General features: G+C 62.6%; 58 protein-coding genes and 1 pseudogene (1 of these 59 running past the window's edge). 27 read left to right on the forward strand and 32 right to left on the reverse strand.

Features of this window, described 5'->3' with window-relative positions; translation table 11 throughout:
* The 18 genes from IM737_RS04520 to IM737_RS04605 all read right to left on the reverse strand — a co-directional run.
* A protein-coding gene (locus IM737_RS04520; RefSeq protein ID WP_272906545.1) for an amino acid ABC transporter ATP-binding protein crosses the window boundary here: on the reverse strand, window positions 1-638 show its 5' portion. 109 nt of this gene lie to the left of the window's left edge; the window shows 638 of its 747 coding nt (coding positions 1-638); the start codon lies at window positions 636-638; the stop codon falls past the left edge of the window.
* Between the two features lies 1 nt (window position 639).
* Entirely contained in the window at window positions 640-1,734 is a 1,095-nt protein-coding gene (locus IM737_RS04525; protein ID WP_236898672.1) for an amino acid ABC transporter permease, read from the reverse strand.
* Entirely contained in the window at window positions 1,731-2,909 is a 1,179-nt protein-coding gene (locus tag IM737_RS04530; protein ID WP_236898673.1) for an ABC transporter permease subunit, read from the reverse strand. Before IM737_RS04530 ends, IM737_RS04525 begins: the two co-directional genes overlap by 4 nt.
* Before the next feature lie 67 nt (window positions 2,910-2,976).
* Window positions 2,977-4,008 (reverse strand): amino acid ABC transporter substrate-binding protein, encoded by a 1,032-nt coding sequence (locus tag IM737_RS04535; protein WP_236898674.1) that lies wholly within the window; start codon window positions 4,006-4,008, stop codon window positions 2,977-2,979.
* Window positions 4,009-4,423: 415 nt separating this feature from the next.
* Window positions 4,424-5,362, reverse strand: a complete 939-nt coding sequence (locus IM737_RS04540; protein ID WP_236898675.1) for a LysR substrate-binding domain-containing protein — start codon at window positions 5,360-5,362, stop codon at window positions 4,424-4,426.
* 21 nt (window positions 5,363-5,383) lie between these two features.
* Window positions 5,384-6,589 carry an NAD(P)/FAD-dependent oxidoreductase gene (locus IM737_RS04545; protein ID WP_236898677.1) on the reverse strand — a complete coding sequence of 402 codons (1,206 nt, stop codon included), beginning with the start codon at window positions 6,587-6,589 and terminating at the stop codon, window positions 5,384-5,386.
* Window positions 6,586-7,404, reverse strand: a complete 819-nt coding sequence (locus IM737_RS04550) for an NAD-dependent epimerase/dehydratase family protein (protein ID WP_236899861.1) — start codon at window positions 7,402-7,404, stop codon at window positions 6,586-6,588. The genes IM737_RS04545 and IM737_RS04550 overlap by 4 nt, the downstream gene beginning before the upstream one ends.
* A 2-nt stretch (window positions 7,405-7,406) precedes the next feature.
* Window positions 7,407-8,618, reverse strand: coding sequence for a pyridoxal phosphate-dependent aminotransferase (locus tag IM737_RS04555; RefSeq protein ID WP_236898679.1), 1,212 nt, complete (start codon window positions 8,616-8,618; stop codon window positions 7,407-7,409).
* On the reverse strand, window positions 8,615-10,234 hold the full coding sequence (locus tag IM737_RS04560; protein WP_236898681.1) for a hydantoinase B/oxoprolinase family protein: 1,620 nt from the start codon (window positions 10,232-10,234) through the stop codon (window positions 8,615-8,617). The genes IM737_RS04555 and IM737_RS04560 overlap by 4 nt, the downstream gene beginning before the upstream one ends.
* Window positions 10,231-12,315, reverse strand: a complete 2,085-nt coding sequence (locus IM737_RS04565; RefSeq protein ID WP_236898683.1) for a hydantoinase/oxoprolinase family protein — start codon at window positions 12,313-12,315, stop codon at window positions 10,231-10,233. The genes IM737_RS04560 and IM737_RS04565 overlap by 4 nt, the downstream gene beginning before the upstream one ends.
* Window positions 12,312-13,979: a thiamine pyrophosphate-binding protein gene (locus tag IM737_RS04570; RefSeq protein ID WP_236898684.1), complete on the reverse strand. Its 1,668-nt coding sequence runs from the start codon at window positions 13,977-13,979 to the stop codon at window positions 12,312-12,314. The genes IM737_RS04565 and IM737_RS04570 overlap by 4 nt, the downstream gene beginning before the upstream one ends.
* Window positions 13,980-14,004: 25 nt before the next feature.
* The gene (locus tag IM737_RS04575; protein ID WP_236898685.1) at window positions 14,005-14,598 is read right to left on the reverse strand and encodes an SDR family NAD(P)-dependent oxidoreductase; all 594 of its coding nucleotides are present in this window, start codon (window positions 14,596-14,598) and stop codon (window positions 14,005-14,007) included.
* A 161-nt stretch (window positions 14,599-14,759) separates the two neighbouring features.
* The gene (locus IM737_RS04580; RefSeq protein ID WP_236898686.1) at window positions 14,760-16,172 is read right to left on the reverse strand and encodes an FAD-binding oxidoreductase; all 1,413 of its coding nucleotides are present in this window, start codon (window positions 16,170-16,172) and stop codon (window positions 14,760-14,762) included.
* Window positions 16,173-16,181: 9 nt separating this feature from the next.
* Window positions 16,182-17,828, reverse strand: a complete 1,647-nt coding sequence (locus tag IM737_RS04585; protein ID WP_236898687.1) for an electron transfer flavoprotein-ubiquinone oxidoreductase — start codon at window positions 17,826-17,828, stop codon at window positions 16,182-16,184.
* Between the two features lie 25 nt (window positions 17,829-17,853).
* The gene (locus IM737_RS04590; protein ID WP_236898688.1) at window positions 17,854-18,780 is read right to left on the reverse strand and encodes an FAD-binding protein; all 927 of its coding nucleotides are present in this window, start codon (window positions 18,778-18,780) and stop codon (window positions 17,854-17,856) included.
* Window positions 18,780-19,535, reverse strand: coding sequence for an electron transfer flavoprotein subunit beta/FixA family protein (locus IM737_RS04595; protein ID WP_236898689.1), 756 nt, complete (start codon window positions 19,533-19,535; stop codon window positions 18,780-18,782). Before IM737_RS04595 ends, IM737_RS04590 begins: the two co-directional genes overlap by 1 nt.
* A gap of 114 nt (window positions 19,536-19,649) precedes the next feature.
* Entirely contained in the window at window positions 19,650-20,954 is a 1,305-nt protein-coding gene (locus IM737_RS04600; protein ID WP_236898691.1) for a DUF3422 domain-containing protein, read from the reverse strand.
* A gap of 30 nt (window positions 20,955-20,984) precedes the next feature.
* Window positions 20,985-22,247, reverse strand: coding sequence for a Glu/Leu/Phe/Val family dehydrogenase (locus tag IM737_RS04605; RefSeq protein WP_236898692.1), 1,263 nt, complete (start codon window positions 22,245-22,247; stop codon window positions 20,985-20,987).
* Between the two features lie 177 nt (window positions 22,248-22,424).
* Between IM737_RS04605 and IM737_RS04610 the strand changes: the two genes are divergently transcribed.
* Window positions 22,425-23,153, forward strand: a complete 729-nt coding sequence (locus tag IM737_RS04610; protein WP_236898693.1) for a FadR/GntR family transcriptional regulator — start codon at window positions 22,425-22,427, stop codon at window positions 23,151-23,153.
* Window positions 23,154-24,109: 956 nt separating this feature from the next.
* Window positions 24,110-24,274: pseudogene (locus tag IM737_RS04615) on the forward strand (JAB domain-containing protein); the annotation flags it as partial.
* On the opposite strand, the gene IM737_RS04620 reads toward IM737_RS04615, so the two are convergent.
* From IM737_RS04620 to IM737_RS04630, 3 genes are all read right to left on the reverse strand, one after another.
* A complete protein-coding gene (locus IM737_RS04620; protein WP_236898694.1) occupies window positions 24,266-25,507 on the reverse strand; it encodes a GNAT family N-acetyltransferase in 1,242 nt (413 codons plus the stop codon). The pseudogene IM737_RS04615 and the gene IM737_RS04620 overlap by 9 nt on opposite strands.
* Window positions 25,508-25,611: 104 nt before the next feature.
* Entirely contained in the window at window positions 25,612-26,346 is a 735-nt protein-coding gene (locus tag IM737_RS04625) for a cytochrome c biogenesis CcdA family protein (protein WP_236898695.1), read from the reverse strand.
* Window positions 26,347-26,455: 109 nt separating this feature from the next.
* The gene (locus IM737_RS04630; RefSeq protein ID WP_236898696.1) at window positions 26,456-26,992 is read right to left on the reverse strand and encodes an AAA family ATPase; all 537 of its coding nucleotides are present in this window, start codon (window positions 26,990-26,992) and stop codon (window positions 26,456-26,458) included.
* A 181-nt stretch (window positions 26,993-27,173) separates the two neighbouring features.
* Here IM737_RS04630 and rpe point away from each other — a divergent pair, with 181 nt between their 5' ends.
* Genes rpe through IM737_RS04655 form a run of 5 tightly spaced genes read left to right on the forward strand, consistent with a single transcriptional unit; the run spans window position 27,174 to window position 30,578 of the window.
* Window positions 27,174-27,854: a ribulose-phosphate 3-epimerase gene (gene rpe / locus IM737_RS04635; protein ID WP_236898697.1), complete on the forward strand. Its 681-nt coding sequence runs from the start codon at window positions 27,174-27,176 to the stop codon at window positions 27,852-27,854.
* 30 nt (window positions 27,855-27,884) lie between these two features.
* Window positions 27,885-29,213 carry an adenylosuccinate lyase gene (gene purB, locus IM737_RS04640; RefSeq protein WP_236898698.1) on the forward strand — a complete coding sequence of 443 codons (1,329 nt, stop codon included), beginning with the start codon at window positions 27,885-27,887 and terminating at the stop codon, window positions 29,211-29,213.
* The gene (locus tag IM737_RS04645) at window positions 29,210-29,623 is read left to right on the forward strand and encodes a GNAT family N-acetyltransferase (RefSeq protein WP_236898700.1); all 414 of its coding nucleotides are present in this window, start codon (window positions 29,210-29,212) and stop codon (window positions 29,621-29,623) included. The genes purB and IM737_RS04645 overlap by 4 nt, the downstream gene beginning before the upstream one ends.
* Complete coding sequence (locus IM737_RS04650; RefSeq protein ID WP_236898702.1) at window positions 29,620-30,171, forward strand: RBBP9/YdeN family alpha/beta hydrolase; 552 nt, start codon at window positions 29,620-29,622, stop codon at window positions 30,169-30,171. The genes IM737_RS04645 and IM737_RS04650 overlap by 4 nt, the downstream gene beginning before the upstream one ends.
* Window positions 30,168-30,578: a GNAT family N-acetyltransferase gene (locus tag IM737_RS04655; protein WP_236898704.1), complete on the forward strand. Its 411-nt coding sequence runs from the start codon at window positions 30,168-30,170 to the stop codon at window positions 30,576-30,578. The genes IM737_RS04650 and IM737_RS04655 overlap by 4 nt, the downstream gene beginning before the upstream one ends.
* Window positions 30,579-30,713: 135 nt before the next feature.
* Here IM737_RS04655 and IM737_RS04660 read toward each other — a convergent pair whose 3' ends face one another.
* From IM737_RS04660 to IM737_RS04675, 4 genes are all read right to left on the reverse strand, one after another.
* On the reverse strand, window positions 30,714-32,234 hold the full coding sequence (locus tag IM737_RS04660) for a peroxidase family protein (protein ID WP_236898706.1): 1,521 nt from the start codon (window positions 32,232-32,234) through the stop codon (window positions 30,714-30,716).
* Window positions 32,235-32,398: 164 nt separating this feature from the next.
* Complete coding sequence (locus IM737_RS04665) at window positions 32,399-32,545, reverse strand: hypothetical protein (protein ID WP_236898707.1); 147 nt, start codon at window positions 32,543-32,545, stop codon at window positions 32,399-32,401.
* Between the two features lie 4 nt (window positions 32,546-32,549).
* Window positions 32,550-32,882, reverse strand: a complete 333-nt coding sequence (locus IM737_RS04670; protein WP_236898709.1) for a hypothetical protein — start codon at window positions 32,880-32,882, stop codon at window positions 32,550-32,552.
* Window positions 32,883-32,982: 100 nt separating this feature from the next.
* Window positions 32,983-33,306 carry a DUF1476 domain-containing protein gene (locus tag IM737_RS04675; protein ID WP_236898711.1) on the reverse strand — a complete coding sequence of 108 codons (324 nt, stop codon included), beginning with the start codon at window positions 33,304-33,306 and terminating at the stop codon, window positions 32,983-32,985.
* A gap of 212 nt (window positions 33,307-33,518) precedes the next feature.
* On the opposite strand from IM737_RS04675, the gene purC reads away from it, so the two are divergent.
* The 18 genes from purC to IM737_RS04765 all read left to right on the forward strand — a co-directional run bounded on the left by purC (window position 33,519) and on the right by IM737_RS04765 (window position 49,063).
* The gene (gene purC / locus IM737_RS04680; protein WP_236898713.1) at window positions 33,519-34,283 is read left to right on the forward strand and encodes a phosphoribosylaminoimidazolesuccinocarboxamide synthase; all 765 of its coding nucleotides are present in this window, start codon (window positions 33,519-33,521) and stop codon (window positions 34,281-34,283) included.
* Window positions 34,284-34,299: 16 nt separating this feature from the next.
* Window positions 34,300-34,551 (forward strand): phosphoribosylformylglycinamidine synthase subunit PurS, encoded by a 252-nt coding sequence (gene purS, locus IM737_RS04685; RefSeq protein ID WP_236898715.1) that lies wholly within the window; start codon window positions 34,300-34,302, stop codon window positions 34,549-34,551.
* A 253-nt stretch (window positions 34,552-34,804) separates the two neighbouring features.
* A complete protein-coding gene (locus IM737_RS04690) occupies window positions 34,805-35,272 on the forward strand; it encodes a GtrA family protein (RefSeq protein WP_236898717.1) in 468 nt (155 codons plus the stop codon).
* The gene (locus IM737_RS04695; protein ID WP_236898719.1) at window positions 35,272-36,756 is read left to right on the forward strand and encodes an NAD(P)/FAD-dependent oxidoreductase; all 1,485 of its coding nucleotides are present in this window, start codon (window positions 35,272-35,274) and stop codon (window positions 36,754-36,756) included. Before IM737_RS04690 ends, IM737_RS04695 begins: the two co-directional genes overlap by 1 nt.
* Window positions 36,710-38,113, forward strand: coding sequence for a hypothetical protein (locus IM737_RS04700; protein WP_236898720.1), 1,404 nt, complete (start codon window positions 36,710-36,712; stop codon window positions 38,111-38,113). Before IM737_RS04695 ends, IM737_RS04700 begins: the two co-directional genes overlap by 47 nt.
* 115 nt (window positions 38,114-38,228) lie before the next feature.
* Window positions 38,229-39,302, forward strand: a complete 1,074-nt coding sequence (locus IM737_RS04705; RefSeq protein ID WP_236898722.1) for an acyltransferase family protein — start codon at window positions 38,229-38,231, stop codon at window positions 39,300-39,302.
* 115 nt (window positions 39,303-39,417) lie between these two features.
* Window positions 39,418-40,086: a phosphoribosylformylglycinamidine synthase subunit PurQ gene (gene purQ / locus IM737_RS04710; RefSeq protein ID WP_236898724.1), complete on the forward strand. Its 669-nt coding sequence runs from the start codon at window positions 39,418-39,420 to the stop codon at window positions 40,084-40,086.
* A gap of 1 nt (window position 40,087) precedes the next feature.
* Window positions 40,088-40,744: a Pr6Pr family membrane protein gene (locus IM737_RS04715; protein ID WP_236898726.1), complete on the forward strand. Its 657-nt coding sequence runs from the start codon at window positions 40,088-40,090 to the stop codon at window positions 40,742-40,744.
* The gene (locus tag IM737_RS04720; protein ID WP_236898728.1) at window positions 40,737-41,339 is read left to right on the forward strand and encodes a DJ-1/PfpI family protein; all 603 of its coding nucleotides are present in this window, start codon (window positions 40,737-40,739) and stop codon (window positions 41,337-41,339) included. The genes IM737_RS04715 and IM737_RS04720 overlap by 8 nt, the downstream gene beginning before the upstream one ends.
* On the forward strand, window positions 41,339-43,558 hold the full coding sequence (purL, locus tag IM737_RS04725) for a phosphoribosylformylglycinamidine synthase subunit PurL (protein WP_236898730.1): 2,220 nt from the start codon (window positions 41,339-41,341) through the stop codon (window positions 43,556-43,558). Before IM737_RS04720 ends, purL begins: the two co-directional genes overlap by 1 nt.
* Window positions 43,559-43,638: 80 nt before the next feature.
* Window positions 43,639-44,199, forward strand: coding sequence for a hypothetical protein (locus IM737_RS04730; protein ID WP_236898732.1), 561 nt, complete (start codon window positions 43,639-43,641; stop codon window positions 44,197-44,199).
* An 87-nt stretch (window positions 44,200-44,286) separates the two neighbouring features.
* Complete coding sequence (locus tag IM737_RS04735; RefSeq protein ID WP_236898734.1) at window positions 44,287-44,520, forward strand: BolA/IbaG family iron-sulfur metabolism protein; 234 nt, start codon at window positions 44,287-44,289, stop codon at window positions 44,518-44,520.
* Between the two features lie 5 nt (window positions 44,521-44,525).
* Entirely contained in the window at window positions 44,526-44,849 is a 324-nt protein-coding gene (locus IM737_RS04740) for a DUF6665 family protein (RefSeq protein WP_236898736.1), read from the forward strand.
* Window positions 44,846-45,241 carry an HIT family protein gene (locus IM737_RS04745; protein ID WP_236898738.1) on the forward strand — a complete coding sequence of 132 codons (396 nt, stop codon included), beginning with the start codon at window positions 44,846-44,848 and terminating at the stop codon, window positions 45,239-45,241. The genes IM737_RS04740 and IM737_RS04745 overlap by 4 nt, the downstream gene beginning before the upstream one ends.
* Window positions 45,238-45,864 (forward strand): HAD family hydrolase, encoded by a 627-nt coding sequence (locus IM737_RS04750; protein WP_236898740.1) that lies wholly within the window; start codon window positions 45,238-45,240, stop codon window positions 45,862-45,864. The genes IM737_RS04745 and IM737_RS04750 overlap by 4 nt, the downstream gene beginning before the upstream one ends.
* Before the next feature lie 104 nt (window positions 45,865-45,968).
* Window positions 45,969-46,307, forward strand: a complete 339-nt coding sequence (gene grxD, locus IM737_RS04755) for a Grx4 family monothiol glutaredoxin (RefSeq protein WP_236898742.1) — start codon at window positions 45,969-45,971, stop codon at window positions 46,305-46,307.
* Between the two features lie 157 nt (window positions 46,308-46,464).
* Window positions 46,465-47,682: an MFS transporter gene (locus tag IM737_RS04760; RefSeq protein WP_236898744.1), complete on the forward strand. Its 1,218-nt coding sequence runs from the start codon at window positions 46,465-46,467 to the stop codon at window positions 47,680-47,682.
* Window positions 47,683-47,809: 127 nt separating this feature from the next.
* Window positions 47,810-49,063 carry a multidrug effflux MFS transporter gene (locus IM737_RS04765; protein WP_236898746.1) on the forward strand — a complete coding sequence of 418 codons (1,254 nt, stop codon included), beginning with the start codon at window positions 47,810-47,812 and terminating at the stop codon, window positions 49,061-49,063.
* On the opposite strand, the gene IM737_RS04770 is transcribed toward IM737_RS04765, so the two are convergent.
* The 3 genes from IM737_RS04770 to IM737_RS04780 form a co-directional block, all read right to left on the reverse strand.
* Window positions 49,057-49,683: an ATP-dependent Clp protease proteolytic subunit gene (locus IM737_RS04770; RefSeq protein WP_236898748.1), complete on the reverse strand. Its 627-nt coding sequence runs from the start codon at window positions 49,681-49,683 to the stop codon at window positions 49,057-49,059. The genes IM737_RS04765 and IM737_RS04770 overlap by 7 nt on opposite strands.
* A gap of 162 nt (window positions 49,684-49,845) precedes the next feature.
* Complete coding sequence (locus tag IM737_RS04775; protein ID WP_236898750.1) at window positions 49,846-50,184, reverse strand: SRPBCC family protein; 339 nt, start codon at window positions 50,182-50,184, stop codon at window positions 49,846-49,848.
* Window positions 50,181-50,495 carry an ArsR/SmtB family transcription factor gene (locus IM737_RS04780; RefSeq protein WP_236898752.1) on the reverse strand — a complete coding sequence of 105 codons (315 nt, stop codon included), beginning with the start codon at window positions 50,493-50,495 and terminating at the stop codon, window positions 50,181-50,183. The genes IM737_RS04775 and IM737_RS04780 overlap by 4 nt, the downstream gene beginning before the upstream one ends.
* 152 nt (window positions 50,496-50,647) lie before the next feature.
* On the opposite strand from IM737_RS04780, the gene IM737_RS04785 reads away from it, so the two are divergent.
* Window positions 50,648-51,844, forward strand: coding sequence for a pyridoxal-phosphate-dependent aminotransferase family protein (locus IM737_RS04785; protein ID WP_236898754.1), 1,197 nt, complete (start codon window positions 50,648-50,650; stop codon window positions 51,842-51,844).
* 121 nt (window positions 51,845-51,965) lie between these two features.
* Here IM737_RS04785 and IM737_RS04790 read toward each other — a convergent pair whose 3' ends face one another.
* The 4 genes from IM737_RS04790 to ttcA are packed head-to-tail and all read right to left on the reverse strand — an operon-like array spanning window position 51,966 to window position 55,322.
* Window positions 51,966-52,787 carry an inositol monophosphatase family protein gene (locus IM737_RS04790; protein ID WP_236898756.1) on the reverse strand — a complete coding sequence of 274 codons (822 nt, stop codon included), beginning with the start codon at window positions 52,785-52,787 and terminating at the stop codon, window positions 51,966-51,968.
* Between the two features lie 22 nt (window positions 52,788-52,809).
* A complete protein-coding gene (locus tag IM737_RS04795) occupies window positions 52,810-53,628 on the reverse strand; it encodes a glutaminase (RefSeq protein ID WP_236898758.1) in 819 nt (272 codons plus the stop codon).
* 3 nt (window positions 53,629-53,631) lie between these two features.
* On the reverse strand, window positions 53,632-54,480 hold the full coding sequence (locus IM737_RS04800; protein WP_236899862.1) for an inositol monophosphatase family protein: 849 nt from the start codon (window positions 54,478-54,480) through the stop codon (window positions 53,632-53,634).
* A complete protein-coding gene (ttcA, locus tag IM737_RS04805; RefSeq protein ID WP_442874190.1) occupies window positions 54,474-55,322 on the reverse strand; it encodes a tRNA 2-thiocytidine(32) synthetase TtcA in 849 nt (282 codons plus the stop codon). The genes IM737_RS04800 and ttcA overlap by 7 nt, the downstream gene beginning before the upstream one ends.
* Before the next feature lie 178 nt (window positions 55,323-55,500).
* On the opposite strand from ttcA, the gene sbmA reads away from it, so the two are divergent.
* Window positions 55,501-56,802: a peptide antibiotic transporter SbmA gene (gene sbmA, locus IM737_RS04810; protein WP_236898760.1), complete on the forward strand. Its 1,302-nt coding sequence runs from the start codon at window positions 55,501-55,503 to the stop codon at window positions 56,800-56,802.
* The last annotated feature ends 32 nt before the right edge of the window (window positions 56,803-56,834 follow it).

A 56,834-nucleotide genomic window follows, 5' to 3' on the forward strand; every position in this document is an offset into this window, starting at 1 on the left:
ATAACTCGGTCGGCCACCTTGCGCGCAAACCCCATCTCGTGGGTCACGCAGACCATCGTGATGCCCTCCGAAGCCAAAGTGGTCATGACGTCGAGCACTTCGGCGATCATTTCGGGATCGAGGGCCGAGGTCGGTTCGTCGAAGAGCAGCACCTCTGGCCGCATGCAGAGGGCGCGGGCGATCGCCACACGTTGCTGCTGCCCGCCGGAGAGCTGCCCGGGATACTTCTCCGCCTGATCGGGAATCTTCACCTTTTCCAGCAACCGCATCGCGGTGGCCTCCGCCTCGGCGCGCGAGATCTTTCTCACCAGCATCGGTGCCAGCACGCAGTTTTCCAGGACGGTCATGTGCGGGAACAGATTGAAATGCTGGAACACCATCCCAACTTCGCGCCGTACGTCCTCGATGGCCTTCACGTCGTCGTCCAACAGCGTTCCCAAGACGCGTATCTCGCCGGCGTCGTATGTCTCCAGCCGATTGATGCAGCGGATCATAGTGGATTTGCCGGACCCCGAAGGCCCGCAGATGACGACCTTCTCGCCGCGCTTCACCTCGAAGGAAATCGAGCGAAGCGCACGGAAGTCGGTGAAGGACTTGTCGACATTGGTGAGTTGGATCACCGGCGGGCTATCGTGCATTTCAATGATCCTGCTTGCGCCCGACGCTTAGGCGACCTTCGAGATAGGCGCCGTATCGGGAGAGACCGAAGACGAAGACGAAGTAGATTGCGGCGACGAAGGCATAGACTTCCACATAGGCGAAGCGCCATTCGCCGGTCTGATAGGCGGCGTTGCCCGCAGCTAACAGTTCGATGAACCCGACCACAACGATCAGCGAGGTTTCCATGAAAGTGATCACGAACTGATTGATCGTCGCCGGCAGTGCCAGGCGAAATGCCTGAGGCAGAATGACCCGGGACATCGACTGCCAATAGGAGAGGCCCAAGGCCTGGGCAGCTTCCTCCTGGCCCTTCGCAATGCCTTGAAGCCCGCCGCGGATGATCTCGGCCTCGTACGCTGCGAAGAAGAGCGTGCTGGCGGCGATGACCCGATAGAGCTTCTCCCCAACCAGAAAATCGGGCAGCATGAAGGGCACCACCACGGCGAAGGTGAAGAGGATCGCCAGCAGAGGCAGCGAACGAACGGTGTCGATGAAAATGCCCGTGGTCTTGGCAATGACTGGCATCTTCGACCGGCGCATCAGAGCTAGCACGATGGCGAGGGGCATGCCGAGCACGCTTGTGGTGGCGAACATGAGCAGCGTCAGAGCGAGGCCGCCCCAGTTCTGCTCGCTCACGAGGCGCAGTCCGAAGACGCCGCCCCGCATGAGGAGGTAGAACGCAGCCGTCCCCAGGACCCAGACCGAAGCGAGCCGCCAGAAGCGCCAGAACCATGGGATGCAGCTCACCACGATGATGGTGACCACGACAGTGCAGGCCAGTGCCGACCGCCATTGTTCCTCGAAGGGGTAGATTCCGAAAAGAATGATGCGCCAGCGGGCAGCGATCACCGACCAGCAGGCGCCGCCCCGTGCAAGGCATTCCTCCCGCGTGGCCGTGGCGTCGAATGTGGCTCGCAGAACCGCCCAGTCCAGCACGAACCACGCGATCGTCGCGAGGATTCCGCAGCCGAGCAGCGTGAGGAACGTCGACCCCGCCGAACCGAAATAGTCGGGAAGGATGCGAGAAAGCGATCTGCTGCGAACCGTTGGGGGGGAACTCGATACCGATGTCATGATCCGGTTCCAATCTGGTCGCCCTTGATCGCAATGGCGCGATTGATGTGATTGAGGACCGCGGCGAGGGAGAAATTGACGAGCAGGAAGCCGGCCATCAAGATGAATATGAACTCGAGAGTCTGTCCCGAATGGGTGATCGAGCTGGCGATCACCATGAAGAAGTCTGTGAAGCCGACCGCTATGCCCAGAGTAGTGGCCTTAATGAGCCAGACATATTGATTTGTCAGAATCGGCAGCATGGCGCGGAAGGCCAGTGGCATCTGGACGCGCCAGAAGACCTGCCACGAAGACAGGCCCAGCGCCCGCGCAGCCTCCACCTGACCAGGCCTGACGGCTTTGAAGCCGCCCCGCACAATCTCACCCACATAGGCGCCACCATAAGCGCTTATGGCAAACGCTAGGCTGTAGACCTCTGGCTGAATGCGAATGCCACCTCGGATGTTCAGGCCCTGCAATTGCGGCATCGTGAAAATGTTGGTGCCGGCCGAATAGCCCCACCACACGGCGCCCAGAGCCGCCGCCAGAAAGGCGCAAGCCGTCAGACCCAGGCGCGAACGCCGCTGCTTGGCATCCATGCGGCGGACCTTGCGGGTGTTGGACAGCCAGACGATCGCGATTCCGCCGACCACGAGGATGGCCACCGCCAGCACGGCTGCCGAATATGCGATGTTGAGACCGGGAACGTAGATTCCACGCGCCGTCAGCATCGTCCCGCCCACTTCGATCGCCTGGCGCGGATTGGGCAGGTTGGTCGACAGGGCGTACCAGAAGTACAGCTGCAGGATGAGTGGAAGATTGCGGAATGTCTCGACGTAGATAGTGCCGAGCAGTCGAACGGATGGGTTGCGTGCCGTGCGCGCCATGCCCACGGCCAGCCCCACAACCGTCGCCCCGGTCAGACCGAGCAATCCCATGAACAGGGTGTTGCAGAGTCCCACCACGATGTACCACCAGTAAGGGCTCTCGGGGGTGGCGGGCATCACCGCGAAGTTCATGTCCCAGGACGTTGCCTTCCACAGGAACTGGAAGCCGGACGTCAGCCCCTGCGCGCGGAGATTCGACTGGGCAACCAGTACCGCCGTGACCACCAGCGCGCCGATGGCGGCGATGAAAGCGCTCTGCAGCAGAGCGCTCCGCGCGGCGCTGCTGCGCCAGAAGGTGTCCAATCTCATCTAAAACCTCACGTCCCGGAAGCAGGTCCGCATCCGGCTGCTGCCGGATGCGGCTTGGTTGCAGAGATCAGTCGAAGACCATCGGAAACAACACGCCGCCGTTGTTCCACAGGGCCGTCAGGTCGCGCGGCATCTTGTAGGGAGAACCCGAGCCGAGGCCGCGTTCGAACACCTCAGAATAATTCCCGACGGTCTTGATGACATTGTACGCCCAGTCGTCGGACAGGCCGAGTCCGGTGCCCACGCCGGGCGTCGCGCCGAGGAACTTGCCAATGTCGGCGGAGGGCGGATTGGCTTTGAGCTCATCGACGTTGGTGGAGTCGATGCCCTCCTGCTCGGCGAAAAGCAAGGCGCTCAGGGTCCAGTTGGCGATATCGACCCAGTTGTCGTCGCCCTGACGCAGGATCATGACTTCGGGCTCGACGGCCAGGACGTCGGACAGCAGATCGTGACCGTCGGGCGTATCGGACTGGGATGCTGCGATGGCAAGCACAGGGCCCCACTGGGCGTACGTATCGCAGCGGCCCTCGAAATAGGCCTTGTCCAACTGCTCGGTCTTCTCAATGGCGACGAGCTCCATCTCGATGTCGATTCGATCGAGATAGGCGATCACCTGCCGCTCGGTCGAGGTGCCGGCCGGCACGCAGATCGATCCGCCATCGGCCTCGGCCAGGCTCTTGATGCCGAGTTCCTTGTGCGCCATGACCTTGGTGGTGCCGAGGTAATACGAGTTGCTGAACTGCATGCCCAGTTCGCCGTCGCGGCTGAGCGTGCCCCCGGACGCCTTGATCATGACGTCGAGATCACCCGACTGCAGGGCGGGCCAACGCTGCTCCCAGCTGATCGGAATAATATTGACCTTGCTCGGATCGCCCAGCACCGCGGCGGCGATCGCACGGCAAAGTTCGATATCCAGCCCCTTCCACTCACCCTTGTCGTCCACCTCGGCGAAGCCCAGATACGATCCGTTGTGGCCCGGGCAATTGAGTACGCCGCGGTCCTGGACGGACTTCAGGGTGTCGCCCGACGCGGCCCAAGCCCCTGTCGCCGCCGGTAGACACATGGCGGAGATCATTCCTGCTCTGATAATCGATTTCATCGTCAGCTCCCTTGCTGAATGCCTAGTTTCCCATTTCCGCCAGTGGCGGTTTCCTGCATCCGGACCTGATCGACGAGGAGCCCTTCATTTCCACGTCACCGGCTGTCGATGAACGGAGTCCCCGTACAACGACACCGCTTGGGGACACAGTTTCGCGAACTGCTCCCAGCGACCTACTCTGCGGCTCGGCCGTTTTCGCATGAGGTTGTCCTCATACCCTCGACCGCAGCGGAACCGGTCTACGAAAGTAAACTCCAGGACAGACCAATCCCGCCGATATCGAATGTGCAGCAGGCCCCACACCCGCCAAATCAAGAAGTGTGCTGGAACGACAAGATTTGCTTTTGACCTGCGCGAAGCCGCTCAAGGCGTGTTAAAGCCCACGTCCACACCGGTTGCTCCGAAGCCTCAACCGTCAGGCGATGTCGTCTGCGGCGGCCCAATCCTGCTTGGTGATCCAGTCGCAGAACGCGGCAACGACTTTTGCCCGCTTATGCGCGCGCGGCACCACGAGGTAAAAACCCGGCACGTCTTCCTCATCCATTGCGGTGAGGCCATCGATCCCCAGGGGCGCAACGAGTTGACCTGCCTGAATATCCACCAACGCGTCCAATTTGGATATCAGTCCCACGCCCATGCCGGAAATCGTCGCGCGTCGCATGGTTGCGGCATCCTGGAACTCCACTTCGACCGCAATCTCGTTGACCTCGATCCCGAGATGCCGGAGCACTTTCGGCCATAGGCTCCTGGCAAGCACCGGGTGCAGCAGTGTCATCTCGGTCAAGTCCGAAGCAGTGGAGATCCGCTGGGCCAGAGCAGGCGAGCAGCAGATGACCTTGGGGTCACGCACCAGCAGCGCCACGTCGTACTCCTTCCAAGTACCGAAGCCCCATTGGATCGAGACATCGACCTCGTCGGCAGCGAAGTCCTTCAGGTTGATCATGGTCGTCAACCTCAGGTCGGCACCCGGCACCTGGTCGCGAAAATGCTCCAGCCGCTCCATCAAGTATCGCGTGGCGAAATAGGGACTGACATTGATGTTGATGCGGTTCCGGTAGGATGAATTGCTCACCCGGCGAACACCTGCCGCGAACTCCTCGAACCCGGCCTGCACGAAATGCGACAGCACGATGGCCTGTTCGGTCGGCTCAATGATGCGGCCCTTGCGCTCGAACAAGCGTATGTTGAGCGTGTCCTCGAGCAGCTTTATCTGCTGACTTACGGCCTGCGGTGTGACGAGCAGCTCGTCGGCAGCTGCCCGCAAGCTGCCCAGGCGTGTGACGGCCCAGAAAACCCGCAATGCATTGAGGGGTGGCAGCCTTGTGTGATTTCCGCTCATGACTTCCGGCTTCACCAGTCCTCCGGGTCCGCCGGGTCAGATTACCGCCTTTTCGAGGAACGGCAAATTGTCGACTACACGTTCGTAGCCCAGCGCCGTGAGATCGAGCGAGCGATATTCACCATAAGCGATCAGTTCAGAGATCCCGCGGCCCGTGGCTGGCGCCTGCTGCAGGCCATGACCGGAGAAGCCGTTCGCGAAAATGAAATTGCGGACGATCGGATGGCGTCCGACGACCAGGTTGTGGTCCAGAACATTGAAATCGTAGTGACCGGCCCATTGGTTGACGATGCGAATGGCTTCGAAGGCCGACGAACGTTCTGCCAGCGTTGGCCAGATCGTGTCCTCGAACTCCTCATATCGAGGCTCATAGTCGTCCCAGTCCACTCGCGGATCTTCAACGGGCGGGCAGCCGGTGAGAAAATACCGCCCTTCGGGTCGGCAGAATACTCCGGAGGGATCGATCATCAGAGGCAGTCGACCTTGATTGACCTTGGCGCTGCCCTCCGGGGACTTGGCGCAATCGAAGACGAACAGGGTTCGCTTGCGCGGCTCGACAGGGATGTCGAGACCGGCCATCCGGGCCGTCAGAGCGGCTCGCGGACCCGATGCATTGATGATGATGCCCGCATCGATCGTCGCACCGGACTTGAGCATCACCCCGGTCACGGCGTCGCCCCGACGCAAAATGGCAACCACTTCGTCGGTGACGTACTCGGCACCGAGATCGCGTGCCTTTGCCTTGAAGCCATGCATCAGGCCGGTATTGTTGAACCAGCCCTCTCCGGAGCGACCGTATGAGGCCAGCTCGATGTCATCCACATTCAGATGCGGAAAAGCATCGGCGAGTTCGTTGCGGTTCCACAGGACGACATCGGCGCCGCAGGTCTTCTGGACCTCGTGGTTCTCGCGCAGCGTCGCGACCTGTTCGGGCTCGCGCGCCAGGAACAGGTAGCCGCCTTCATGGAAATCCAGGTCGGGCCGGTCATCGCCAACGCGCATCGTCTCGGCGAAGCTCTTGATGAAACTGGTACCGAACTGGCCGATCTTGACGTTGATCGGGTTCGAGAACTGGTTGCGGATGGACGAGGAGGACAGCGACGTCGCCGCGAAGCGATAGGTCGGATCGCGCTCGATCACGAGGATACTGCCGTCGAAGTCCGGATTGGCGGCCAGGAAATAGGCTGCGGCCGAGCCGATGACGGCGCCGCCGACTATCACCACGTCATAACTGTCTTTCATTTCTTCGGCTCATCGTCTGGATGGGGCAGGTCCACGAACCAGCCGCCCAGGAAGTGCGTGGCGGGGGCATGGGGGTCGAGCGGAGGCTTGGCACTTTCGACCTGCGCACGGAAGGCCTCGGTGTCGTCTTGCGGATAGTAGCCCAGATGGGCCGCCCCCGAATTATCGACCGGCTTGACCTTGTTGTCGGACAGACCGAACGAGATGGTATGGGCGACGTAGGGTGCGGTGAGGCTGGCTTCGACCAAGCGCACGCAATCGGCAAATGACAGCCAGGACCACAGCATTCGTCGATCGGGCGGTTCGGGAAAGGACGAGAAGATGCGCAGGTCGACTGTCTCAATGCCGAACTTGTTCCAGTAGAGGCTACCCAGCGCCTCCACGAAGCATTTGGAAACGCCGTAGAGGCTGTCCGGCTTCACGGGTGCATCCACGCCGATGTGGTCTTCAAGTCGATGATAGCCGATGGCATGGACCGAGGAAGCGTAGACGATGCGCCGGACGCCATTCTTACGGGCGGCCTCGTAGATGTTGTAGCTGCCCTCGATATTGGAGTGCAGGATGGTGGACCAAGGGGCTTCTAGCGGCGCGCCGCCGAAATGCACCACGGCGTCGACGCCGCTCATGGCCGCCTCAGCGGCCTGCGCATCGGTGAGCTCGAAGACGACGGCTTGTTCATGGGCCGCAAGGTCGGCCGCTTCGACGCGATCGGCGAGCAGCAGCGTCTCGGTCAGGTGAGCCAGGCCACGCCGCAATTCGGTGCCGAGACGCCCTGCCGCACCGGTGAGCAGTATTTTCTTGAACGCTTTGGCCATCGTCATTCCGGTTCCGAAAGCAGGGCGACCGCAGTCGCGATGCGGCGCATCGCCTCGGTCAGGATACTCTCCGAGGTCGCCGTGGATATGCGGAAATACGGCGATAGACCGTATGCCGCACCGGGAACGGCAGCCACATGCGCGTCATCGAGCAGATATTTCGCGACTGCAACGTCATCCACCAGCGTCGCCCCGGTCGGCGTCCGGCGGCCAATCAGGTCCGCGCAGCCGATGAAGGCGTAGAACGCCCCTTCGGGCGGCGCCAGGGAGAGAGCGGGAATGCCGGCGACGGCCTCGACCACCAGATTGCGTCGCTCCTCGAAAGCCGCGCGGAACCGACGAACTTCGTCCTGAGGCCCCTCCAGGGCAGCCAGAGCACCGGCCTGTGCCATCGCGCACACCGACGTGACGGACTGGCTCTGGACGGTCGCCATGGCCTTGATCATAGGAGGTGGCCCGGCGGCATAACCGACGCGCCATCCGGTCATCGCATAGGCCTTCGACACGCCGTTGACGATCAGGCTGCGCTCGAACAGCTCCGGACAGGCCTGGGCGAAGGACACGAACCGCCTGCCATCGAACAGGATGTGCTCATAGATCTCGTCCGATAGGATCAGCACATGCGGATGGCGAGCCAGGACGGCGCCGAGCGCCTTCAGCTCGTCCACCGAATATGTCGCGCCGGAGGGATTGCCGGGCATGTTGAGAAAGAGCCACTTGGTTCGGGGCGTGATCGCTGCTTCGAGCATCCGCGCGGTGAGACGGAAACCATCGGCCGCGCTGCATTGCGGCATGACGGGAACACCGCCGAGCAACTTCACCATTTCGGGGTACGACACGAAATAGGGCGCGGGCAGAATGGCTTCGTCGCCGGACTCGAGGGTGGCCATTAGTGCATTGAAAATGATCTGCTTGGCGCCGTTGCTGACGATGATCTGATCCGGCGGGACCAAGAAGCCGTTCTCGCGATGGAACTTGCTGGCTACGGCCTTGCGCAGTTCGGGCGTGCCGAGGGCCGCGGTGTAGAGCGTCTGCCCCGACAGTGCAGCCTGATGGGCCGCATCGATGATGTGGCGCGGCGTGGGGAAGTCGGGTTCGCCCAAGCCGAGGTCGATCACATCGACGCCCTGCGCCACGAGCGCCTTGGCTGCCTGCGAAACCGCCATCGAGGCCGATGGCTTCACCACCGCGAGCTTGCTGGAGATGTAGTTCAATTGTCTGCTCCTCCGACCAGCCCCATTGCCGCATCCAGGGCGCGGCTATCGCTGTCGCGATCGACAGGATTGCCGAAGCCGCCGCCACCGGGCAGTTGCAGCACCAGCCGCCGACCGGCCGGTACGTGCTGCCAGCCCTTGGGCCGCAGTTTGGTGCCATCATCGAGCAGCACTTCGCCCGAGGCGCCGGGCTCTCCGCCGGCGCGGCCGCGCGCCGGTGAGCGGACGCGGTCGAACATGGCCGAGAAATCGAACTCATGACCGTCGAGCGCTCCGATTTCGATCGTCTGACCCAAGCCTCCACGGTACTGGCCATCGCCGCCCGAGCCGGATCGCAATTCCTTGCGCCAGACCACCAGCGGGCCCGTATGCTCCGTCGCCTCGATTGGCATCGTATGCACGCCCGATGGGAAGGCGGTCGCGGAAAGCCCGTCGCTGCCCGGCCGCGCTCCCATGCCGCCCGAATTGAACATGAGGACTTCCGCATGACGACCGGAACGGCCGTCGATGGGCCGAGCGGAGATGTGGATGTTCCAGAGTGCGGCAGCGCCCTCCGCTGGAATGCGATCGGGCATGGCTTGGGCCAATGCTCCGAACACCAGGTCAGGCACCATGTGGCCGATCACATGGCGGAGCGAAACCGGTGCAGGCCGCTTCGCGTTGAGGATATTGGTCGGGGATACCACATTGAAGAAGGCCAGTGACGCGCTGTTGTTGGGAATATCGGGTGCCACCACGCATTTGACGGCGTAGCAGGCGTAGGCCTTGGTGTAGATGATGGGAACATTGATGCCCCATCGGCTCATCGGCGCCGTCCCGTCGAAGTCGATCACCACGCCGTCCTCGGCTATCGTCACCTTCGCCGCCAGCCTGATCGATTCATCGTAGCCATCCGTCACCATGTCGGCATGCCAGCTGCCCCTGGGCAGATCCAGGAAGCGCTCCGCCATGGCTTTGTGGGTCCGTTCGAGAATGAAGTTGCCGAGTTCATCCAGGTTCGGCAGGCCGACCTCATCGAGCATCATGGCCAGGCGGTGATGGCCGACGTCATTGCAGGCGGCGAGGGAATAGAAGTCGCCCACGACAAGGTTGGGTTCGCGAACGTTGAGACGCAGTATCTTGACCAAATCGGCGTTGACCTCTCCGCGCTCGGCGAACTTCATGATCGGGATCTGGATACCCTCTTCGTAGACGGACTTGCCATCCGCGCCGAAGCCGCGCCCACCGACATCCACCACATGCGCAGTGCAGGCGAAGAAACCCACGAGGTTGCCGCGATGGAATGAGGGCGACACCATGGTGATGTCATGCAGATGCCCTGTTCCTTTCCAGGGATCGTTGGTGACATAGGTGTCGCCGGCAAACATGTTGCCACGTGGAATTTCGGCGATGAAGTGCAGCACCGCCTCGGCCATGGTGTTCACGTGACCGGGGGTGCCGGTCACGGCCTGCGCGAGCATGCGTCCCTGCGTGTCGAACACGCCGGCGGAGAGGTCGCCGGCCTCGCGCACGGACGTCGAAAATGCCGTGCGCAAAAGCGTCAGCGCCTGCTCCTCGACCACGGAAATCAGGCGATTCCACATCACCTGCATGCGGATTTCGGACGACCCACTCATACTGCACGGCCTTTCCTGAGAAGAAGAAGCGACCCGTCGCTCTGCACGATGGCGTCGAATTGGGAGGTGACGACCGTGGAGGTCTCGCTCTCGACCACGATGGCCGGCCCGGCTATGCGATCTCCGCAGGTCAGATCGCTGCGCGTGATGATTTGACTGCTCTGCTCCTGCTCGGTCGCCGGATCGAAGACTTGGCGCGTGAACTGTCCGACGATTGGCCGGCCGACCTTGTCGAGCTTGTGCTGACTTCGGACGTGACGCTTCTCCTGGACCTTGACCGACCAGGAGACGATCTCGACTTCCTGGCCCTCGACGGCCCTGCCGAAATACTGCGCGTAGCGCTCGCGGAACCGGTGCTCGATCATGTCGAGATCATAGGGAGCATAGGGCGGTTCGGGCAGGGCAACGGGAATCTCCCATCCCTGACCCACATACCGCATGAAGGCCGTGATCTCGCGTTCGATGGCCCCGCGGGCGCCGACGCGAACAAAGCCTTCCGCCGCAGAAAGCAGATCGGCGAGCAGAGCATTGGTGGCGGCGAAGTCCAATTCGGCCAGCCGCATGACGCGTGTGGCGACGGCCTCATAGCCGAACGGCGCCCGCAGAAAACCGATGGCCGATCCAACGCCCGCGCCGGCCGGTATCAAGCAGGCTTCGACGCCGAGCTTCTCGCAAAGTCGGGCCGCATGGAGTGGAGCCGCGCCGCCGAACGCCACCATGACATTGTCACTCACGTCCTTGCCGTTCTCCACCGCATGGACCCGCGCTGCATTGGCCATGTTCTCATCCACGACCTCGCAGATGCCGAATGCCGCCGCCTGCGCAGATAGAGAGAGGCGCTGGCCGACATCGCGCGTGATGGCAGCCTCGGCAGCGCTGACAGAGAGCTTGATCTTGCCACCGGCGAAATTGTCCGGATCGAGCTTGCCGAGCACCAGATCGGCGTCGGTGATGGCCGGCTTGCTGCCCCCACGTTGGTAGCAGGCAGGACCCGGCTCGGAGGCCGCCGATTCGGGGCCAGCCTGAATACGCCCCATGGCATCGACCCAGGCGATCGATCCACCGCCGGCGCCGATCTCGATCATTTCGATCACCGGAATCGAAATGGGCATGCCAGATCCCTTGGCGAAGCGATACGTCCGCGCCACCTCGAAGGTGCGCGCCGTTTGCGGCGTGAAGCCCTCGATGAGGCAGATCTTCGCCGTCGTGCCGCCCATGTCGTAGGAAACGACCTTGTTCAGATCGAAGCGGCGCGCCACGTCGGCGGCGTATATTGCGCCACCCGCCGGCCCGGACTCCACCAGTCGCACCGGGAATTTCACCGCCGTTTCGACCGAGATCAGGCCGCCGCCGGAATGGATCATGAATACCGGGCAGGCGACGCCTTCTTCCTTGAGGCGGGTCTGCAGACGGGACAGATAGGCGGCCATCTGCGGCTGCACGTAGGCGTTGGCGCAGACGGTGTTGAAGCGCTCGAATTCGCGCATCTGCGGCGCGACTTCCGAGGAAATCGAAATCGGCACGCTGAGCCTGCGTGCCAGGATTTCGCGGGCGCGCTGCTCGTGAGCGGAATTGGCGTAGGCATGGATGAAGCCGATGGCGACGGCACTGAACTCTTCGTTGGCAAGGGTCTCGGCCAGGACCTCGAGGGCGGCCTCGTCCAGCTGCTGCAGTTCTTGACCCTGTGCACCGATGCGACCGCCGGCCGTGTATCGGTGCTCGCGCGGAATCAGCGGCGGGGGCAGCTTGATGTTGAGATCGTACTGATCGAAGCGGTTCTCGGTGCGCATTTCGATGACATCCCGGAAACCCTCGGTCGTCACCAGCGCCGTCTTGGCACCACGCCGCTCGATCAGAGCATTGGTCGCCAGCGTCGTGCCGTGGATCATCATGTCGATCTGCGACGGCTCGATCTGCGCGTCGCGCACCACGATACGGACGCCGTCAAGAATGGCCTGCTCGGGCGCAGCATAGTTGGTCAGCACCTTGGTGGAGACCATGCGGTCGCCGATCTCGAGGGCCAGGTCGGTGAACGTGCCACCGATATCCACCCCAAGCCGGACGGCTTGCTTGCCGGTCATTTGTCTGTCCCCCTGCTGAGCGCTGCCGCTCTTATTTGGCTGAGCGTCTGAGCCGGAGTGATCGCCTCCGGCGAAATGTTCAACTCGAGGAGGGCCCCCGTGCGCGACGCGCGTGCCCTTCCAAAAGCATCGGCGAAATCCTCGGTTCTCTCTATGCGCTCGGCATGGAAGCCATACGCCTGCGCCAGAGCCACGAAGTTGGGATTCTCCATCGTCGTTCCGGAGACACGGCCAGGATACTGGCGCTCCTGATGCGCGCGTATCGTGCCGTAGATGCCGTTGTTGAGCAGCAGAATGATCGGCTGGGCACCGAATTGCGCGGCGGTGGCGAGCTCCTGGCAATTCATCTGGAAGTCGCCGTCCCCCGCGAAGCACACGACCGTGCGCGACGGGAAGGCGACCTTGGCTGCGATGGCTGCCGGCACGCCATAGCCCATGGCTCCGGACTGCGGCGCCAGAAGGCGGGCCTTGGGACCATACTTCAGGAACCGACCAGGCCAGACAGTGAAATTGCCCGCGCCATTGGTGATGACAGCATCCTCCGGAAGCGTGTCCCGCAGCCACGCGGCCACCTTGCCCATATCGACCGGCGACGGCAGATCGGGAACCACGAAGCTGGATTCGTATCCCTGACGAGCCGCCTCCCGCCACGCCGTCCATCCGCCGGCTACAGGGCTCAATGCGGCAGCGAACGCGTTGGGTCCGGCAACCACGCCGAGTGCCGGTTGGTAGACCTTTCCCAATTCCAGGTCGGAAGGGTGGACGTGGATCAACGTTTGGCGCGTCACCGGAGGCTCGAGCAGGGTGTACCCGTCGGTGGCCATTTCCCCGATCACGACGTTGATGGCGAGGATGACGTCAGCCTCGGACATGAGCCGACGCACATTCGCCGTCATGCCGACGCCCGCCTCGCCGCAATAGGCAGGCGAATGGTTGTCGAACTGGTCCTGGTAGCGGAAGCTGGCCACGACGGGAATGTCGGATTGCTCGGCGAAGCGCTGAAGCGCGTCTGCGCCTTCGGCCGACCAGTTCGCGCCACCCAGCATGATGAGAGGACGCTGGGCGCCCGCCAGCATGGCGCGTATCGCTTCGAGATCATCGGGGGCGGCGCATGGCGCGGCGATGAGCGTCGGGCCTGCTAAGGCGGCTACGTCGGTGAACGCGGAAATCATGTCTTCCGGCAGCGCGATCACCACCGGACCGGGTCGACCGGCCGTCGCGACGTTCCAGGCGCGCGCTACCAGTTCCGGAATGCGTTCGACGCGATCAATCTCCACGGCCCACTTCGCCATGGTGCCGAAAACCGCCTTGTAGTCGACCTCCTGAAACGCTTCCCGCTCCTTCATGTCGGTGCCGACCTGACCGACGAAGAGCAGCATGGGCACGCTGTCCTGCCTGGCGGTATGGACGCCGATCGAAGCATTGGTGGCGCCCGGCCCGCGGGTCACGAAAGCGATGCCGGGCGCCCCCGTCAGCTTGCCGTAGGCGGCAGCCATGAAGGCAGCGCCACCCTCGTTGCGGCACACGACGAAGTCCAGCTGGCCTCTGGTGTCGTGAAGTCCATCGAGCACCGCCAGGTAGCTCTCGCCCGGAATGCCGAAGCACTTGGTCGCACCCAAAGCGACCAAGCACTCCACGAGCAGTTTGCCTCCGTGCCGCATCATCAATTCATCCTGGTTGTCTGGAGTCCTAATCCGGACTGCGGGAGCGCATGGCTTCCGCACCGGAACCGGACAGGGAAAGAATGGCCGCTGCGGCCCTTGAGAAGGTGGGCGCATCGGCCCGCACGACGTCGATCGCGATACCCAGCGGCCCGACCTGTTGGCGAAGCGTTCGGGCGAATGCCTCGCTTGCCGAACTGACGGCTTCCTGCAGTTCGGACCGGTGTCCGCCCGTGGGCGCCAGCACGAAGAAAACGTGGCCATGACCGGTGGCGATCATCCCGGGCAGAACTGTATGGGTGAGTTGTAGCGCGACGGACAGGTTGACCTCGAGGACCATGTCGATGGCAGCCTCATCGAGATCGACGAATGCTTCGTCCTCGGGCCAACGCAACGCAGCATGAACCATGAGCGTCGGGTCGATATCGTAAGTCACCGCGCGCACCTGGTCGCGATCCGTGAGGTCCATGGCGAGCGGTACGACGCCGGCATCGGCGCGCATCTCATCCAATACTGCGCGGTCGCGACCCAAGGCATGGACTTCCCAGCCGGCACGCGCCAGAGCCAAGGCGATGGCTCGCCCCGCCCCTCGTGTCGCTCCCGTCACCAATGCCCGTTTCATCGTGCCCTCGCCCTGTGCAACGATGGTGCGTCGGGGGCGGCGTTGAGGAAATCAATTAATGCGCGGGCTTCGGCAAGTTATCCTTGTCAGGTCCGACGCACGGCAGAAAACAGCGCAAAGCCTTCACGCCGACCGGGGGGAAGGTGATGGGCGCGGGGTTCCTACTGGGCCCGGCCCACGATGATCACGCCGGGATTGAGGGTCGCGCGGGGATCGAGCGCGCCCTTGATCCGGGCCATCAGATCTCTCTCCACCGGCGGGCGCAAGGCATCGGCGATGGCGATTTTCGACCGGCCAAGGCCATGTTCCGCAGCAAAACTGCCGCCCATGCTCTCAGCCAGCGCGCCCACCAGCATGGGCAAGTCATGGGTTGCTTCGGCAAACTCTCGATCGCCGGCGGGCGGGCTTATATTGTAGTGCACATTGCCATCGGCGAGGTGGCCGAATGGGTTGATGCGCGTACTGGGCGCAATGCCGTGGCAGACGCCCTCGGCCCGCGAGAGGAATTCGGCCAGTCGTGCCAGCGGCACCGATATGTCGTGCTTGAGCTGCGGGCCCTCCAGGCGCTGGCCCTCCGGCTGTTCCTCGCGCAGGCGCCACATCTGTTGACGTTGCGATTCATTCAGCGCGATCACTCCATCGAGCACCAGGCCCGTCTCGAATCCCTCGGTCAACAACGCTTCGAGGATGTCGTCGAGGGGTACGAGGGCCGACGAGGACGACAGCTCCACCAGCACGTAGAACGCGCTGCGGCTCTCCAGTGGAAAGACCACGTCCGTCACATGCCGCAGCGCCAACTCGACGCCGCACTCGCTCATGAACTCGAGACCCGAGAGGAACTCGCCGGCCTCAGCGCGTATCCGGGCACCTAGTCGAACCACCGCGTCCGCATCCGGTACGGCCAGCAGGGCGGTGGCTCGTCGCTTTGCTGAAGGGAACGTCTTGAGCACGGCCCTGGTCACTACGCCAAGCGTTCCCTCCGAACCGCAGAACAACCGCTTGAGCTGATAGCCCGAATTGTCCTTGCGCACGCCGCGCAGCGCCGACCATAGCCGCCCATCGGGCAGAACCACTTCCAGGCCGAGGACGAGATCCTGCATGCTGCCGTAGCGGAAGGCGTGGCTGCCACCCGCATTGGTGGCGATCAATCCTCCGATCTGCGCGGACCCTTCCGCACCGAGATGCATCGGAAAGGTCTGACCATGCGGCTCGAGGGCTGCATGCAAGTTGCTCAGAACCACACCGGCTTCAACCTCGATGCTGTCCCCCACGGGGTCGGGTCGACCGATCGTCGTCATGCGCGACAGGGACAGCAGTACGCCTCCCGCGACCCCGCTGACCGCTGCCCCGCAGAGACTCGTATTGCCTCCCTGCGGTGTGACGGCCAGGCCCGCGTCATGACAGATGGCGACGACCGCCTGCACTTCTTCGGTCGAAACGGGTCGCGCCAGGCCCAAGGGGGGCATGCCATGGCGGTCGAGCCAGTCCCGCGACGCGGATATGGCCTGGTCCCCGGTCAACCAACCTTTGGGACCCAGGCATTCGATGAGTTTGCGGGCGACGTCGTCGGTCATCATGAACCGTCACATATTGGGATAATTGGGACCGCCGCCTCCGACGGGCACCGTCCATACGATGTTTTGGGACGGGTCCTTGATATCGCAGGCCTTGCAGTGCAAGCAGTTCTGAGCGTTCACCTGGAAGCGTGGTCCGGCCTGCTCCATGAGGACTTCGTAGACGCCGGCGGGGCAATAGCGCTGTGCAGGCTCGGCATAGAGCGGCAGGTTGACGGAAATCGGAACGGCTGGGTCGATCAGGCGCAGATGGCTGGGCTGGCCCTCGTCGTGATTGGTGGCGCTGAAGGCCACGTTGGTGAGCCTGTCGAAGCTGAGAGTGCCATCGGGCTTGGGATAGTCGATCAGGTTGCAGGCGTTGGCGAGTCGGGTGGCGGCCGCATCCGACTTGCGATGGCGCAAGGTTCCAAGGGGCGAAAAGCCGAACAGCGCATTGCACCACATGTCTGCACCGCCGACGACGAGCGCGGCCCAGAGTCCCCAGCGCGACCAGACCGGCTTGACGTTGCGCACCGGACGCAGGTCGTCGCCGATCGCCCCATTGCGCACGGCGGCTTCGTAGTCCGTCAATTCGTCGCCTCGACGCCCCGCAGCCACGGCGTCCTCCACCGCGTCGGCAGCGGCGATGCCGGACAGCATTGCATTGTGATTGCCCTTGATGCGCGGAACGTTGACCATCCCCGCCGCACAGCCGAGCAGAGCCACGCCCGGCGCGACGAGCTTCGGCAGGGACTGCCAACCACCCTCGGTGATGACGCGCGCGCCGTAGGCAGTTCGACGTCCGCCCGTCAGTAGTTTGGCCAGCATCGGATGATGCTTGAAGCGCTGGAACTCCATGTACGGCGACAGGTGGGGATTGCCGTAGTCGAGATGAACGACCAGACCGATATGCACCTTGCCTTTCTCGCCGTGGTAGGCAAAGCCTCCACCACCAGCATCGGCGCCCAATGGCCATCCAATAGTGTGGACGATGGTGCCGGGCTTGTGCAAGGCCGGGTCGATCTCCCAGATCTCTTTGAGGCCGAGGCCGAATTTCTGCGGACTTCTGCCTTCCGACAGGCCGAAGTGGGCGATCACCTGCTTAGTGAGCGAACCCCTGGCCCCTTCGCCCAGCAGAACATATCTGCCGCGCAGGGCCACCCCGGGTTCGTAGTTGGGACCAGGCCGCCCATCCGGACCCAAGCCGAATTCGCCGGCAACGACGCCGGCGATCCGGTCGCCGTCCCAGACCAGCCGCGAAGCCGACATGCCGGGAAATATCTCGACGCCAAGGCCCTCGGCCTGTTGCGCGAGCCAGCGGCAAAGGTTGGCCATCGACACGACGTATTTGCCATGGTTGGACATGAATGCCGGCATGATCCAGGCGGGGATGCGAAAGCCCGATTTGGGGCCGAGAAGCCAGAACTGGTCGTCCGCGACGGCTACCTCGACCGGCGCGTCGCGCTCGCGCCAGTCCGGCAGGAGGGCATCGAGTCCTGAGACATCGAGGACCGCGCCGGACAAGACATGCGCGCCGACTTCCGAGCCCTTTTCAAGAACCACCACGTTCAAGGTCGCGTTGCGCTGCTTGAGCCTGATTGCCGCCGACAGGCCAGCAGGCCCGGCACCTACGACGACGACGTCATAGTCCATGACTTCCGGTTCGGCAGCCGCCATGGAATCTCTCCCGTCCGTCACGCGCTCACAGCTTTCCGACCAGCTCTGGCAGCACGTCGAACAGATCGCCGACCAGGCCGAAATCCGCCATTTGGAAGATCGGCGCCTCGCTGTCCTTGTTTATCGCGACGATCACCTTGGAATCCTTCATGCCGGCGAGGTGCTGGATCGCGCCGGAGATGCCAATTGCGAAGTAGATGTCGGGAGCGACCACCTTTCCCGTCTGACCAACCTGCAGGTCGTTCCCGACGTAGCCGGCATCGACTGCCGCACGCGAGGCGCCGATGGCGGCGCCCAGCTTGTCGGCCAGAGTTTCCAGCAGGGCGAAATTCTCTGCCGATCCCACACCCCGCCCTCCCGATACGACGACGCGTGCGGAGGCCAGGTCGGGCCGTTCGGAAGCAACCGTCTGCTCCGAAAGCCAGCGCGACAGGCCTCGGTCGGAGGGAGCGACAACGGACTCGACCGGCGCGGCCGGTTGATCCGCCACCGGCGAAAAGGCCGAGGTTCGCAGGGTCAGGACCTTGACACCATCACCGGACCGCACCGTCTGAAGCGCATTCCCGGCATAGATCGGGCGCTCGAACGTCTCGCTGTCGATGACGCGCACGACATCCGTAACGACCATCGCGTCCAGCAGTGCCGCCGCTCGCGGCAGAACATTCTTGATCGAGGGGGTCGAAGGCGCGGCAATGCAGGCAAAGCCCGGCGCGACGCCGACGATCAATTCTGCCGTGGCTTCGGCCAGACCGTGCGCCAGGCTCGCGCCATCGGCCCGCAGGACCTTGGAGACGCCCGCCAGGGTTGCGGCCTCTGAAGCGGCAGTACCCACGCCCTCCCCGGCAACCAGGACGGTCACGTCGCCCAGTGCGGCGACGGCTGCAATCGTGCGCGCCGTCGAATCGCGTTGAAGCGCTCCGCCGACGACCTCGGCAATCACCAGCACGCTCATTACAGCACTCCCCGCTCGCGCAAACCGGCCAGCAACTCATCGACCGTTCCCACGATCCTTCCAGCGGGCCGACCCGGAGGCTCGACCGTCGTCAACACGGCAAGCCGCGGCGAGAGATCCACGCCAAGTTCGCTCGCGGAACGCTCCTCGATCGCCTTCTTCTTGGCCTTCATGATGTTGGGCAAGGAAGCATAGCGAGGCTCGTTGAGCCGCAGGTCGACGGTGATCACGGCCGGCAAGGGCAATTCGATGACCTGAACCCCGCCATCGACTTCACGATCAACCCGCACGACCGCACCATCCACCGCAACGGCACACGCAAACGTCGCCTGCCCCCAACCGAGCAGTCCGGCAAGCATCTGTCCGGTGGCGCCCATGTCGTTATCTATGGCCTGCTTGCCCATGATGACGAGCGAGGGCTGCTGCTCGCCCACGACCTTGGCGAGGATCTTGGCGACGGCCAACGGCTCCATGTCGCCCTGACTTTCCTCTGTCTCCACGAGGATGGCGTGGTCGGCTCCGAGCGCTATGCCGGCGCGGAGCGTCTCCTGTGCCTGCCGGGGGCCGATGGAGACCACCACCACTTCGGTCGCGATGCCCTTTTCCTTGAGCCGCACGGCTTCTTCCAAAGCCAGCTCGTCGAAGGGGTTCATGGACATCTTGGTATTGGACAGATCCACGCCGGACCCGTCGGCTTTCACCCGCACGCGGACATTGTAGTCAACCACACGCTTGATCGGCACAAGGACCTTCATCGGACCATTCCTACTCTTCGAGGCATGGCCGAAGGATAGCCGCCGCCCGGGCTCCGTTCAGCCAAATAGCACGCCAGAACAGAAAGTTTTACTTGCGCGTGCCCTCACGGCAGCTCACTTGGTCGCCGGACCGTGCCCTTCCGAAAGCCTCGTGCGCCGGTAGATCGTCAGGGCGACTCCGGCCACGACCAGGGGACAGGTCAGCGCAACCGCGATCTCCGCGATGCCATGATCGGGCAGCAGGGCCTTGAAAAGATAGGCCAGCAATCCGACGACGTAATAGCTGACGGCGGCGATCGACAGGCCCTCCACGGTGCGCTGGAGCCGAAGCTGCATTTGCGACCGCAGATCCAAGCCTCGCAAGATATCCCGGTTCTGACGCTCGATGGCAACGTCGACCTTCGCGCGCAGCAACTGGGTGGCGCGAGCGAGCTTTCGCGACAGGTTGATCTGACGCTCCTCGATCGAGAAGCAGGTCTGCAGGGCCGGCGCCATGCGGCGGCTGAGAAAGGCCGGAATCGTTTCCCGGTCGGCGATCGGCTCGAAGCCGATGGCTGCGATGCGCCCGAGAACGATGTTCTGGTACGCCCGGCTGGCCCCGAAGCGAAACAAGGAATGGGCTGCCGATGCTTCGAGCCGAGCGGCCATGCGGACCAAGCGGTCGAGAAGAACCTCATTGCCTTCGAGGGCGTCCGTCTGGGTCATTTCCTGAGTCACCTGCACCAGATCGCGCTCGATCGACCGAACTGTCGGCTCCACCGCCTGTCCCTCCGGAATGCACAGAAGTGCGAGAAGCCTATAGGTCTCCAGCTCCAGCAGGCGCTGGACCAGGGCACCGATGCGCATGGCCGGTACGTTGTCGCAAACGACGAGGATGCGAACGAAGCCTCCGGCGTCGGGCTTGAAGTCGGTGGCTACGGTGGCCGCGCCCTGCTCGGCCTTCATCATGCACAGCGACTCCTTGGCGAACATGGCATCGATATCGGGTGCCGCGGCCGCGTCCACCACTCGCAGGTCGATCGAAACCAAATGCGGTCCGGGCTGGGGCAGCCATGCCATCGCCGATGCAAGCTCGGCTGCGGCCATCTCGAGTTCGGCGCACCCTGGCGCACGCCGGTACCAGCAATAGCTGGTGAACTCGTTGTGGCGCTCCCAGCGCAGATCAGTGCCATCGACGTTGACCCTGTGATGCCGCGCGGACGGTGCGATGGCGGGTCCACCCCGGTCGACGGATAGAGCCGACAGCGCATCGGCGCCAACATCGCCGTCGGATGAGAGAAAGGCGAAATGAACCAATCTGGCTGGCGCCTCGATGGGTCGGAATGGCCGCGCATGCACCTCCGACAGCACGGCGGCCCGGTGCTCGTACGGCTCGAGATTCAAGGTTGGTGCATCGATGCCGGATGATGGCTGAAACATGATGATGATCTCTTTTGGAAGCAGAGGCCGCTACGGGAACAGGCCGCGGCTGCGCTTGGCCTGCATGACCCTCTCCACACCGATCGAGAGCGCAGCCTCACGATTGCTCAGGCGCCGCGACTCGGCGCGCCGACAAACGGCCTCGAACGAACGGGCAAGGGTCCGGTTCAGCTTTGCGTTGACCTCGGCCTCGTCCCAGAAGAACTGCTGGAGGCCTTGGACCCACTCGAAATAGCTCACGACCACACCGCCGGAGTTGCAGAGTATGTCTGGAATGACATGGATCTCCGGGCGTAGCTTGAGGATGGCGTCGGCCTCCGGAGTGGTCGGGCCGTTCGCGCCCTCAGCCAGGATGCGGCATTGCAGCAGCCCCGCATTTTCGGCGTCGATCACGCGCTCGGTCGCGGCGGGAACTAGGATGTCGCAGGGCTGCACGAGCAGGTCCCGCCCGTCGAACCGGGCCTGATCTGCCGCGCCGATCAGAGCACCGGTGCGTTGCACATGAAGGTCGAGCGCCGCGATGTCGAGCCCCTTGGGATCGTAATAAGCCACGCTGTGATCGCTGACCCCCACGATCCGGACGCCCGCGGCCGCGAGCGCCTGGGCGGCAACTGCGCCGACATTGCCGTATCCCTGGACGATGGCCCTGGCGCCATCGAGCGGCAGCTCGATCCGTTCGGCGACCAGTCCGATGAGGTAGAAGACGCCGCGCCCGGTGGCCTCGCGCCGCCCGGCAGTGCCGCCGGTCGCCACCGGTTTGCCAGTCACCACTTCGGCGACTGTGCGTCCCTGGTACATTGAATAGGTGTCCATGAACCAGGCCATCACGGTTTCATTGGTTCCCATGTCAGGTGCCATCACGTCCACATGTGGGCCGACGAAGGGTATCATCTCCTGCATGTACCGACGCGACAGCGCTTCTAGCTCGCGGGGCGACAGCGCGCGTGGGTCGACTGCGACACCGCCCTTGGCGCCGCCATAGGGCAGGCCGGCCAGCGCGCACTTCCAACTCATCCAGATGGCCAGCGCTGCAACCTCTCCGACGTCGAGAGTCGGGGCGAACCGCGTGCCGCCCTTGGTCGGACCCAGTGTCAGATGATGCTGCACACGATAGCCCTGGAAGACCGTCAACGACCCGTCATCCCGGTGAATGGGACAGGAGACGGCCAGCGCGCGCTTGGGCATGAAGATCCGAGGGCGCTCGAACTGATCGATGTCGAGGATGTCCGCGACATTCTCGAATTGCTGGCGGGCCATCTCGAAAACCGGTCCACTGTAGATTGAGGTCGTCATCGCATTCGCTCCCTGGCGATTGCACGTGCATTCATTTTACACATGTATGTCAGCACATGTATGCCAAGTAGGAACTCGGAGGAATTGTCCCTTAGTCGAGTGTTGGCTCGTTGGAGAGTAGTCATTGAATATCCGGAAGAACTATGCCGTGCTGTTGCCCAGCTGTGAGAACCGATTGTGAATCAAATAAAGCCCCGGGAGAATCTGGCCGAAGCCGTCGCCTTGGAGCTGGCTTCTCGCATCGAGACGGGTCGATATGCACCCAAGAGCAAGCTGCCATCGAGCGAGGAGCTCTGCGTGGAGTTCGGCGTCAGCCGAACCGTCATTCGCGAGGCAATGGCATCTCTGCGGATATCAGGGTTGGTCACCACTCGGCAGGGCTTGGGGGCATTCGTCGCCGAACGAGCAACGCGATCGCTGGGTCTCGGCTTCGCTCAGTCGGACGACATCCGGTCCGCTCTGAACATTCTCGAATTCAGACTCGGCGTCGAGACGCAGGCGGTCGCGCTGGCCGCAAGGCGCAGGACTCCAGAGGCCCTGGCCGATATCGCACGGGCTCATGACGCCATGCAGCGCGTCGACGCTAATGATCCGGAAGCCGAGGCCCGAGCCGATCTGGAGTTCCATCGCGCCCTGGCCCGCGCGACAGGAAATCCGCACTTCTCCGAATTCATTGAGGTTCTGCAGATGGACCTGAGTTCGGAGATACTTCTCAAGCACATGCAATCCGCTGCCGACTACCGCATTTATCTCGCAACCATCAACGAGCAACACGCCAACATCTTCGCGGCCATAGCACGCTCGGATCCGCAGGCGGCGACAGCGGCGCTTGCCCAGCATCTCGAGGAGAGTCTGGAGCGCTATCGCGCCGTCCTGGAGGGCAGTCGGTCGGGTCCTCACGCCTGAACCAGCCGCTTCACCACAAGGCGAGAAGGGACCGGTCGCTCCGGCTCAGGTTATGCAGTCAATCATGACCACCGGCCGGTGCTTGGCTCAAAGCCGGGCGGACGGTCATACTTCCGCCCATCCCGCCCCACTGGTGACTACGATCATGGCGTCGAAGCCGCGTCCGTCCTCCTTCGCGGAGGAGATCAAAGTGAGCCAAAAAGCACATTCTGTCCGAAGCAGGACATGCCGAACCGCCGATCCACCAATGTGGGGAATGCGGCGGACGCTTGCTCGATGTCCGCGGCAAAGACGTTCGCATCTGGTACGCTGCGAACATGACGAATACTGTGAAAACATCTTGCCGGCCTGCACCGCATGCGGCACAGGTTCTGCCGCGCCGATCAACCGGATCGCCGGATCCGGGCGCTTCGGCGATTTCCTTGGCTGCGTCAGAGAGCCTTACGCACGAGACAACCGAGGGCTACTACTTTTCGGACGACGAGGCGGCAAAGTCCCGTGCCCAGATACAAACGTCGGCCAGAATATTTAGGCACCGCAATGCGGACCTCACCGCAGAGTGGGAGAGGACCAAGTCAAGCATCGGCATTGAAGCAGGTGGCACTATGGCAGTCGTGAGGCAGGTCGGCAACTGTCAACCTCGACGGCCTTGGGGAACCGTTGGAAAATGGGGCGCCAAGCAGTGCCCCAAAGCGATCGCATACGCGGCTTTGGAATGTCGGCTATCCGGGTTCGCGGCACCCGAAGCGGACAGGCAAGTACCGGCCCCAAACCTGCGAAAGCGGGAGTGGGGTGATCACGGCTCAGCCCACTTCCGCGGTCTCAGCGCAGCTACCTGCCCCCTGCCCCAGCGAAACTCCGGGCCTTAAGGGATGTCGTGTCGCCCAAGAGGTCCGGGCCCCAGTCTTGCGCCATTATGATCCAGCGGGATCATCGGTGATCCAGCGGGAGTGAGCGTGATGCACAACCACCCGTCGGGCGATCCGGCGCCCTCCTCCGCCGACGTGCGGATGACGCGCGAAATCTCCGATATCGCCAAGCCCCTGGGCATCACGCTGCACGATCACATCATCATCGGGAAATCGGGCCACGCCTCGCTGCGCGGCCTCAAGCTACTCTGATTTATCAGCCGGCGTTTCCGGCTTGGCGGTCGAGCCAGTCACCCGGTCGAACAGCTGCCGCAAGGTGCGGATGGCAGACTTCAGCTGCGGGTTGGCCTTGATGGCCGCCCGGGTCTTCATGAACGCCTGATGGCCCCGCACGATCAGGGCGCCCTGCGGCGTCAGCCCGATATAGTGCTGCCGCAGCGGCGTCTGCACATTGCACCAGTGGCGCTTTTCGTCGGTAAAGCCGCTGCCCATGTCGAAAACGCGGATGCCCTGGTCGAACACCGTCTGCATCACCCGCAACAGGCATTGCTTGCCCGGCGAGCCGTTCTGGATCGCCGGATCGTCGCTCATCGACGAAATCAGGCAGAACATCCGGTCATTGTGGACGATGTTGTAGCGCACCGCGACGATGTCACCATTGAGCTTGAGCACGTGCAGCCGCACGTCGATCCCCGAATCCGGCTTAACCGTATCGTGGTAGAAGCCGATCAACTTGTCGCGCACGAAACTGTCGCGAATGCCCATCGCCTTGAAGCGCGCCGAGCGCTGCTTGAACATGGTTTCGATAGCGCAACGCGTATCGCCGCCGTTACGGATTTCCTCGAACGAAACCGCGCCCAGCGCATCAAGCCGGTCGCCCTGCTGCCGATCATGCTTGCGACGCGATTTGCTGCGCTGCAGCTTGTCGCATTCTTCCCAGGTCGCGTATTCCGAGCGATAGAGCGTCTCGACCGCCAGCGTCGCGCCAAGCTCGTCGAACAGACCCTGATGGCCGCCGACCTCGGTCGGGATAGACCGCAGATAGACGACGTCGGCGCCGGTCAGTTGACCGGTCATTGCCGACCACAGCTTGCGCCGACCCTCGACACCGAGTGCCGCCAGCCGGTCATAATCGGCGACCGGGGCGTAGCAACCCACATTGGAACCGGGGAACCAGGTCAATACCGGCAGGCCATGCACACGCTTGCGATGCAGCGGCAGCAGGGCGATGGCCACACCATCGACACGCCCCACCACATAGCGCTGATATGTCGGCGCGATCCCGCGATCGGCCACCCAGGCTCGGATGAAGTCATAACTCTGGCCCGGCGACTCTATGGCCGCTGCTGTCAGTTCCCGCCACACCGCCTCGACATCCTCGATGCGGTTGGTGACCAGCACGCTGACTTCGTCAGTCGCAGCAACCGCGGCGTCGCTGCGCGCCACCGCAGGCTGCGGCAACGCTTCGTCCAAGACTGTCAGCAAGGTTCCACTCATGGCGGCACTGTGCCCCGCAGGGGTAAATCAGTGCTGAACTTTGGACGAGCAAAAACCCCGTTCTCTGACAAGGGTTAAGCGGCGCTTACCGGTCAGCCGAAGCTTGCAAGGATCGGGAACGTCTCGAGGAACCAATAGGATAGCCGGGTGAAATTGCCCGTCAGAAACAGCACGCCGGTCACCACCAGCAGCACGCCCATCACCCGCTCGACCGTATGGAGGTGTTTCTTGAAGCCCTGGAAAAAGGCGAGGAACGGCCCGATGGCAATTCCTGCCAGAAAGAACGGCACACCCAGGCCCAGCGAGTAAAGCGCCAGCAGCCCGGCCCCATCCCACGCCGTCTCCCGACTCGCCGCCACCGACAGCACCGCTGCCAGCACCGGACCAATGCAGGGCGTCCAGCCAATTGCAAAGGCCAGCCCGAGCAGGAAGCCGCCCAGCGGCCCGCTGGCCACGCCCGGACCATTGTGCCGCATCTGCCGGTCGAGCAGGCCGATGCGATAGACGCCGATGAAATGCAGGCCCATGGCAATGATCAGCACGCCGGCGACAGGCGTCAGGATCGGCAGTGCCTGCCGGAACGCCTGCCCGAACGCCGTCGCCGTCGCACCCAGCGTTACGAACACCACGGCAAAGCCGAGAATGAAGAACAGCGACGTGAACGCCACCCGACGCTGCAAGGCTCCCGCTGTCGTGCCTTCATCGCGCAGCTGATCGAAGCTCGCGCCGCTCATATAGGTGAGATAAGGCGGCACCAACGGCAGCACGCAGGGCGACAGGAAGCTGAGCACGCCCGCCCCGAACACCAATGGCAGAGAAAATTCCAAGAGGCCGACGCTCCGATTGCGCCGCTGTTCTACCGCGCAGCCGTTACAATGCAATGCGCGGGGTGTCGCATCGCTGGTTTGTGATGCGACCTCCTGAATGATTTCGAGGTCAGATCCTGTTGACCCAATCCGCAACTTCAATCGCCGCTTCTCTCGCGGACAATCTTGTCACGTCAAGCTTCAACAAGTTCGGCTCGTCGATGCCTGCGAGAACCTTGCCATGCTCATGGTTCCTGATCGCCATTTCTGCATCACGAGGCTTCCTCTTCGCAGCCCGCCCGACCGCCCAAATGCGGCGGACATTTTCATCGAGATCGCAATGAACTTGAACCACGAACAATGGCCCACGCGCCCGCCCCAGCAGGACAATGCGCCCCCATTCCGCATCGCCCCAATCGCTCTTTCCAGCAAGCACAGTCGTCAACACTACCGGCACGTTTGCCGGTAGTTTCAGTATCAGGTCGTGCGCTATTGTCTCGACCTTCTCAACCGCTTCGACAAACTCCGGCGATTTGAATTCGGTTAATGCAAAGGCAACGTTGTAGACGCTGTGAATGTCCAACAGACGGCCGGACAAGATCGAAGTAAGCTCCTGGCCAATAGTGAGTTTCCCCACCCCAGGATAACCATTCAGGACGATGATCATTGGACTACCTCTACCGACAAAGGCCAATCACGACCCTTCTCAGCAGAAGTAGACCCCAGCAGCGGGAAATCTGTCTATCCCGCCGATGGGAATTGCCCCCACTCGGATCACTCCACACTTGCCCTTTCCCCCGTTCCAGCCCTATAGCACCCTCACCCCTCCCTGCCGAGGCGCCTCCTTCATGACCAAGCAACTCATCCGCATCGCTCCATCGATTCTGTCGGCCGATTTCAGCCGCCTTGGTGAGGAAATCACCGCCATCGATGCGGCCGGGGCGGACTACATCCACGTAGACGTGATGGACGGCCACTTCGTGCCCAATATCAGCTTTGGTCCTCTGGTTATGGCTTCGGTGCGCAAGTTCACGGCCAAGCCGTTTGACGTTCATCTGATGATCGCTCCGGTCGATCCCTATATTGCCGCTTTCGCCAAGGCGGGAGCTGACACCATCACCGTTCATGCAGAAGCGGGCCCGCATCTGCATCGCACGCTCCAGGCCATCAAGGCCGAGGGCAAGCGCGCCGGCGTCGCGATCAACCCGGCTACGCCGGTTTCCGCCCTGGCCCATGTCATCGACGATATCGACCTGCTGCTGATCATGTCGGTCAATCCGGGCTTTGGTGGCCAGAGCTTTATCCCGGAAAGCCTCAACAAGATCCGCCAGGCCCGCGCGCTGATCGGTGATCGGCCGATCGATCTCGAAGTCGATGGCGGCATTTCTGCTGACAATGCCCGCGCCGTGGCCGATGCAGGCGCCAATGTTTTCGTTGCCGGCAACTCCGTCTATGGCGGCAACGACGCCACGACCTATGCCCCGCGCATCGCCGCCATTCGCCAGGCCGCAACCACGCGCCTTGCCTGAATCTGTTTTCGAACCTGGAAGCCTAAGCCCATGATCCCGCGCTATTCTCGCCCCGAAATGGTCTCCATCTGGTCGGCCGAGACCCGCTTCGCCATCTGGTTCGAGATCGAGGCCCACGCGACCACCAAGCTGGCCGAACTTGGTGTCGTACCCAAGCAATCCGCCCAGAACATTTGGGACGTGATGAACGCCCGGAAGGCCACCACCGGCGACTATGGCTTCGACGTTGCGCGCATCGACGAGATCGAGCGCACCACCAAGCATGACGTCATCGCCTTCCTGACCCATCTCAGCGAGATCGTCGGCCCCGATGCCCGCTTCGTCCACCAGGGCATGACCAGTTCGGACATTCTGGACACCACGCTGTCAGTGCAGATGGCCCGCGCCGCGGACCTCTTGATCGCTGACGTCGATGCCCTGCTCGCTGCCCTCAAGCGCCGCGCTTTCGAGCACAAAAACACCATCACCATCGGTCGCAGCCACGGCATCCACGCCGAGCCGACCACGTTCGGCGTCAAGCTGGCCGAAGCCTATGCCGAATTCACCCGCAACCGCGCCCGCCTCGTCGCGGCACGGGCGGAGATCGCCACGGCCGCCATTTCCGGCGCCATCGGCAGCTTCGCCAATATCGATCCACAGGTCGAGGAATACGTCGCCGAGAAGCTCGGCCTCGCCATCGAGCCCGTCTCGACGCAGGTCATTCCGCGTGACCGGCACGCCATGTTCTTTGCCACGCTCGGGGTCGTCGCGTCCTCTATCGAGCGCGTCGCCATCGAAATCCGCCACCTGCAGCGCACGGAAGTGCTCGAAGCCGAGGAGTTTTTCTCCCCCGGCCAGAAGGGTTCCTCGGCCATGCCGCACAAGCGCAATCCGGTGCTGACCGAAAACCTCACCGGCCTCGCCCGCCTGGTGCGCGGCATGGTCGTTCCGGCGCTGGAAAACGTCGCGCTGTGGCACGAGCGCGATATCTCGCACTCGTCGGTCGAGCGCATGATCGGCCCGGACGCGACCGTCACCCTCGACTTCGCCCTGGCCCGCCTCACCGGCGTCATCGACAAGCTCGTGGTTTATCCCGAGAACATGCGGAAGAATCTCGACCTGCTCGGTGGCCTGCACAATTCCCAGCGCATGCTGCTGGCGCTGACCCAGGCCGGCTATTCGCGCGAGGACAGCTACGCCGCCGTACAGCGCAATGCCATGAAGGTCTGGGAAATGCGCGGCGACCGCAGCGGCCAGTTCGCAGCCAACCTCAAGGCCGACCCGCAAGTGACTCTGCCGGATGCGCAAATCGACGACATGTTCGACGACGCCTACCACCTCAAGCATGTCGATACGATCTTCAAGCGGGTGTTTGGATGAGCATAGTCTGCGCCCAGGAGACCGGCCTAACCGCCGAGGAATACATCGCCTGTGTGGGCCAGTCCGTGCTCGGTCAGAATCGTCCGCTAGGCAATCCTGAGCGGGTGCAGGCCTATCTGGACAACTCGAACCTGACCATCACCGCCCGCAACAAGCACGGCACGCTGGTCGGGCTGTTTCGTGGCACCACCGACTGGCACTGGGTCTGCTACTGCGCCGACCTCGCCGTTGCCGAGACTCACCAAGGCCGGGGTATCGGCAAGGCGCTTATGGACAAGGGCGGCGAAATTCTTGGGCCTGGGGTCACCATCACACTGTTCTCGCTCCCCGGCGCCGAGGGCTTCTATAAGGCGATCGGACTGACGCAGACCGATGTCGGTTTCTATCACGATCGGACTGTAAGCTCATGAAACTGGCCGAATGCGACATCCTGATCCTGCCCGGCTTGGGCGGCAGCAAGCCCGGCCACTGGCAGATGCGTTGGGCCGAGCGCATGGCCAATGCCGCCATTGTCGAGCAGGCCGATTGGTGGGAGCCCGATGCGGACGACTGGATTTCGACTATCGATCAGGCCTGCCGCCTAACCAGCCGCCCAGTCGTTCTCGTCGCGCACTCGACATCGGTCGCTGCCGCTGTGCTTGCCGCACCACGCCTGCCTGAGAATGTGCGCGGTGCGTTTCTGGTCGCGCCGACCGACGTCGAACTCAGCCCTGCTGCGCCGGAAGCCATCCACGTTTTCCGGCCCATCCCGCGCGACCCGCTGCCCTTCCCATCGATGGTCGTAGCCTCCAACAACGATCCCTATGTGACGCTCGAACGGGCCGTCGAGTTCGCCAACTGCTGGGGCTCCGACTTTCACCAGGCCGGCGACGCCGGTCATATCAACATCGAGTCCGGTCACGGCCCCTGGCCCGAGGGCCTGCTGATGTTCACCCGCCTGATGCAGCGCCTAAAGTGAGCGACTATGAACTGGTCACCGGTACGCCGGGTGTTGACGACTATCGTCGTCTGCGCCGGGTTTCCGGGCTGAGCGACAAATCGCAGGAGGCCGCCGAGGCCGGACTGCCGAATACCTGGTATGCCGTCACCATCCACCAAGATGGCCGCACGGTCGGTATGGGGCGCATCATCGGCGATGGCGGCACCGCCTTCCAGATCGTCGACATCGCCGTCGAGCCGGACTATCAGGGCAAGGGCCTCGGCAAGCGGATCGTCTCTGCCTTGGTCGATCACCTGCGCGCCAATGCGCCCAAGAGTGCCTATGTCAGCCTGATCGCCGACGGCGATGCGCAATATCTCTACGCCAAGTATGGCTTCGAACCGGTCATGCCCGCCTCGATCGGCATGGCGTTCAAGGTCACTTGACTGCATTGCCTACCGCTGGGCAAGAAAGACTGGTCGGCGCAGCTTGTAAGAGGTTGAGCACCTCCGACCGTGGTTCATGGCCGGAGGGTCCATCATTGCCCGAAGCAGCTACGCAATGGCCTAGACGCCAGGGCGTCAAGGTCGAGGCGGAAACTCATCGAACGCCACTGGCAGGCCCGAAAGCCGGATGATGGAGGCGAGCGACCACTTCCCTTCGTCCTTAGTAAGGCGATTTTCGAGGTTGAGCTTGCTGAGCAACTTGTCTCGATCCGGTTCCCAGTTGGGTTCGATGTTGAAGTGTGACAGAGGGTCGCCAAGCAGCAAACCGGCAAAAGTAGCGGCAACAATGACCGAGCCTACCGTGCCGAGGTGGTTGCCCTTGGCTGGACCGATCTCCGCTTCCTTAAGAATATAGAACCACAGCGCGTCCGGACCACCGTCGAGGTCTATTGGCTCCAGTCCGAGGTTCTTGGCAACTGCCGATCCGGCCGGCAGTTGCATCCTGACGCCCCGCACAAGGTTGCGCGCCGCCAGGACACCCATGATGTTGTTGATTTGGCCGGCGCCTCCCTGATGGGGCGCCCCCGGCAGATGCTGCAGCGCCGACGCCAGTTTGGTATCGAATTTGCGTGCCAGCTGCGGAAAGTCGCCCTGGGAACTCTGCATCTTCAGAAACCAATCCCATTGCAGAACGCGCTGTCCATCAAGCGCGCTGCCACCCCGGAGATCATTACCGCCAGCCGAAAAGGTCGGAAATCCATCGGCGGGTGCCGGGCCCTTGAAAAAATTGGTTCGGTAGCCGCCACGCACGAGGGAGTGGCCGAAGCGATACGCGGCAGCCGAAAACTCTACCGGCATGAACGGGCTGTTCTTCCAATTGTAAACGTCCTTGTAGCCAGCTTCCCAAACGGCCAATCCACCGCCATCCGCCTTCTTCTTGATGGCATGCTTGAAAACGACCTTGTCGCAGATGCGGGAGACATAGTCTTTCCACACCAGCCATTGGTACAGCCAACGCAGCGTCTGTCGCGCTGCAGCGAATGCCTCAGTCGGACTCTTATCGCCCTGTGCGTCGACCAGAGCGTTATGTGCAAGCAGGAACGCCAGATGCAGTTGCGCAACGATGATATTCTCGTCGTTCCTCGGGTCGGCGATGAGCGCAGTCTGATCCTCATTCGGCAGTCGCGATAACCGCGGAAGGTCGTGATACACGCCGCCGCCCGGCCGCTCAAATCCACTTAACGTTCCAACCCTTAGTCGACCGGTTAAGCCACCGTTGACGTGCTCATACAGATAGGGCTGCGCATCAGGGCCTTGGCCATAGATGCAGTCCAGATCAAGGCGCGGCGTGCGGAAGTTCTGCAGCCGGTTCGGGTCGGACTCCGCCTCGCTGAGCGGCGTCGTGTCCAAGGTGATGTCGTGGTCGACAAACTGTCCAAAATACGTATAGCCGGAGGGCAGCGATGAATCCTGGTCGCCGCCCGTGGCCGTCATCTTCTCATTGGCGATCGCCAACATCGCCTGCTCAAGTGCCTGTGCGCCAACGACCCCGTCGGGCGCCCAAGGTTTGAGGTCGGGAAATAATCGCCCGAAGCCTCCCTGATAAAACCGTGAACGTGGTGCTGTTACTTCAAATGATTTGTCACCGTGCTGCATGATGTTTCCCCTTCGACTGCAAATGCAGTCGAAGGGGATTAAATGCCTCTGGCGTTGATATATGTATTGTGAGTGTTACTGAGAGAACATCGCAGGTTTGAAGCCTCCACGGTCGGCCAGCCGCGAGCCGGGCCAGGTAGCGAGAACCGGCCTCGGCCCTTGCCTCAATTGGTCCGCCGCGCCGTAAACCGGATCGGCTCCTCTGTGCCGGGGACCGGCGTATAGGTGCAGGTCAGGCTCGATAGCACTGGTCGGCTCGGATCGAGGATGAGCGCCAGGAGGCCCAGCACCAGGTTGGGGCGGCAGATCATGCTGTCAGCACTCCACTCCACGCCACGCCATTGCCGCACGACGTGCGGCGCAGCTGCCGTTGACCTGCGCACCCTGCCCGCTCCAATCGAGCCGTCCGTCGCACTGCACACCGCCGCCGCTGACCGAATAGCTGCCACGCTGCCGCAGGCAGAATTCGAAACGGTATTTGCCATAGATGCGACTATTGCTGCGGTAGCGCCCGGAAACCAGCGCGCCACCGGGCAGGTCGGGCACGATCACCCGCGTTTCATTGCCCTGCGCATAGGCCGCACCGCCCATTAAGAGGCCGGACAACACAGCTACGATCAGACTGAAATATCGAACAAGCCCATGCATTTGCGCCTCCTCAAATGCCGGAATTATGAACCTGCCACATGACAAAGCAAAGGGGAGCCGACCACCCGGTCGACTCCCCTTCAAATCTCGGCAGGCGATATCAACCCTCGGCGGCGATCTGCTCGTTGGCGACCTGCACCAGCTGCAGCATCTTCTGACGAATCACGTCGTCGCCGATCGTCAAGCCCTTGGCCTTGAGATCGCCGGAAACCTTGCGGAACACATCCTCGTCGCCGGCTTCCTCGAAATCGGCGGCCACGACTTCAGATGCATAGGCCTTTGCGTCGTCGCCGGTCAGGCTCATCAACTCGGCGGCCCAGATGCCGAGCAGCTTGTTGCGGCGGGCTTCCGCCTTGAACTTCTTTTCGGCGTCGAAGGCATACTTGGCTTCCTGGCCCTTCTGACGATCCTCGAACTGGCTCATGCAACTCTCCCGCTTGGCTCTGACAATGCCGCCTCTCCGGCGCTTGCCCACCGACATAGGCGGTCCGGCTTGCCAAATCAATTCCTGCCGCTGCGCTGCGACCTTATGCACGGCCCGCAGGGCCACCAGACGCGAAAGAGCTTGCCTTTTTGCATGGTTGTGGCGCATGAAGCGGCCAAATTCACCCCTCCTACTCTCAGTCCGGATTCCCAATGAACCGTCGACGCAAAATCTACGAGGGCAAGGCCAAGATCCTTTTCGAAGGTCCTGAGCCGGGCACTCTGGTTCAGTATTTCAAGGACGACACCACCGCCGGCGACGGCGCGCGCCATGAAGTCATCGATGGCAAGGGCGTGCTGAACAACCGCATTTCGGAGTTCGTCTTTACCAAGCTCAACGGCCTGGGCATCCCGACTCACTTCATCCGCCGCATCAACATGCGCGAGCAGCTGATCAAGGAAGTGGAAATCATTCCGCTCGAGATCATCGTGCGCAATTTCGCCGCTGGCTCGCTGGTCAAGCGCCTGGGCCTCGAGCCCGGCACCCAGTTGCCCCGCTCGATCATCGAGTTCTGCTACAAGGACGATGCCCTACATGACCCCATGGTCAGCGAAGAGCATATCACCGCCTTCGGCTGGGCCACCCCGGCCGAGCTCGACGACATCATGAGCCTGGCCATCCGCGTCAACGACTTCCTGACTGGCCTGTTCATGGGCGTCGGCATCCAGCTCGTCGATTTCAAGATCGAATGCGGCCGTCTCTACGAAGGCGATCTGATGCGTATCGTGCTGGCCGACGAGATCAGCCCAGATAGCTGCCGCCTTTGGGATATCAAAACACGCAACAAGATGGACAAGGACCGCTTCCGCGAGAACCTTGGCGGCCTGATCGAGAATTATCGCGAGGTCGCCCAGCGTCTGGGCATTCTCGTCGAAACCGAAAACGCGCTGACCACCGGTCCGCGCCTTGTCCAGTAGTAGCCGGAGCATTTCGATGAAAGCGCGCGTCACGGTCACCCTCAAGACCGGCGTCCTGGATCCCCAGGGCCAGGCGATCGAAGGATCGCTCAAGGGCCTTGGCTTTCCCGATGTTGCACAAGTGCGACAGGGGAAGGTGTTCGATATCGTTCTCGACGAGAGCTTCGGAACCGATGAGGCCGGTGCTCGTTCGCAGTTGACCAGCATGTGTGAAAAGCTGCTGGCCAATACTGTGATCGAAAATTACGCGATCGAAATCTCAAATTAACGCCTGACAGCGATAATAGCTTTCGCGCCGACCATTGGCGCAGGACCATTTTGCCATGCTCAAAACCATCTCCCTTTCGGTTATGTTCGTCGCCACCCTCGGCCTGCTTTTCGCGGCCTACGCTTCGGTCCCGGTCTGACATAGCCCGTAGATTTCCGGTGTCCGCTCGACATCGAAAATGACCTTTTGTTAAGCCGCGCAGGCTAGATTCCCCTGAAAGAACAGTTCTTTCTCGAATCTCCCGGCGGCTTTCTTGCTTTCATTTGCGCGATACCTGCTGACCGCCGGCATAGCGACATGCGTTGATGTCGCCATCGTTCAGGGATTGTTGTTCCTGGACCTTCTGCACAATCCGCTTTTTCTCGCTCTGGCCATGACGGCTGGCGGCCTGGCCGGCGTGACCGTCAACTTTCTGCTGTCTCGCCGCTTCGTCTTCGCACCGGACACGCGCCCGGTACACCAGCAATTCCTGACCTTTGCCGTCGTTGCCTTTAGCGGCCTCGGCCTGCGCCTGCTGCTTGCCTATGCGTTTGTAGCCGTGTTCGCGCTGCCGGCCTTTGGCTGGCTGAGCGCCCTGCCCGTCCCGGCCGTTAGCGAGCGCGTCGCCCACCTCATCGCCGTCGTACTTGTGACGGCCTACTCATTCCTCGCCCACAAGCACATTTCGTTCGCGGGCGGCGTTTCCAATCGGCTACCCGGCCAAAGCACGGTGGTGCCCTGATGCATGTCGAAACCCTCATCATCGGCGCCGGCCCAGCGGGGCTGACCACAGCCTATGAGCTGGTCAAGGCGGGCCACAGCGTCGCCGTTGCCGAGCGTGACCCGGTCTATGTCGGGGGCATTTCCCGCACCGTGAACTACAAGGGCTACCGCTTCGATATCGGAGGCCATCGCTTCTTTTCCAAGAGCGCCGAGATCGAGGCATGGTGGACCGAGATCATGGGCGACGAGATGCTGCAGCGTCCCCGCTCCAGCCGCATCTACTATAACGGTAAGCTGTTCGATTATCCGCTGCGTGCGGGTGACGCGCTGGCCAAGCTCGGCCCGATCGAGGCCCTGCGCTGCGTCGCCTCTTATGGCTGGGCGCGTATCCGCCCCTATCGCAATGTCGTCAGCTTCGAGCAGTGGGTCGTCAACAATTTCGGTCGGCGCCTGTTCGAGATTTTCTTCAAGACCTACACCGAGAAGGTCTGGGGCATGGATTGCTCCGAGATTTCCGCCGACTGGGCTGCCCAGCGCATCAAGGGCCTCAATCTTTATCAGGCCATCGTTTCGAGCTTCGGCATCGGCAAGAAGCCCGTTGGCGGCGAAGGCATCATCAAGACGCTGATCAACAGCTTCCGCTATCCGCGCCTCGGACCGGGACAGATGTGGGAGCGTGCCCGCGACCGCATCGTCGAGCGTGGCGGCACCATGATGATGGGCTCGACCATCACGGCCATCACCCAGCATGCCGGCACTGGCAAGTGGGTCGCCATCGTCACCGATGCCAATGGCAAGGAGACCAAGGTCACCGCCGACCACGTGGTCTCCACCGCCGCCATCAACGAGTTGGTCCGCATGCTCGGTGCCGACATTGACCCGATGGTCCGCAAGGCAACCGAGGGCCTGCGCTATCGCGACTTCCTGATCATTGGCCTGATCATGCGCGGCAAGGAGAGCTTCGACGACAACTGGATCTACATCCACGATCCCAGCGTCAAGGTCGGTCGCATCCAGAATTTCAAATCGTGGTCGCCTGACATGGTGCCCGACCGGAGTACCGCTTGCTACGGAATGGAATACTTCTGCAATGCCGGCGACGACACCTGGGCAATGGCCGACGCCGACCTGATCGCACGCGCCAAGGCCGAGATCGCCAAGCTGGGCCTGGCTCGCGCCGAAGACATCATCGATGGATCGGTCGTACGCCAGCCAAAGGCCTATCCGGTCTATGACGACACCTACAAGCTCAACGTCGATACCATCACCGAAGGCCTCGAATCCCAGTTCACCAACCTGCACCTCGCCGGCCGCAACGGCATGCACAAGTACAACAATCAGGACCACGCCATGATGACCGGGCTCCTCACCGCCCGGAACATTATTGCCGGGCACAAGGCGCACGACGTCTGGACCGTCAACGAGGATGCCGAATACCACGAGGGCGGCTCGGCCGGTGACGACAAGATCGAAGAACGCCTTGTTCCCCGCCGCGTCGCCTGAAGCCGATCCGGCGTCGCCAGTCGTCAAGCGTGCCGCCATCGACGCAGCGCTCGCGTTGGTGCTGGTTCTGGCCTATGCCATTGCCGAGATCGCACTCTTCGCCAATCATGTGCCATGGCGAGATGAAGCACAGGGCTGGCTTGTCGCCATGGCACTGTCGGGGCCCTTGGACTTTCTGATCATCCCCGGTGGTGAGGGGCACCCGCCGCTCTGGTTCTGGATCCTGCGGGGTCTGGGTAGTGTTCTCAATTTCGACCAGGCACGCTACCTCACGCTCGGCGTGGCCATTCTCAATGGCTTGCTGTTCTGGCGGCTGCTCAATCGGCAGCCGCTCCTGCTGGCTGTCGCGCTATGCAGCAGCGTCATCCTGATGCAATGGGGCTATAGCTTCCGTCCATATTCCCTCGTCCTCACCACCATTCTGCTTGCCCTGCTGCTGGACCGGGCGGGGCATCGAGCGGCTGGAACATGGCTCCTCGCCTTCGGCTGTGGTTTCCACTTCTTTGCCGGTTTTCCGTTTGCCCTTTGGCTCCTGGTCCAATGGCAGCGTGGCACCCGCGTATCCAGGCTGACAGGCCCGTCGATCCTCGCCCTGTTCTTTGCCGCCAGCGCCATCATTTCCGGCATGGGCAATCCAGCCTCTGGGATCAATGTCGGCAATGTCTTGCCGGGCACCCTCAACGGCCTGTCATGGTGGATGCCCGGAATGGAATACCGCCACCCCGTTGCCGGCATCGGATACCTGGTGCTGCTGGCCTTTGGCCTTTGGCGCTCACCGTTCATCCTGGCTGTCCTGCTTGCGCTGACCTTGCTCTTCGCAGCCGCCACGGCCCTTATCTATGGTGAGTTCCTCTGGCACGCCGCCTTTATGATGCTCATGGCCTTCATGGCATTTGTCATGGCAGGCGAGCGGGCACGTATCTGGGTCTTGGCCGTGCTGATGGCGCCGCAGGCGCTGTTGGGCATTGCCAATGCAAAGATTGCGCTGACAACGCACATGAATGGCGACATAGACATCTACAACATCGTCCAGGCGGACGCGGGCATGGATACCATACCGCAGCAGCAATTGGTGGGTTGGCCCGACTACATGGTTCAATCGGCAGCGACCCAGCTCGACTTCACCTACCGCAGCGGCAACAACGGGATGATCATGGGCCCGGTCGACTGGCGGACCCGCGAGCGCTGGATGATCGATCCCGGCCTGGCCTCGTTGCCAACGCCGTACTGGCTTGTCTGCAAGGATTGCGCCACGCTCATCGACTTCATCTCCTCCGCCGGTCTCAAGCCGACCAATATCGGCACTGCACTCAACTACAGCGACGGACGCATCTACGCCTACCGCATCGATCGCTAGACTTTAGCTAAATGCTTACCAGTTAAGCACTTCTCTTAAGCCTGCCACCAACTCGTTACCCGCAAACCAGCCAGTTGCGGCTATTGTGCTGCGCACAGGTTGCGGAGTGCGGAAAATGGCGGCGGATAGCAGGCGGCTCGATTGGGTGGATATGGCCAAGGGCATTTCCATCTTCCTCGTAGTGATGATGTATGCGGCCTCCAGTGTTGGCGAAGATACCGGCGGCGTGGGCGTATTGCATTGGGCCATCGCCTTCGCCACCCCGTTCCGTATGCCGGAATTCTTCCTGATTTCCGGCCTCTTCCTGTCGCAAGTCATCGACCGGCCCTGGCGCGCCTTTGCCGACCGCCGCGTCGTGCACTACCTCTATTTCTACGCCCTCTGGGCGGTGATCCACATCATCTTCAAGGTCGGCTTGCTCGCCGCCAACCCTGTCGGTGCCATCGAACAGCTCGCCTGGGCCGTCATTGAACCTTATGGCGTGCTCTGGTTCATCTACATGCTGGCCGTGGTCAGCGCCGTGACTAAGCTGCTGCACAGCCTGCGCGCGCCGGTCTGGGGCGTGTTTGCCATCGCCGCGATCCTGCAGATGGCATCGGTCCATACCGGCAGCTACCTGGTCGATCAGTTCTGCGCCTACTTCGTCTATTTCTATGCCGGCTACGTGCTGGCTCCCCAGCTGTTCCGCCTGGCCGACTGGGCCAGCTACAATGTCGGTCTCGCTTTGGCTGGCCTGGTCGCCTGGGCCCTGGCAAACGCCGCGCTCGTCTTCCTGGGCGGCTTCCAGATGGACCCGATCCACCCGGTCCCGGGCTTTGCCAGCCTGCCGGGAATCCACCTGATCCTCGCTTTGATCGGCACCGCGGCGCTCTGTGTCATCGCCGCCTTGCTGACCCGCCTGCCCTGGATGAACTGGCTGCGCTGGATGGGTAGCAAGTCGCTGGTCGTCTACGTCGCCTTCGTGCTGCCCATGGGCATCGCGCGCATGGTGCTGATCAAACTGGGTATCGACGAACCGACCGTCTTGAGCCTGCTGACCATGGCCGTTGCCATAGTCTCGCCGCTGGTCCTCTACTGGATCGTAGAGCGCACCGGTTTAGGGAAATTCCTCTTCGAGCGCCCCGCCTGGGCCCACCTGCCCGGCACCAGCAAGCCGCGCAGCGACGCCGTTGCCGCCCCGGCCGAATAAGCAGCGCCTAGGCTCTGCATCGCAAGGGGCCGGGATATCCAATCTCGGCCCTTGCCTTTTCTGCCAAGACTCACCAAAAGGGCCTCGCAACTCCTGACATAGCGAGGACCAGCCGATGAAATCCGCCGTCATCGTCTTCCCCGGACTCAATCGCGACCGTGACATGATCGCGGCGCTCACCAAGATTTCCGGCACCGCCCCCGCGACGGTCTGGCATCAGGACGCCGACCTGCCCGATGTCGACCTCATCGTCATCCCCGGCGGCTTTTCCTACGGCGACTATCTCCGCTGCGGCGCCATCGCCGCCCGCTCGCCCATCATGGATCGCGTCCGGGAACGTGCCGCCAAGGGCGTCAAGGTGCTCGGCGTCTGCAACGGCTTCCAGATCCTGCTCGAGGCTGGTCTGCTGCCCGGCGCGCTGATGCGCAACAACTCGCTCAAATTCGTCTGCCGCGAGGTCAAGCTCGAAGTCGTCAATGCCGATACCGCGTTCACTCGTGGATATTCGCAGGGTCAGGTTTTCCGCTGCCCAGTTGCGCATCATGATGGCAACTATTTTGCCGATAGTGAGACACTGGATCGACTGGAAGGGGATGGCCGCGTCGCCTTCCGCTACGCCGAAGGCACCAATCCCAACGGCTCGATCAACGACATCGCCGGCATCTTCAATGCCGAGAAAAACGTCCTCGGCCTGATGCCGCATCCGGAAAACCTGATCGAGGCCGCGCATGGCGGTGACGATGGCAGGGCCCTGTTCTCCGGCCTGCTGAACCAGGCTGCCTGAGATGAGCGCGCGGGGCCCGGTCAACCCGCGAAACCTGTTGACCTGGCTCGGCCTGATCGCCGGAGCCGGTGGCCTCATCCTGCAATTCGTCATCAGCATGCAGGCCTACCTCGCCGCCGGCCGCGACATTCCCGGCGCACTCGGCACGTTCTTCGCCTACTACACCATCCTCACCAACTGCATCCTGGTGCTGGTCTATCTGTCTGAAGTGACTCGCTTTACCTGGCTCGACCTGTTCCGCACCCCCGTCTTTCGCGGCATGATGGCAGCCTGCATTGCCCTGGTCGGCATCTACGTCTTCCTGGTGCTGCGCCACCTGTCGGTGCTGACAGGGCTGTTCCAGGTCGCCGACACGATCCTGCACTACCTCTGCCCCATCCTCTACCTGCTGTGGTGGGCGGCCCAACCGCATGGCAAGCTGCGCTGGGCCAACCTGCCCGTGATGCTGGCACCGACGCTGATCTACTTCGTCTACGCCATGGTCCGTGGCGCCTGGGTCCAGGAATACCCCTACCCCTTCATGAACGCGATCAAGCTCGGTTACGGCGCAGTTCTGCTGGGTGCCGTGCAGATGTCCATTGCGCTCGCTGTCCTCTCGGCCACCGTCATCGCGCTCGACCACGTCCTCAGTCGCAACTGGAACCTCATCCATGACTGAGCACCGCCTCACCGCAGCCATCCTGATTTTCCCCGATGTCGAGGAACTCGACTTCGTCGGCCCATGGGAAGTCTTCACCATGGCGAAGGCTGGCGGCGCCCCGCTCGATGTCTTTACCGTCGGCTGGCCCGATACCAACATCACCTGCGCCAAGGGCCTCAAGGTCACCGCCGACTACGCCTTCGCCGACGCACCCCATGCCGACATCGTGCTGCTCCCGGGCGGCCGCGGCACCCGCCCGCTGGCCCAGGACGATGCTTTTAACAACGCGATCCGCAGCTACCTAGCAGCCGCGACCTGGCAAACCTCGGTCTGCACTGGCGCGGCACTGCTCGCTCGTGCCGGCTTCCTCGAGGGCCGTCAGGCCACCACCAATCGCGGTGCGCTCGATTTCTTACGCGCCCATGCCCCGCACACTTACATTCTCGACAAGCGCTACGTGCGCGATGGCAACGTCATTACCAGCGCCGGCGTCTCCGCTGGCATCGATATGGCGCTGTGGCTCGTCGGCCATCTGTTCGGCGAAGACACTGCGCGCTCGACCCAATCCCACATGGAATATTTTCCAGAGCCTCCCTACGGAAACGCTTCTTGATGATCCCCAACGATATCGAAATCACCCCGCAGCTCGTCGCCGACCATGGCCTCAAGCCCGACGAGTACCAGAAGATTCTCGATCTGATCGGCCGTGCGCCGACCTATACCGAGCTCGGCATCTTCTCTGCGATGTGGAATGAGCACTGCTCGTACAAATCATCCAAGAAGTGGCTCAAGACGCTGCCGACCACGGGTCCGCGCGTCATCCAGGGCCCCGGCGAGAATGCTGGCGTCGTCGATATCGGCGACGGGCAGGCCATCGTCTTCAAGATGGAATCGCATAACCACCCCAGCTTCATCGAGCCCTACCAGGGCGCCGGCACCGGCATGGGCGGCATCCTGCGCGACGTCTTCACCATGGGTGCGCGTCCCGTCGCCGCCATGAACGCCCTGCGCTTCGGCGCGCCGGGCCATGAGAAGACCCGCCACCTCGTCTCCGGTGTCGTCGCCGGCATCGGCGGCTACGGCAATGCATTCGGCGTGCCTACCGTGGGCGGCGAGGTCGAGTTCGACGAGCGCTACAACGGCAATATCCTGGTCAACGCCTTTGCGGCGGGCCTCGCCGATACCGACAAGATTTTCTATTCCAAGGCCGAAGGCGTGGGCCTGCCCGTGGTCTATCTCGGTGCCAAGACCGGACGCGACGGCGTCGGCGGCGCCACCATGGCCTCGGCCGAATTCGGCGACGATATCGACGAGAAGCGCCCGACCGTGCAGGTCGGCGATCCCTTCACCGAAAAGCGCCTGCTCGAAGCGTGCCTCGAACTGATGGCCACCGGCGCGGTGATCGCCATCCAGGACATGGGTGCGGCTGGGCTCACCTGCTCGGCCGTCGAAATGGGCGCCAAGGGCGATCTCGGTATCGAGCTGAACCTCGATATGGTGCCGGTGCGCGAGACGCACATGACGCCCTATGAGATGATGCTGTCGGAATCCCAGGAGCGCATGCTCATGGTGCTGCACCCGGAAAAGGAAGCCGAGGCCCGCGCGGTTTTTGTCAAGTGGGAGCTCGATTTTGCTACCGTCGGCAAGACCACCGACGATCTGCGCTTCCGCGTGCTGTGGCAGGGCGACGAAGTCGCCAACCTGCCGATCAAGGAACTCGGTGACGAAGCTCCGGAATACGATCGTCCTTGGACGCCGTCCGTTCCCGCCCCGGCGCTGGCCGCCGACGACATCCCGCAGATGGATGTCGCCGACGCGCTGCTCAAGCTGATGGGTAGCCATCAGGTCGCCTCGCGCCGCTGGGTCTATGAGCAATATGACACGCTGATCCAGGGCAATTCCCTGCAGCGTCCCGGCGGCGATGCCGGCGTTATCCGCGTCGAGGGCCATCCCACCAAGGGCCTGGCCTTCACCTCCGACGTCAATCCGCGCTATTGCGAGGCCGACCCCTATGAGGGCGGCAAGCAGGCCGTTGCCGAAGCGTGGCGTAACCTGACGGCTACGGGTGCAGAACCCCTCGCCGCCACCGACAACCTGAACTTCGGCAACCCCGAACGTCCCGAAATCATGAGCCAGCTCGTCCATGCCATCAAGGGCATTGGCGAAGCCTGCCTGGCGCTGGATTTCCCAATCGTCTCGGGCAACGTCTCGCTCTACAACGAAACCAATGGCCGCGGCATCTTGCCGACCCCGACCATTGGTGGCGTCGGCCTCCTCCCCGATTGGAGCCAGATGGCCCGCATCGCCTTTGCCGCACCGGGCCAGTGCATCATCCTGGTCGGCGCGCCGCTCACCTGGGGTACACATCTCGGCCAGTCGATCTATCTTCGCGACCTGCACAATCGCCGTGATGGTTCCGCCCCACCGGTCGATCTGGCGCATGAGCGCAAGGTCGGCGATTTCGTCCGCAAGCTGATCCGCTCCGGCGTCGCCACTTCAGCCCATGACCTGTCCGATGGCGGCCTCGCTGTCGGCCTGGCCGAAATGGCTGTTGCGTCCGGTATCGGCGCCAAGGTCAACCAGGTCGATGGCCAGGATCCGATCCTGACCTTCTTCGGCGAAGACCAGGGCCGCTACCTGATCACCATCGAGGAAAAGAACCTCGATGCGCTGCTGGCCGAGGCCGAAAGCCTGGGCATTTATGCCCCGTGGTTCGGCAATACCGGCGGCGATACGCTGCAATTGGGCAATGCCCACCCTGTTCCGGTTGCCGCCCTCAAGGCCGCGCATGAAGGCTGGTTCCCCAGCTACATGGATGAGGTGGCTGCTTAATCGCTGCTCCTGCCTTATGATCGCCGCTCTTTGGAGTGTTCTGGCTCCACGGGAGCGGCGTCATATCTCTGGAGACTACGATGAACCTTCGTCCGGCCCTTGGCGGCTTTCTCGCCCTGTCGCTCAGCCTCCTGCCGGTAGCGGCTCATGCCCAGGCGCTCGCCAATAGCGGCTCGCCGCTTCCCGACCAGCCCTATACGCTGTTCTATCCCGATGTGATGGTCACCAGCGGTGAAATAGGCGGCCCGCTTACCATCAACCACCCCACCCTGCCGCTCCAGTGTGTGCTAACTGTCGTTCCCGTGGAAGATACCGGTTGGACCGCCGAAGGTGCGTTGGCCGCGCTCGACGTCCAAACTGTTGCCGCAGGCTGGACCGAAAGCCTTCCCGGTTTCACCGTGCTGGAAAGCAAGGTCACATCGTACCAGAGCGATCAGGCCCTGCAGTATTTGGGCACCAGCCAGGGTGAGACCGGCACCACGGTCACGCTCGTGCACACAGAGACCGTCAGCGGCGGCAACGGCTACACGCTGGATTGCTTCTACGCGACCGAAGCGGCCAATGAGGCGGGCCCCATCGCTGACAATATCATCGCCAACTTCTCGACCCGGCAGGATGCGCAACCCGTCGTGACGCCCTGAGCGGTTCTGTCCGATATTGAAGGCACCCCACCCCCATGCCATATCATGGGGACCGGCACTTGGCCGGCAGCAGCAAGGAGTCGCGTCATGCCCATGGATAGCAGCGAAATCGAACGCCGCATCAAGGCGGCCCTCCCCGATGCCGATATTGACATCCGCGACCTCGCCGGTGACGGCGACCACTGGGCCGCGACGGTGAAGTCCGAGCAGTTCCGCGGCAAGACCCGCGTGCAGCAGCACAAGCTGGTCTATGAAGCCTTGCAGGGCGATATGGGTGGAGCGCTGCACGCTTTGGCGTTGCAGACCGTCGTCCCGGACTGATCTCCTTGTCCCTCCGCGACTCGCTCGATCTCATCCGCACCGTTCGCCCCGACGCGGGCACGGCGGCCATCGAGCATGAAATCCTGGCTGAGCGCGCATCCTCGCTGGGCGCTGCCGAACAGCGGGTCGTCAAGGCCATCGCCGCCCTGGCAGCCGCGGTCGACAATCGCGAAGCGCCGCTTGCCGAGGCCCGGCAGGTCGTGTGGCAATACTTCGTCCAGCGCGAGCTTGTCGGTTTCCGCCGCCACAATGATGTGATTCAGGAGCTGAACATCCCCCGCGAAGTGCTTGCCGGGCTTGGCGCAATGCCAATGAGCCCGAAGCGATGAACACAGCTCAACCAGCCTGTCGCTTCTGTCTCGACAACCAGTTGCTGGTCGATCAGCCCATCTTCGTGACGGACGATTTCTACATGCTCGGCAGCATCGACCCTATGCTCCCTGTCGCGGGCATGATCATCCCCCGACGCCACAGCGAGAGCCCCTTCGACATGACTGCGGAAGAATGGGCAGGTTTCGCCGATGCTCTCAGCCGTGCGAAAGCGCATTTCGCCGACCACAGGCCGGATGGCTTTACGCTGGGCTGGAATGTGGGCGCGGTCGCCGCGCAGCATGTGTTTCACACCCACTGCCACATCATCCCCCGCTTCAAAGGCGAACCCAATGAAGGGGTGGGCATCCGCCGCGTCCTGCGCACAGCGGCCTGGCCGGTGGACGCATGACCCGCGCGGTGTTCTTCGACGTCGATGGTGTGCTGGTGCATGGCTATCACGCCCGCCCGGAACTGACCCGACGCTGGAACGAGAACCTGCTTGATGACCTCGGGGTCGACCCCGACCGCTTCAACAATGAATTCATCTTCGACGTCTTCATCAAGAAGGTGGTTGTCGGTGAAATGGCCATTATCGACGCGCTGGAACGCCGCCTGCCAGGCCTGGGCTACAAGGGTTCGCCCATGGTGTTCCTGCACTACTGGCTGAGCCACGACTCGACACTGAATGCCGGCCTGCTCGACGTCGTGCGGCAACTCAAGACCCGGTCCGACCTCAAGCTCTACATCGCCACCAACCAAGATCACACCCGGGCCCAGTGGCTCTGGCAGACGCTTGGCCTGGGCCAGTTGTTCGAGGACATTTTCTACTCGGCACGCGCCGGCATCCGTAAGCCTGAGAAGGGCTTCTTCGATTTCATCGAACAGCGGATCGGACCGCAAACGGAGCCGCCGCTATTCTTTGACGATACACCCAAGGTCATCGACGGGGCCCGCAAGCATGGCTGGGAGGCCGTGCAGTTCGACACGATCGAGGACTGCACCAGCCACCCCTGGATCGCCGAGCGATTGTGATCTTTGCATCGGTCTTTGCCGATGCTTGGCCTCGACATCGCCGAAGCCATGACCTATTTATGGGCAACAGCGTCCGCCTTCCCCGGACTCAAGCGAGATTTCCCATGACCGACATCAATGATTTCATCGACGACAAGGTGAAGACCAACGACGTGTTCCTGTTCATGAAGGGCTCGCCGGATTTCCCGCAATGCGGCTTTTCCGGTCAGGTCGTTCAGATCCTGAACTATCTCGGCGTCGACTATGGCAGCGCCAATGTGCTCGAAAGCGCCGAGCTGCGCGACGGTATCAAGGCCTATACCAACTGGCCGACCATTCCCCAGCTCTACATCAAGGGTGAGTTTGTCGGCGGCGCCGATATCGTCCGCGAAATGTTCCAGGCCGGCGAGCTGCAGAGCCATCTCGAAGGCGCCGGTATCGCGGTCGCCAAGCAGTCGGCCTAAACCGCAGTTGGTGCCATAGCTAATTTATCGACGCCGGGCCCGCGCCCGGCGTTGTTGTTTGCTCATCACCAGCCTTGATAGCGCTCATTCCGCTTTGTTGCTTGCGTGATTGTCGCAGGCGTAGAACCATGAGGCATTCCTCATGGACTCGCCCGTCATGAACGCCACTACCCTTCGCCCTGCCGTTCCCCTGCTCGTCCTGATCGTCGCCGGCTGCATCATCGCCGCGATCGGTAACGGCGTGCGGACCAGTTTCGGGCTGTTCACCCTGCCCATGACGGCGGATCTCGGCCTCACCCGCGAGCAGTGGGGTATGGCCATGGCCATCCAGAACCTGGCCTGGGGCATCGCTCAGCCCTTCGCTGGCGCCTTCGCCGATCGTGTCGGTACCGGGCGGACGGTTGCCGCGGGTGCTGCGCTCTATGCGTTGGGCGTACTTGGCATGGCATTCTCGCCCGACGCCGGGCTCATGACCCTCACGGCTGGCATCATCACCGGCGTCGGTATCGCGGTTTGCTCGTTCTCCGTCGTTATGGCCGCCTTCGGTCGCAACGTGCCGGCCGAAAAGCGCTCGCTAATCTTCGGCGTCGCCACCGCCGCCTCATCCTTTGGCCAGTTCGCCTTCGCCCCGATCAGCCAGGGCTTCATCAATGCCTTTGGTTGGCAATCGGCCTTGCTCTATCTCGCCATGGCCTTGCTGTTGATCATCCCGCTGAGCTACGCATTGCGCGGCCGCACGGAGAACCCAGTCGGCCACGCTGACCTGCCGTTCATGGAAGCTCTCGCTAAGGCCTGGGGTCACGGCTCCTATCGCCTCTTGGTCATCGGCTTCTTTGTCTGCGGTTTCCACCTGGCCTTCATCAACGTCCACATGCCCGCCTACCTAGTGCAATGCGGTCTCTCGCCCGAAGTCGGCTCGTGGACCATCGCCGTCATCGGGCTGTTCAACATCGTCGGTTCGCTGCTGGCCGGCTATCTCGGCGGTCGGTTGCCCAAGCAATTGCTGCTGGCAACGATCTACTTCCTCCGCGCTGTGGCCATCGGCGCCTTCCTGCTGATCCCGGTCAGCGAGGTCACCGCCTATGCCTTTGCTGCAGCCATGGGACTGCTCTGGCTCTCAACCGTGCCGCTGACGGCGGGATTGGTCAGCCTGTTCTTCGGCGCGCGCTATATGGGCATGCTCTATGGCGTGGCCTTCTTCAGCCACCAGGTCGGCTCCTTCGTCGGCGTCTGGCTGGGCGGCTTCGTCTACGACCAGACCGGCTCCTACAGCCTGGTCTGGTATCTTGGCATCATCCTGGGCCTCGGTTCGGCGGCCATGCATATCCCGATCAACGAGCGCAGCGTGCCCAACTTCTCGCTGAAAACGGCCTGACAGGACCGATCGGCCGGAACCATCGTTTCCTGCCGATCAAGCCTTGCCAAAGCCGGCTCATGGGTTCATGGTCCGCGCCATATTTGCGGCGCCGGCCTCCTCTCGGCGCATTTCCTGAGTTTCATTCATGTCCGATCATTTCACGCGGGTTCTCTCGCGCCCCGAATTCATTGCATTGATGGCTGCTTTGATGGCCCTCAACGCCCTCGCCATCGACGTCATGCTGCCGGCCCTGCCCTATATGGGCGAGGCATTGGGCGTCACCAGCGAGAACGAACGCCAGTTCGTCGTCTCGTCCTACATGCTGGGCATGGGCATCGCCGTCCTCGCCTTCGGCCCGTTGACCGACCGCTTCGGCCGCCGTGCGCCGCTGCTCGTTGGCATGGGCATCTACATCCTGGCAGCCGTCGCCGCCATCTTCGCGCCAACCTTCGAGATCCTGCTCATCCTGCGCTTCATCCAGGGCATGGGCGCCGCCAGCGTGCGCGTCATTGCCACCGCAGTGGTGCGTGACCGCTATTCGGGCCGCGAAATGGCCGAGGTCATGTCCCTGACCTTCATGGTCTTCATGGCCATCCCGATCATCGCGCCCGGCATCGGCCAGGTCATCCTGGTGTTCGGCGAATGGCACTATATCTTCCTGTTCATGGGACTGTTGGCCGCAGCGTTCTGGATCTGGACCTTCGTCCGTCTGCCCGAAACGCTACCGCTCGACCATCGGCGCCCTCTGAGCATCGGGGCGGTCTTCGACGGCTTCCGCCTGGTCTTCACCAACCGGGTGGCCATTTCCTACGGCATGGCAGGCACCTTCCTGTTCGGCGCTTTGTTTGGCTTCATCAGCTCGAGCCAGCAGATCTACGTCGACATCTATGGACTTGGCATCTGGTTCCCCGCTGCCTTCGCCGCCATGGCCGGGTTGATGGCCGTCTCGTCCTTCACGAACTCCAAGATCGTCCGGCGCTTCGGCATGCGCCGGCTGTCGCATGGCGCCATGCTGAGCTTCACTGGTTTCAGCGGCGTCTGGCTGGCCTTCGCCCTTAGTGGCTTCCTGCCGCTCTGGCTGTTCTTCTCGCTACTGGCCATCGTCATGTTCAGCTTCGGCTGGGCCGCCTCCAACATGAACTCACTGTCGATGGAGCCACTCGGCGCCGTTGCCGGTACGGCAGCCGCCGTCTTCGGCTTCATCCAGACTGTGGGCGGCGCGCTGATTGGCAGCTATACCGGCCAGCTTTTCGATGGCACCACGGTCCCTGCGGCGATCGGCTATTTCGCAATGGGCATCCTGGCCCTGATCTGCATCCTGATCGCGGAAAAGGGTCGGCTGTTCGGCGTGGGCGAGAAATATGCCCATGGCGAGCCCATTCCCGTCGGCGATCACTGATCGCCTTCAGCCGGGCCCATCAACTGGGCCCGGTCGGTATAGACGTGGTCGACCAGCCCCCATTGCTGGGCCTGCTCGGCCGACATATAGCGGTCACGCTCCAGCGCCGTCTCGACCTCCTCGTAGGTCCGGCCGCAATGCTTGGCATAGATGGTGTTGATCTTGCGCTTGAGCCGCAGGCTCTCTTCGGCATGGATGAGGATATCGGTCACCTTGCCCTGATACCCGCCTGACGGCTGGTGCAGCATGATCGAGGCATTGGGCAAAGCCACACGCTGCCCGGCTTCACCTGCCGCCAGGATCACAGTCGCCGCCGATGCCGCCATCCCCATACACAGCGTTCCCACCGGCGCCTTGATGAACTGCATCGTGTCGTAGATGGCCAGCGCCGAGGTGACCACACCGCCGGGCGAATTGATGTAGAGATAGATGGGCTTGGCAGAGTTCTCGGCCTCGAGGAACAGCAGTTGTGCGCTGACCAGCGCGGCCATGGTGTCCTCGAACTCGCCATTGACGAAGATGATCCGCTCGCGGAGCAGGCGGGAGAAGATGTCGAAGCTCCGCTCGCCTCGGCTGGATTGTTCGACGACCATAGGGACGAGTTGCATCATGTCGCGCATGGGCGATCTCCTGTTTTGAGATTTGTGAATACCTACCGTGTCATCCCGGCGAAGGCCGGGATCCATGTCCGTATCTCATCCCGACCGCTGCGTCGGTGGCGGCTGTCGGACATGGATTCCGGCCGTCGCCGGAATGACATTGTGGTTGGGCCAGATCGGCGCCTAAGCCGCCATCATCATCCTCATCGGGCCATTGCTATTGGCCGCTACCGGCATCGTGACTGGCGCGTGCGTCAGCCTGAACCAGGTGCCACCATCCACCATCGGCGTCAGCTCGAATGTCACCAGGCTATCCTCGGCCCCAATGATGGCGCCCTGCCCCGACTCGCGCCAACGATAAGTCAGGCTCTTGTTTTCCTCCGCCGTGACCACGGCGAGATCGATTGCCTCAGCCGGCTTCAGCCAGCGTTCCAGATATTCCGGCACGGTCAGCGCGCGCCAGACCTTTTCCGGCGGCGCGTCGAGCGCACATTCGAACACCAGCGCATCCGTGTCGGTCATTGGTCCATCTCCTTGAGCAGGTCCTTGAGGCTGTCGATGCGGCTCGGCCAGAACGCTTTGTAGCGCGCGATCCACGCATGCAGCGGCGCCATGCCATCCGGCGCGACGCGATAATTGACATAACGGCCCTCGCGCCGTTCGCTGATCAAACCGGCCCCGCGCAGCACCGCCAGATGCTGGCTCATCGCCGGCTGCGAAATGGCAAACCCTTCGCGCAACTCCGTCGCCGTCATCTCGGCCGCCGCCAGTCGCTCCAGCACGGCACGGCGGGTAGGATCGGCCAGGACTTTGAAAATATCGGTATCACTCATGGCCATACATAAGCACAGACTTATGAGTCGTTGCAAGGGGCGGCGACCATCATCAATCCTGTTGATGGAAGCCATTCGGCAAACGCGCTTGATTGGACACCCCTGCTGCCCTCACATGAAGAACCCGCCAGCCTTCCACCATCGAGTCCTCCATGCCCATCACCACCGGTCGCTCCTACCTCGCTATTCCGGGGCCGTCCGTGTCACCCGAACGCGTGCTCAATGCCATGCATCGCACCGCCCCCAACATCTACGAGGGCGAAATCGTCGACATGGTGCGCGAGCTCATCCCCGACCTGCTGCGTGTCGCCGAAACCCGGCAGAATGTCGCCATCTACATCGCCAACGGTCACGGCGCCTGGGAGGCCGCCAACTGCAACATGTTCTCGCGCGGCGATCGCGCCCTGCTCGCCGCCACTGGGCGCTTCGGTCATGGCTGGGCCGAATGGCTGCAGCGCGTGGGCGTGGCGGTCGATATCATCGATTTTGGCAAGGCGAGTCCTGCCGATCCGCAGCGAATTGCCGATGCGTTGCGGGCCGATACCGGGCATGACATCAAGGCTGTGCTGGTCACGCATGTCGATACGGCCTCCAGCGCCCGCAACGACATCCCTGCCATTCGCGCCGCCATTGATTCAACCGGCCACCCGGCCCTGCTAGCCGTCGATGCGATCGCCTCGCTCGGCTGCGACGAGCTGCGCATGGACGACTGGGGCATTGATGTGCTGGTCGGCGCCAGCCAGAAGGGCCTCATGCTACCACCGGGCCTGGGCTTTATCTGGTTCTCCGAAAAAGCGCTCGAGGTATCGCAACGCGCCGACCTTGCGACGCCTTATTGGGACTGGAAGCCGCGCGGCACCGGCACCGAATTCTGGCAGTATTTCGGGGGCACCGCGCCCACCCATCACCTCTGGGGCCTGCGCGAATCACTGACCATGATCCTTGATGAGGAAGGGTTGCCACAGGTCTGGGAGCGCCATCGTCGGCTCGCCAGCGCCGTCTGGGCGGCCTTCGATGCCTGGGGCCAGGGCACGAATATTGCCCTCAATGTCGCCGATCCGGCGTCCCGCGGCTGGTCGGTCACATCGGCGACCATCCCTGGCGGCGGCGCCGGCGCACTGCGGCGCTGGCTCGAGGCCGAAGCCGGTGTCACGCTCGGCATAGGCCTGGGCATGGCCCTGCCCGCAGAGCCCGCCTACCAGGACTTCCTGCGCGTCGGCCACATGGGCCACGTGAACATGCACATGACGCTCGGCGTGCTAGCGACCATGGAAGCTGGGATGCAGGCATTGGGCATCGCACACGGCCCTGGGGCGCTGGAGGCGGCGGCCGGGGCAGTGGCGGGGTAAAGAACCCCCACCTAACCTCCCCCTGAAGGGGGAGGGACTGGCCGGCGATAGAACTCGATCGCGCCACGACCGCTGAGCGGTCCCTCCCCCTTCGAGGGAGGTTAGGTGGGGGCAGCCGCCCTCAGAACGTGAAGACCTCCCGCCGCAGCACGTCCCAGCTATCCCGGTTGATCGCCACCAGCAGCCCACCGTCGACATGGCTTGGCAGATAAGGCTGTCCATCGAGCCGCGCGGCATAGCCACCGGCCTCCTGGCTGATCAGCGTGCCGGCCAGGTGATCCCATGGCATCAGCTTGTTGTAGGCCATGAACTGCGCGTGGCCCGAGGCGAAGGTGCGATATTCGTGGCCGGCGCAGCGGAAGTTCGAGACCAGCCGCACCTTGTCGGTATTCTGCAGAACCTGCGCCCGTACGGCCTTGGGCATGTAGGCCACCGACGCCATCCCCACCATCTCGGGCAGCGGCAGGTCAGCCCCGACATGCAGTCGCACGGCCTCGCCATTCGGCCGCCGCAGCCAGGCGCCGCCGCCCTTCTCCGCCATGACCCAGTCATCGCCCATCGGATCGTAGATGATGCCCGCCACGGTCTCGCCGCCGGACACCACGGCGGCCATGCAGGCATAGAGCGGCAAGCCGGCGGCATAGTTGGCTGTGCCATCGATCGGATCGACCACGACCGCCAGTTCCGCCGTCGCCAACCTGTCCAGCAGCGCGGGATCGGCCGCAACCGATTCCTCGCCAACAAACAGCGCATCTGGCATCCACTCGGCGATACGGGCCTTGATGACCTCCTCGGTCGCCACATCCGCCTCGGTCACCAGATCGATCGCTTCGGTCTTGGTATGAACCATCGAGGCATCGAGCCGGCGAAACCGCGGCAGGGATTCCTGCCGCGATGCGTCGCGGAGGATGTTGGCAAGAGCGGTGATGTCGATCTGCGGCATGGGATTCCCTGTATTCAACACGTTATTCGAAAACCGACCAACCGGCCCGCTGCGCAAGCATTTCCAGCGCGGCCGCGCCGATATGCGAATTGCCAATGCTGTTGAGCCCCGGCGACCAGACGGCGACCGTGCCAATACCGGGCACCATGCAGATAATGCCGCCGCCGACCCCGCTCTTGCCGGGCAGGCCGACGCGGAAGGCGAAATCGCCTGAGCCGTCATAGTGGCCACACATCATCATGAGCGAATTGATGCGACGGGCACGGGCCGCCGAAACGACACTGTGCCCGGTGATGGGATTGCGCCCCTTGTAGGAGCGCATGAACTGGGCCAGCGCAAAGTTGCGAAAGCCCGTATCGCGCTCGGATCGCGCGACGTCTGCATCGACGACGATGCTGTCGTCACCCGCAAGGAACCGCACGAAGCGGACGATCTCGCCGATCGCCTCCTTGGGCCGGTAACCGGCCAGGATCAGGTCGGTGACGGCAATAGCCCCGGCATTGATGAACGGGTTGCGCGGCCGACCCTGCTCGGCTTCGAGCTGCACAATCGAATTGAACCGGTTGCCCGATGGCTCCCGGCCCACCCGGGTCCACAAACTGTCGCCGACGCTGCCCAGCGCTAGCGTCAGGGTGAAGAGCTTGGAAATGCTCTGGATCGAGAACGGCTCCAGCGCATCGCCAGCGGTGAAGACTTCGCCACCGACGGTAGCAACGGCAATACCGAACCGCTCAAGCGGCACCTTGGCCAGCTCGGGGATATAGTCGGCAACCTTGCCCTCCCCCAGCCGCGGCGACAGCTCGGCATGCACCTCGCCGATGAGTTGCCCCAGATCGCTCAAGGTTCAGGCCCCGCTGCCCGATTGATCGCGACGAGCACCGATGATTTGGCGGTTGATGAGGCTCCAGCAATCGGCATCTGGCGCGCATAACAGGCCGCCATCGATTTGGCCCACGCGGTAGGGTGTGCCATCGAACCGGGCGCTGTAGCCACCAGCTTCCTGGTGGATGAGGACGCCGGCAAGATGGTCCCACGGCATCATGATCTGCGAGCCGGAAAAATGCGCACGTCCGGTCGCAACCATCCAGTATTCGTAAGCCGAACAGCCATAAGCCATCGACATGCGGACCTTGGCCATGTTGGCGGCCACGCGCGAGCGCAAGGGCTCCTCCAGATAGCTCCAGGTCATCACCGAGATCAGTTCATCAAGCGGTGCGGGCGGCGCAACGCGCGCCACGCGCGACTGGCCGTCCGGTCGCCTTATATGAGCCCCGGCACCACGCTCGGCCACCAGCACGTCGCCTAACAGCGGATCACAGATGATGCCGGCGACGGTTTCGCCATGCCGCACCACGGCGAGGATCGAGCCGAACAGGCCGTTGCCCGCCGCGAAGTTGAATGTGCCATCCACCGGGTCGATGACAAAGGCCAGCTCGGCATCGGCCAGGCCGCTCATGATACGATGATCGACGGCATAGGCCTCTTCGCCAAGGATCATCGCATCGGGAAAGCGGGCACGCAGAGCGTCAGTGATGAGACGTTCGGCACCCAGATCAGCCTGTGTCACCAGATCGATGGCGGAGGTCTTCTGGTCGATGTCCCCTTCATCGAGGTTGCGGAAACGGGGCGCAATCTCCTGCCGACCCGCATCGCGCAGAATCTCGACGAGGTCATTGACGTCAAAATTCAAGATGCAGTCCTCTTGCAGGTGAGGCCGGCGAAATCGAACAGGTTGGTATCGAGCATGTGGCTGGCATTGATGTTGCCTAGCGCGCGGATCATGACATCCTTGCGACCGGGCATACGCTTTTCGATGTCTGACAGCATGGCCTTCATGGCATTGCGCTCGAGCCCGTCCTGGCTGCCGCACAGGTCGCAGGGGATGATCGGGAAGGCCATGGCGTCGGAGAAGCGCTGCAGATCCTCCTCGCCGCAATAGATTAGCGGTCGCAGGACCTCGATATCGCCCTCGTCATTGAGCAGGCGCGGCGGCATGGCGGCCAGCTTGCCGCCATGGAACAGGTTCATGAAGAAGGTCTCGAGGCTGTCGTCGCGATGGTGGCCCAGCACCAGCGCCGAGCAGCCCTCCTCGCGTGCAATGCGATAGAGATTGCCACGGCGCAGGCGGGAGCAGAGTGAGCAATAGGTTGCCCCCACCGGGAGTTTCTCGGTCACGATCGAATAGGTGTCGCGATACTCGATGCGATGCGGAATGCCGAGGTCCGTCAGAAATTCGGGCAGGATGTGCTTGGGGAAATTGGGTTGCCCCTGGTCGAGATTGCAGGCCAGCAGCTCCACCGGCAGCATGCCGCGCCATTTGAGATCGAGCAGCAGCGCCAGCATGGAGTAGCTGTCCTTGCCGCCGCTCAGCGCCACCAGCCACTTCTCGCCGGGCCGCACCATGGCGAACTTGTCCAGCGCCTCGCGCGTATGCCGGATCAACCGCTTGCGCAGCTTGTTGAACTCGCCGCTACGGGGCGCCTGGGCATAGATCGGATGGCCGCCGGCCTCTGCTTCATCGACCGGCGCGTCCATGACGTCACTCATGGCGAAACTCTCTCTGGTGTCATGGCGTAGCTGATAGCGCCCCCTGCCCGAGAGGGAAAGGGAAACCGGACGGTGCAAACCTTACCAAAGCTTAACTTCCGCTTCTTGCTTTAGTCGAAATGCGACCGTTACATGAACCATCTTCTCGGCACCCAGGAGTCTCGCGGTGTTTCGATCCTTCTTTCCCAATCCTCGTCTGTTCTTTACTGCGGCGCTCTGCTGGATCGCAGTCGTCATGGTGGCCTGGTACACAATCGGCAGTGGCCTGCAGTCGGTCATCAGTCTGGGGCCGTGGCTCGGCATCCCAGTTACAGAGGCCAATCCGGAGCCATTCTTCTCCTCGGACAAGGTCTGGCTCTACCAGTATGTTTTGATGTCCGGCTACCTGTTCTGCATTCCCTGGTATTGGATCGGCGGCAATCGCCGGTGGTACTGGTGGAGTGTGGTGGGCAGCGTCACCATCATCGAGATTGTCTATTTCAACGTCCAGATCAGCGCCTGGCTCAACGACTGGTACGGGAGCTTCTACAATCTCATTCAGACCGCGCTGACGACACCCGGCACGGTAACGCTCGAACAGTTCCTTGGAGAGATCTGGACCGTCGCCTATGTGCTGATCCCCAACATCACCGTGCTGGTGATCAACGCCTTCTTCATTGCGCACTTCCTGTTCCGCTGGCGTCGGGCGATGACGTTCTTCTACCAGAGCCACTGGCAGCACCTGCGTCACATCGAAGGCGCATCCCAGCGTATCCAGGAAGATACGCAGCGTTTCGCCCAAATCGTGGAGGGGCTGGCCGTCTCGCTAGTCGCCTCAGTGATGACGCTGATCGTGTTCCTGCCGCTGCTGTGGGATCTATCGGCAAACATCACCGAGTTGCCGTTCTTCGGCGCGGTCAATGGCAGCCTGGTCTGGGTGGCGTTGGTGTCGTCGGCCTTTGGCACCGTGCTGCTTGCCGCTGTGGGCTGGAAGCTGCCGGGCCTGGAGTTTGACAACCAACGCGTCGAGGCTGCCTTCCGTAAGGAGCTGGTCTATGGCGAAGATAATGGGGACCGCGCCGAACCCGTGACCGTGCGGCAGTTGTTCATCAACATGCAGCACAATTACTTCCGGCTGTATCGGCACTACCTCTACTTCAATATCGCACGCTACGCTTATCTGCAGGGCTCGAACTTCGTTCCGCTGATCGCCATGGGCCCGTCCATCGTTGCCGGAACGCTGACGCTGGGCCTATTCCAGCAAGTGAGCAATGCCTTCGGGCAGGTGGAGGATTCCTTCAAGTTCCTCGCGAGTTCATGGACGACGATCATCTCGCTGATCTCCGTCTTCAAGCGCCTGCGAGCCTTCGAGGCCAACATTCCCGACACTGCGATCGCCGCCAACGACTATGACGACCCCATCTTCTTGCAGGAAATGGCTGTTCCACAGACAAGCGATAACCTGCCGCAGCAGCCGGCACAGTTTTGACTACTTGTCTGGTGTCTCCCTCCCCAAAACGT

It is taken from the genome of Devosia sp. SL43 (assembly GCF_021729885.1).
Classification (GTDB): Bacteria; Pseudomonadota; Alphaproteobacteria; order Rhizobiales; family Devosiaceae; genus Devosia.

Coding starts and splice junctions, on each gene's coding strand:
- IM737_RS04525 (WP_236898672.1), bottom strand. CDS start 1,734: ATGACATCGGTATCGAGTTCCCCCCCAACGGTTCGCAGCAGATCGCTT.
- IM737_RS04530 (WP_236898673.1), bottom strand. CDS start 2,909: ATGAGATTGGACACCTTCTGGCGCAGCAGCGCCGCGCGGAGCGCTCTG.
- IM737_RS04535 (WP_236898674.1), bottom strand. CDS start 4,008: ATGAAATCGATTATCAGAGCAGGAATGATCTCCGCCATGTGTCTACCG.
- IM737_RS04545 (WP_236898677.1), bottom strand. CDS start 6,589: ATGAAAGACAGTTATGACGTGGTGATAGTCGGCGGCGCCGTCATCGGC.
- IM737_RS04550 (WP_236899861.1), bottom strand. CDS start 7,404: ATGGCCAAAGCGTTCAAGAAAATACTGCTCACCGGTGCGGCAGGGCGT.
- IM737_RS04560 (WP_236898681.1), bottom strand. CDS start 10,234: ATGAGTGGGTCGTCCGAAATCCGCATGCAGGTGATGTGGAATCGCCTG.
- IM737_RS04565 (WP_236898683.1), bottom strand. CDS start 12,315: ATGACCGGCAAGCAAGCCGTCCGGCTTGGGGTGGATATCGGTGGCACG.
- IM737_RS04570 (WP_236898684.1), bottom strand. CDS start 13,979: ATGATGCGGCACGGAGGCAAACTGCTCGTGGAGTGCTTGGTCGCTTTG.
- IM737_RS04575 (WP_236898685.1), bottom strand. CDS start 14,598: ATGAAACGGGCATTGGTGACGGGAGCGACACGAGGGGCGGGGCGAGCC.
- IM737_RS04580 (WP_236898686.1), bottom strand. CDS start 16,172: ATGACCGACGACGTCGCCCGCAAACTCATCGAATGCCTGGGTCCCAAA.
- IM737_RS04585 (WP_236898687.1), bottom strand. CDS start 17,828: ATGGCGGCTGCCGAACCGGAAGTCATGGACTATGACGTCGTCGTCGTA.
- IM737_RS04590 (WP_236898688.1), bottom strand. CDS start 18,780: ATGAGCGTGCTGGTGATTGCCGAGGTCGTCGGCGGAGCGCTTCAACGC.
- IM737_RS04595 (WP_236898689.1), bottom strand. CDS start 19,535: ATGAAGGTCCTTGTGCCGATCAAGCGTGTGGTTGACTACAATGTCCGC.
- IM737_RS04600 (WP_236898691.1), bottom strand. CDS start 20,954: ATGTTTCAGCCATCATCCGGCATCGATGCACCAACCTTGAATCTCGAG.
- IM737_RS04605 (WP_236898692.1), bottom strand. CDS start 22,247: ATGACGACCTCAATCTACAGTGGACCGGTTTTCGAGATGGCCCGCCAG.
- IM737_RS04630 (WP_236898696.1), bottom strand. CDS start 26,992: ATGATCATCGTCCTGAATGGTTATCCTGGGGTGGGGAAACTCACTATT.
- rpe (WP_236898697.1), top strand. CDS start 27,174: ATGACCAAGCAACTCATCCGCATCGCTCCATCGATTCTGTCGGCCGAT.
- purB (WP_236898698.1), top strand. CDS start 27,885: ATGATCCCGCGCTATTCTCGCCCCGAAATGGTCTCCATCTGGTCGGCC.
- IM737_RS04645 (WP_236898700.1), top strand. CDS start 29,210: ATGAGCATAGTCTGCGCCCAGGAGACCGGCCTAACCGCCGAGGAATAC.
- IM737_RS04650 (WP_236898702.1), top strand. CDS start 29,620: ATGAAACTGGCCGAATGCGACATCCTGATCCTGCCCGGCTTGGGCGGC.
- IM737_RS04660 (WP_236898706.1), bottom strand. CDS start 32,234: ATGCAGCACGGTGACAAATCATTTGAAGTAACAGCACCACGTTCACGG.
- IM737_RS04665 (WP_236898707.1), bottom strand. CDS start 32,545: ATGATCTGCCGCCCCAACCTGGTGCTGGGCCTCCTGGCGCTCATCCTC.
- IM737_RS04670 (WP_236898709.1), bottom strand. CDS start 32,882: ATGCATGGGCTTGTTCGATATTTCAGTCTGATCGTAGCTGTGTTGTCC.
- IM737_RS04675 (WP_236898711.1), bottom strand. CDS start 33,306: ATGAGCCAGTTCGAGGATCGTCAGAAGGGCCAGGAAGCCAAGTATGCC.
- purC (WP_236898713.1), top strand. CDS start 33,519: ATGAACCGTCGACGCAAAATCTACGAGGGCAAGGCCAAGATCCTTTTC.
- purS (WP_236898715.1), top strand. CDS start 34,300: ATGAAAGCGCGCGTCACGGTCACCCTCAAGACCGGCGTCCTGGATCCC.
- IM737_RS04695 (WP_236898719.1), top strand. CDS start 35,272: ATGCATGTCGAAACCCTCATCATCGGCGCCGGCCCAGCGGGGCTGACC.
- IM737_RS04705 (WP_236898722.1), top strand. CDS start 38,229: ATGGCGGCGGATAGCAGGCGGCTCGATTGGGTGGATATGGCCAAGGGC.
- purQ (WP_236898724.1), top strand. CDS start 39,418: ATGAAATCCGCCGTCATCGTCTTCCCCGGACTCAATCGCGACCGTGAC.
- IM737_RS04715 (WP_236898726.1), top strand. CDS start 40,088: ATGAGCGCGCGGGGCCCGGTCAACCCGCGAAACCTGTTGACCTGGCTC.
- IM737_RS04720 (WP_236898728.1), top strand. CDS start 40,737: ATGACTGAGCACCGCCTCACCGCAGCCATCCTGATTTTCCCCGATGTC.
- purL (WP_236898730.1), top strand. CDS start 41,339: ATGATCCCCAACGATATCGAAATCACCCCGCAGCTCGTCGCCGACCAT.
- IM737_RS04730 (WP_236898732.1), top strand. CDS start 43,639: ATGAACCTTCGTCCGGCCCTTGGCGGCTTTCTCGCCCTGTCGCTCAGC.
- IM737_RS04735 (WP_236898734.1), top strand. CDS start 44,287: ATGCCCATGGATAGCAGCGAAATCGAACGCCGCATCAAGGCGGCCCTC.
- IM737_RS04745 (WP_236898738.1), top strand. CDS start 44,846: ATGAACACAGCTCAACCAGCCTGTCGCTTCTGTCTCGACAACCAGTTG.
- IM737_RS04750 (WP_236898740.1), top strand. CDS start 45,238: ATGACCCGCGCGGTGTTCTTCGACGTCGATGGTGTGCTGGTGCATGGC.
- grxD (WP_236898742.1), top strand. CDS start 45,969: ATGACCGACATCAATGATTTCATCGACGACAAGGTGAAGACCAACGAC.
- IM737_RS04760 (WP_236898744.1), top strand. CDS start 46,465: ATGAACGCCACTACCCTTCGCCCTGCCGTTCCCCTGCTCGTCCTGATC.
- IM737_RS04765 (WP_236898746.1), top strand. CDS start 47,810: ATGTCCGATCATTTCACGCGGGTTCTCTCGCGCCCCGAATTCATTGCA.
- IM737_RS04770 (WP_236898748.1), bottom strand. CDS start 49,683: ATGCGCGACATGATGCAACTCGTCCCTATGGTCGTCGAACAATCCAGC.
- IM737_RS04775 (WP_236898750.1), bottom strand. CDS start 50,184: ATGACCGACACGGATGCGCTGGTGTTCGAATGTGCGCTCGACGCGCCG.
- IM737_RS04780 (WP_236898752.1), bottom strand. CDS start 50,495: ATGAGTGATACCGATATTTTCAAAGTCCTGGCCGATCCTACCCGCCGT.
- IM737_RS04785 (WP_236898754.1), top strand. CDS start 50,648: ATGCCCATCACCACCGGTCGCTCCTACCTCGCTATTCCGGGGCCGTCC.
- IM737_RS04790 (WP_236898756.1), bottom strand. CDS start 52,787: ATGCCGCAGATCGACATCACCGCTCTTGCCAACATCCTCCGCGACGCA.
- ttcA (WP_442874190.1), bottom strand. CDS start 55,322: ATGGACGCGCCGGTCGATGAAGCAGAGGCCGGCGGCCATCCGATCTAT.